Source organism: Bradyrhizobium sp. McL0615, from assembly GCF_049993905.1.
In the GTDB taxonomy this organism is placed as follows: Bacteria; Pseudomonadota; Alphaproteobacteria; order Rhizobiales; family Xanthobacteraceae; genus Bradyrhizobium.
On sequence record NZ_CP188254.1, the window covers coordinates 8,001,976 to 8,058,260 of the forward strand.

General features: G+C 63.7%; 56 protein-coding genes, 1 tRNA gene and 1 pseudogene (2 of these 58 only partly in view). 23 read left to right on the forward strand and 35 right to left on the reverse strand.

Features of this window, described 5'->3' with window-relative positions; genetic code table 11:
• Both ACPPVP_RS38525 and ACPPVP_RS38530 read left to right on the forward strand, forming a co-directional pair.
• Positions 1-38 carry the final stretch of a homospermidine synthase gene (locus tag ACPPVP_RS38525; protein WP_426528752.1) on the forward strand. 1,411 nt of this gene lie to the left of the window's left edge, so only the last 38 of its 1,449 coding nucleotides appear in the window; its start codon lies off the left edge, out of view; the stop codon is at positions 36-38.
• 253 nt (positions 39-291) lie between these two features.
• A complete protein-coding gene (locus ACPPVP_RS38530; RefSeq protein WP_426528753.1) occupies positions 292-513 on the forward strand; it encodes a hypothetical protein in 222 nt (73 codons plus the stop codon).
• Positions 514-554: 41 nt separating this feature from the next.
• On the opposite strand, the gene ACPPVP_RS38535 is transcribed toward ACPPVP_RS38530, so the two are convergent.
• The 16 genes from ACPPVP_RS38535 to ACPPVP_RS38610 form a co-directional block, all read right to left on the reverse strand.
• The gene (locus tag ACPPVP_RS38535) at positions 555-1,109 is read right to left on the reverse strand and encodes a hypothetical protein (RefSeq protein WP_426528754.1); all 555 of its coding nucleotides are present in this window, start codon (positions 1,107-1,109) and stop codon (positions 555-557) included.
• Between the two features lie 87 nt (positions 1,110-1,196).
• Complete coding sequence (locus ACPPVP_RS38540; protein ID WP_426528755.1) at positions 1,197-1,937, reverse strand: acetoacetate decarboxylase; 741 nt, start codon at positions 1,935-1,937, stop codon at positions 1,197-1,199.
• Positions 1,938-2,058: 121 nt separating this feature from the next.
• Positions 2,059-2,796 (reverse strand): ABC transporter ATP-binding protein, encoded by a 738-nt coding sequence (locus tag ACPPVP_RS38545; RefSeq protein WP_426528756.1) that lies wholly within the window; start codon positions 2,794-2,796, stop codon positions 2,059-2,061.
• The gene (locus tag ACPPVP_RS38550; protein ID WP_426528757.1) at positions 2,786-3,523 is read right to left on the reverse strand and encodes an ABC transporter ATP-binding protein; all 738 of its coding nucleotides are present in this window, start codon (positions 3,521-3,523) and stop codon (positions 2,786-2,788) included. The genes ACPPVP_RS38545 and ACPPVP_RS38550 overlap by 11 nt, the downstream gene beginning before the upstream one ends.
• Positions 3,520-4,485 carry a branched-chain amino acid ABC transporter permease gene (locus ACPPVP_RS38555; protein WP_426528758.1) on the reverse strand — a complete coding sequence of 322 codons (966 nt, stop codon included), beginning with the start codon at positions 4,483-4,485 and terminating at the stop codon, positions 3,520-3,522. The genes ACPPVP_RS38550 and ACPPVP_RS38555 overlap by 4 nt, the downstream gene beginning before the upstream one ends.
• Complete coding sequence (locus ACPPVP_RS38560; protein WP_426538281.1) at positions 4,482-5,348, reverse strand: branched-chain amino acid ABC transporter permease; 867 nt, start codon at positions 5,346-5,348, stop codon at positions 4,482-4,484. Before ACPPVP_RS38560 ends, ACPPVP_RS38555 begins: the two co-directional genes overlap by 4 nt.
• 50 nt (positions 5,349-5,398) lie before the next feature.
• Entirely contained in the window at positions 5,399-6,643 is a 1,245-nt protein-coding gene (locus ACPPVP_RS38565) for an amino acid ABC transporter substrate-binding protein (protein ID WP_426528759.1), read from the reverse strand.
• A 90-nt stretch (positions 6,644-6,733) separates the two neighbouring features.
• Positions 6,734-7,675 (reverse strand): dioxygenase, encoded by a 942-nt coding sequence (locus ACPPVP_RS38570; protein ID WP_426528760.1) that lies wholly within the window; start codon positions 7,673-7,675, stop codon positions 6,734-6,736.
• 238 nt (positions 7,676-7,913) lie between these two features.
• Positions 7,914-8,249 (reverse strand): hypothetical protein, encoded by a 336-nt coding sequence (locus ACPPVP_RS38575; protein WP_426528761.1) that lies wholly within the window; start codon positions 8,247-8,249, stop codon positions 7,914-7,916.
• Between the two features lie 102 nt (positions 8,250-8,351).
• On the reverse strand, positions 8,352-9,068 hold the full coding sequence (locus ACPPVP_RS38580; RefSeq protein ID WP_426528762.1) for an MgtC/SapB family protein: 717 nt from the start codon (positions 9,066-9,068) through the stop codon (positions 8,352-8,354).
• A 34-nt stretch (positions 9,069-9,102) separates the two neighbouring features.
• Positions 9,103-10,119, reverse strand: coding sequence for a WD40 repeat domain-containing protein (locus tag ACPPVP_RS38585; protein ID WP_426528763.1), 1,017 nt, complete (start codon positions 10,117-10,119; stop codon positions 9,103-9,105).
• Entirely contained in the window at positions 10,119-11,171 is a 1,053-nt protein-coding gene (locus tag ACPPVP_RS38590) for a CobW family GTP-binding protein (protein WP_426528764.1), read from the reverse strand. Before ACPPVP_RS38590 ends, ACPPVP_RS38585 begins: the two co-directional genes overlap by 1 nt.
• A 47-nt stretch (positions 11,172-11,218) precedes the next feature.
• Positions 11,219-12,088 (reverse strand): metal ABC transporter substrate-binding protein, encoded by an 870-nt coding sequence (locus ACPPVP_RS38595; RefSeq protein WP_426528765.1) that lies wholly within the window; start codon positions 12,086-12,088, stop codon positions 11,219-11,221.
• Positions 12,089-12,090: 2 nt separating this feature from the next.
• Complete coding sequence (locus tag ACPPVP_RS38600; protein WP_426528766.1) at positions 12,091-12,960, reverse strand: metal ABC transporter permease; 870 nt, start codon at positions 12,958-12,960, stop codon at positions 12,091-12,093.
• Positions 12,960-13,718, reverse strand: a complete 759-nt coding sequence (locus tag ACPPVP_RS38605) for a metal ABC transporter ATP-binding protein (RefSeq protein ID WP_426528767.1) — start codon at positions 13,716-13,718, stop codon at positions 12,960-12,962. Before ACPPVP_RS38605 ends, ACPPVP_RS38600 begins: the two co-directional genes overlap by 1 nt.
• A gap of 2 nt (positions 13,719-13,720) precedes the next feature.
• Positions 13,721-13,912, reverse strand: a complete 192-nt coding sequence (locus tag ACPPVP_RS38610; protein WP_426528768.1) for a hypothetical protein — start codon at positions 13,910-13,912, stop codon at positions 13,721-13,723.
• Between the two features lie 199 nt (positions 13,913-14,111).
• Between ACPPVP_RS38610 and ACPPVP_RS38615 the strand changes: the two genes are divergently transcribed.
• The gene (locus tag ACPPVP_RS38615; RefSeq protein ID WP_426528769.1) at positions 14,112-14,372 is read left to right on the forward strand and encodes a hypothetical protein; all 261 of its coding nucleotides are present in this window, start codon (positions 14,112-14,114) and stop codon (positions 14,370-14,372) included.
• Here the strand turns inward: ACPPVP_RS38615 and ACPPVP_RS38620 are convergent.
• From ACPPVP_RS38620 to ACPPVP_RS38640, 5 genes are all read right to left on the reverse strand, one after another.
• Entirely contained in the window at positions 14,369-14,506 is a 138-nt protein-coding gene (locus ACPPVP_RS38620) for a hypothetical protein (protein ID WP_426528770.1), read from the reverse strand. The two genes, ACPPVP_RS38615 and ACPPVP_RS38620, sit on opposite strands and share 4 nt — an antisense overlap.
• Positions 14,507-14,643: 137 nt before the next feature.
• Positions 14,644-15,147 (reverse strand): hypothetical protein, encoded by a 504-nt coding sequence (locus ACPPVP_RS38625; protein WP_426528771.1) that lies wholly within the window; start codon positions 15,145-15,147, stop codon positions 14,644-14,646.
• Complete coding sequence (locus ACPPVP_RS38630) at positions 15,144-15,746, reverse strand: permease (RefSeq protein WP_426538283.1); 603 nt, start codon at positions 15,744-15,746, stop codon at positions 15,144-15,146. Before ACPPVP_RS38630 ends, ACPPVP_RS38625 begins: the two co-directional genes overlap by 4 nt.
• Before the next feature lie 150 nt (positions 15,747-15,896).
• Positions 15,897-16,271 carry a fluoride efflux transporter CrcB gene (gene crcB, locus ACPPVP_RS38635; protein WP_426528772.1) on the reverse strand — a complete coding sequence of 125 codons (375 nt, stop codon included), beginning with the start codon at positions 16,269-16,271 and terminating at the stop codon, positions 15,897-15,899.
• 234 nt (positions 16,272-16,505) lie between these two features.
• Entirely contained in the window at positions 16,506-17,102 is a 597-nt protein-coding gene (locus ACPPVP_RS38640; protein WP_426528773.1) for a superoxide dismutase, read from the reverse strand.
• 255 nt (positions 17,103-17,357) lie between these two features.
• Here ACPPVP_RS38640 and ACPPVP_RS38645 point away from each other — a divergent pair, with 255 nt between their 5' ends.
• The 3 genes from ACPPVP_RS38645 (at position 17,358) to ACPPVP_RS38655 (ending at position 19,915) form a co-directional block, all read left to right on the forward strand.
• Positions 17,358-17,897 (forward strand): GNAT family N-acetyltransferase, encoded by a 540-nt coding sequence (locus tag ACPPVP_RS38645; RefSeq protein WP_426528774.1) that lies wholly within the window; start codon positions 17,358-17,360, stop codon positions 17,895-17,897.
• Between the two features lie 87 nt (positions 17,898-17,984).
• Positions 17,985-19,367, forward strand: a complete 1,383-nt coding sequence (locus tag ACPPVP_RS38650; RefSeq protein ID WP_426528775.1) for an MATE family efflux transporter — start codon at positions 17,985-17,987, stop codon at positions 19,365-19,367.
• Between the two features lie 86 nt (positions 19,368-19,453).
• Positions 19,454-19,915 (forward strand): DUF2147 domain-containing protein, encoded by a 462-nt coding sequence (locus ACPPVP_RS38655; protein WP_426528776.1) that lies wholly within the window; start codon positions 19,454-19,456, stop codon positions 19,913-19,915.
• A 111-nt stretch (positions 19,916-20,026) separates the two neighbouring features.
• Here the strand turns inward: ACPPVP_RS38655 and ACPPVP_RS38660 are convergent.
• The 4 genes and pseudogenes from ACPPVP_RS38660 to ACPPVP_RS38675 form a co-directional block, all read right to left on the reverse strand.
• A pseudogene (locus tag ACPPVP_RS38660) lies at positions 20,027-21,180 on the reverse strand (DUF3095 domain-containing protein).
• Between the two features lie 76 nt (positions 21,181-21,256).
• Entirely contained in the window at positions 21,257-23,125 is a 1,869-nt protein-coding gene (htpG, locus tag ACPPVP_RS38665) for a molecular chaperone HtpG (protein WP_426528777.1), read from the reverse strand.
• Between the two features lie 109 nt (positions 23,126-23,234).
• Positions 23,235-25,244, reverse strand: coding sequence for an HlyD family type I secretion periplasmic adaptor subunit (locus ACPPVP_RS38670; protein ID WP_426528778.1), 2,010 nt, complete (start codon positions 25,242-25,244; stop codon positions 23,235-23,237).
• Complete coding sequence (locus tag ACPPVP_RS38675; RefSeq protein ID WP_426538285.1) at positions 25,241-26,956, reverse strand: type I secretion system permease/ATPase; 1,716 nt, start codon at positions 26,954-26,956, stop codon at positions 25,241-25,243. The genes ACPPVP_RS38670 and ACPPVP_RS38675 overlap by 4 nt, the downstream gene beginning before the upstream one ends.
• A gap of 596 nt (positions 26,957-27,552) precedes the next feature.
• On the opposite strand from ACPPVP_RS38675, the gene ACPPVP_RS38680 reads away from it, so the two are divergent.
• From ACPPVP_RS38680 to ACPPVP_RS38690, 3 genes are all read left to right on the forward strand, one after another.
• Positions 27,553-29,067: a hypothetical protein gene (locus tag ACPPVP_RS38680; RefSeq protein WP_426528779.1), complete on the forward strand. Its 1,515-nt coding sequence runs from the start codon at positions 27,553-27,555 to the stop codon at positions 29,065-29,067.
• A gap of 262 nt (positions 29,068-29,329) precedes the next feature.
• The gene (locus tag ACPPVP_RS38685; protein ID WP_426528780.1) at positions 29,330-31,213 is read left to right on the forward strand and encodes an ethylbenzene dehydrogenase-related protein; all 1,884 of its coding nucleotides are present in this window, start codon (positions 29,330-29,332) and stop codon (positions 31,211-31,213) included.
• Positions 31,214-32,302, forward strand: coding sequence for a 2Fe-2S iron-sulfur cluster-binding protein (locus tag ACPPVP_RS38690; RefSeq protein WP_426528781.1), 1,089 nt, complete (start codon positions 31,214-31,216; stop codon positions 32,300-32,302).
• Between the two features lie 35 nt (positions 32,303-32,337).
• Here ACPPVP_RS38690 and ACPPVP_RS38695 read toward each other — a convergent pair whose 3' ends face one another.
• From ACPPVP_RS38695 to ACPPVP_RS38710, 4 genes are all read right to left on the reverse strand, one after another.
• The gene (locus ACPPVP_RS38695) at positions 32,338-33,144 is read right to left on the reverse strand and encodes an MBL fold metallo-hydrolase (protein WP_426528782.1); all 807 of its coding nucleotides are present in this window, start codon (positions 33,142-33,144) and stop codon (positions 32,338-32,340) included.
• 72 nt (positions 33,145-33,216) lie between these two features.
• Positions 33,217-34,839, reverse strand: coding sequence for a gamma-glutamyltransferase (gene ggt, locus ACPPVP_RS38700; RefSeq protein WP_426528783.1), 1,623 nt, complete (start codon positions 34,837-34,839; stop codon positions 33,217-33,219).
• Positions 34,840-34,858: 19 nt separating this feature from the next.
• Positions 34,859-35,944, reverse strand: a complete 1,086-nt coding sequence (locus ACPPVP_RS38705; RefSeq protein ID WP_426528784.1) for a TRAP transporter substrate-binding protein — start codon at positions 35,942-35,944, stop codon at positions 34,859-34,861.
• 47 nt (positions 35,945-35,991) lie between these two features.
• Positions 35,992-37,968, reverse strand: a complete 1,977-nt coding sequence (locus ACPPVP_RS38710) for a primary-amine oxidase (protein ID WP_426528785.1) — start codon at positions 37,966-37,968, stop codon at positions 35,992-35,994.
• Positions 37,969-38,123: 155 nt separating this feature from the next.
• On the opposite strand from ACPPVP_RS38710, the gene ACPPVP_RS38715 reads away from it, so the two are divergent.
• Positions 38,124-39,071: a helix-turn-helix domain-containing protein gene (locus ACPPVP_RS38715; RefSeq protein WP_426528786.1), complete on the forward strand. Its 948-nt coding sequence runs from the start codon at positions 38,124-38,126 to the stop codon at positions 39,069-39,071.
• Between the two features lie 59 nt (positions 39,072-39,130).
• Here ACPPVP_RS38715 and ACPPVP_RS38720 read toward each other — a convergent pair whose 3' ends face one another.
• Positions 39,131-40,192, reverse strand: coding sequence for a Gfo/Idh/MocA family protein (locus ACPPVP_RS38720; RefSeq protein ID WP_426528787.1), 1,062 nt, complete (start codon positions 40,190-40,192; stop codon positions 39,131-39,133).
• Positions 40,189-41,049, reverse strand: a complete 861-nt coding sequence (locus ACPPVP_RS38725; protein ID WP_426528788.1) for a sugar phosphate isomerase/epimerase family protein — start codon at positions 41,047-41,049, stop codon at positions 40,189-40,191. The genes ACPPVP_RS38720 and ACPPVP_RS38725 overlap by 4 nt, the downstream gene beginning before the upstream one ends.
• A 138-nt stretch (positions 41,050-41,187) precedes the next feature.
• On the opposite strand from ACPPVP_RS38725, the gene ACPPVP_RS38730 reads away from it, so the two are divergent.
• Positions 41,188-41,856: a TetR/AcrR family transcriptional regulator gene (locus ACPPVP_RS38730; RefSeq protein WP_426528789.1), complete on the forward strand. Its 669-nt coding sequence runs from the start codon at positions 41,188-41,190 to the stop codon at positions 41,854-41,856.
• Between the two features lie 69 nt (positions 41,857-41,925).
• On the opposite strand, the gene ACPPVP_RS38735 is transcribed toward ACPPVP_RS38730, so the two are convergent.
• A tRNA-Met gene (locus tag ACPPVP_RS38735) sits at positions 41,926-42,002 on the reverse strand.
• 326 nt (positions 42,003-42,328) lie between these two features.
• Here ACPPVP_RS38735 and ACPPVP_RS38740 point away from each other — a divergent pair.
• The 4 genes from ACPPVP_RS38740 (at position 42,329) to ACPPVP_RS38755 (ending at position 46,663) form a co-directional block, all read left to right on the forward strand.
• Entirely contained in the window at positions 42,329-43,936 is a 1,608-nt protein-coding gene (locus ACPPVP_RS38740; RefSeq protein ID WP_426528790.1) for a GMC family oxidoreductase, read from the forward strand.
• Between the two features lie 319 nt (positions 43,937-44,255).
• Complete coding sequence (locus ACPPVP_RS38745; RefSeq protein WP_426528791.1) at positions 44,256-44,771, forward strand: CvpA family protein; 516 nt, start codon at positions 44,256-44,258, stop codon at positions 44,769-44,771.
• Positions 44,772-44,891: 120 nt separating this feature from the next.
• The gene (locus ACPPVP_RS38750) at positions 44,892-45,677 is read left to right on the forward strand and encodes an SDR family oxidoreductase (RefSeq protein WP_426528792.1); all 786 of its coding nucleotides are present in this window, start codon (positions 44,892-44,894) and stop codon (positions 45,675-45,677) included.
• Positions 45,674-46,663 (forward strand): NADPH:quinone reductase, encoded by a 990-nt coding sequence (locus ACPPVP_RS38755; RefSeq protein ID WP_426528793.1) that lies wholly within the window; start codon positions 45,674-45,676, stop codon positions 46,661-46,663. The genes ACPPVP_RS38750 and ACPPVP_RS38755 overlap by 4 nt, the downstream gene beginning before the upstream one ends.
• Before the next feature lie 30 nt (positions 46,664-46,693).
• Here the strand turns inward: ACPPVP_RS38755 and ACPPVP_RS38760 are convergent, their stop codons facing one another.
• Complete coding sequence (locus ACPPVP_RS38760) at positions 46,694-47,110, reverse strand: DUF3775 domain-containing protein (protein WP_426528794.1); 417 nt, start codon at positions 47,108-47,110, stop codon at positions 46,694-46,696.
• 117 nt (positions 47,111-47,227) lie between these two features.
• On the opposite strand from ACPPVP_RS38760, the gene ACPPVP_RS38765 reads away from it, so the two are divergent.
• The 6 genes from ACPPVP_RS38765 (at position 47,228) to ACPPVP_RS38790 (ending at position 52,766) form a co-directional block, all read left to right on the forward strand.
• Entirely contained in the window at positions 47,228-48,082 is an 855-nt protein-coding gene (locus ACPPVP_RS38765; protein WP_426528795.1) for an MBL fold metallo-hydrolase, read from the forward strand.
• A 180-nt stretch (positions 48,083-48,262) separates the two neighbouring features.
• Positions 48,263-49,105 carry a fumarylacetoacetate hydrolase family protein gene (locus ACPPVP_RS38770; RefSeq protein ID WP_426528796.1) on the forward strand — a complete coding sequence of 281 codons (843 nt, stop codon included), beginning with the start codon at positions 48,263-48,265 and terminating at the stop codon, positions 49,103-49,105.
• A gap of 158 nt (positions 49,106-49,263) precedes the next feature.
• A complete protein-coding gene (locus ACPPVP_RS38775; RefSeq protein WP_426528797.1) occupies positions 49,264-49,878 on the forward strand; it encodes a glutathione S-transferase family protein in 615 nt (204 codons plus the stop codon).
• A gap of 22 nt (positions 49,879-49,900) precedes the next feature.
• Positions 49,901-51,079: a serine hydrolase domain-containing protein gene (locus ACPPVP_RS38780; protein ID WP_426528798.1), complete on the forward strand. Its 1,179-nt coding sequence runs from the start codon at positions 49,901-49,903 to the stop codon at positions 51,077-51,079.
• A 17-nt stretch (positions 51,080-51,096) separates the two neighbouring features.
• A complete protein-coding gene (locus ACPPVP_RS38785) occupies positions 51,097-51,966 on the forward strand; it encodes an MBL fold metallo-hydrolase (protein WP_426528799.1) in 870 nt (289 codons plus the stop codon).
• Entirely contained in the window at positions 51,963-52,766 is an 804-nt protein-coding gene (locus ACPPVP_RS38790; RefSeq protein WP_426528800.1) for an enoyl-CoA hydratase/isomerase family protein, read from the forward strand. Before ACPPVP_RS38785 ends, ACPPVP_RS38790 begins: the two co-directional genes overlap by 4 nt.
• 9 nt (positions 52,767-52,775) lie before the next feature.
• Here the strand turns inward: ACPPVP_RS38790 and ACPPVP_RS38795 are convergent, their stop codons facing one another.
• Positions 52,776-53,318 carry a methylated-DNA--[protein]-cysteine S-methyltransferase gene (locus tag ACPPVP_RS38795; protein WP_426528801.1) on the reverse strand — a complete coding sequence of 181 codons (543 nt, stop codon included), beginning with the start codon at positions 53,316-53,318 and terminating at the stop codon, positions 52,776-52,778.
• A gap of 186 nt (positions 53,319-53,504) precedes the next feature.
• Between ACPPVP_RS38795 and ACPPVP_RS38800 the strand changes: the two genes are divergently transcribed.
• Together ACPPVP_RS38800 and ACPPVP_RS38805 are read left to right on the forward strand one after the other, a co-directional pair.
• On the forward strand, positions 53,505-54,329 hold the full coding sequence (locus ACPPVP_RS38800; RefSeq protein WP_426528802.1) for an alpha/beta fold hydrolase: 825 nt from the start codon (positions 53,505-53,507) through the stop codon (positions 54,327-54,329).
• A 5-nt stretch (positions 54,330-54,334) separates the two neighbouring features.
• On the forward strand, positions 54,335-55,159 hold the full coding sequence (locus ACPPVP_RS38805) for an alpha/beta fold hydrolase (protein ID WP_426528803.1): 825 nt from the start codon (positions 54,335-54,337) through the stop codon (positions 55,157-55,159).
• Positions 55,160-55,174: 15 nt separating this feature from the next.
• On the opposite strand, the gene ACPPVP_RS38810 is transcribed toward ACPPVP_RS38805, so the two are convergent.
• Positions 55,175-56,285: the 3' portion of an adenylate/guanylate cyclase domain-containing protein gene (locus ACPPVP_RS38810; protein WP_426528804.1), read on the reverse strand. It continues 623 nt past the right edge of the window; 1,111 of the gene's 1,734 nt are visible here — the last part of the coding sequence; the start codon falls outside the window, past its right edge; it ends in the stop codon at positions 55,175-55,177.

Genomic DNA, 56,285 nt, shown 5'->3' on the forward strand with positions numbered 1-56,285 from the left:
CGGATCCCTGGCAGTTCAGGAACGTGCTGGTTCGGTAGCCGCACGGGCACCGTAGAGCGGGGAACGCCGCGGCCATTGCCCGAAATGGACGTAGCCCCGCTTCACCACCCGGGCGGTCCCGCTGCAGCGCACAGCAAGCGGCGCGATTCCGGCGTAGAACTACGCACGGGAATCCAGCGTCTTGTAACACTCGATTAATTCAATCGCGCGACCCTGAGGGTTAATCTTTGCGACGGCGCAGGGCCGTCGTCGCGGCTTCTTGAGCGAGGGCTCCCGGTTGGAGCGATCAACATGCGCGTCATAATTGCCATCGTCCTATCGGCCGCGGCGCTGGCCGCGTGCACGCCTGAAAGCAACGCCGATGTCACGGGCTCGATCGACAACTGCGTCCGCAAGCTCTACAGCGAATACAATCCCAAGGACAAGAAACAGTGCGTCGCCGTGTGCATCGCCTGCGAGCGCGGCGTGATGACAACCTGCTCGACCGCCTGCACGCTGAGGGGTGCGCAGTAAGCGCGGGCAACAAGCCCACGCGTCACTTCGCCATGTAGCCGCTAGTGAACCGCAGGAATTTGAAACTGACGAAGGACCCCAAGCGGATCTTCGACAGAGAGAGTAGCGGTCGTCCCATCTTCGACGATGGTGATTTGCGGCACAGGCTCCTTGTACCAGTTGATCCAGTTTGTGACGCTCTGCCGCACTCCCGGCCAGTTCACCCCAACCATGTTGCGTTCAAGCAAGCGGTCGCCCGATTTGCTGAAGACGACAAGCTGATACGGATTCCAAACCATCACGTTAGAAAGGCCGACGACATATTTCGAATCGGGAGAAATCCAGATGTGCGTTAGGGCTGGCACGGGACGGCGAAACAACTCAGCACCCGTCAGCTCGTCGCGCAAGCGCAGGTAAGAATAATCATTGTCTGCGCCAAAGGGATTTTTTGTCGACGAAATCATCTTCCATCGCGCGTCGCGGGTTGCATTGCTCCAATCGTGATGATGTTCGGCGCGCAAGGAGCCAGCTTCGGCCCGGAGGTCAATTACCTTGGAATAGCCGCTCCTATCAGCATGCGCCGAGGTGCTCGTGACTACAAGCACCCATAGCGCCATGCGTATCGTTGCGTAACAGGTGTTCAAGCCACGCCCTTGATCGTTCAGCTAGAGTCCAAGCAGTGGTTGAATGCGTTAGAATGTAGATTACTTCGCCATGTAGTCGAATGCCACCGTCCCCAGCCCCAGCGTCAGATCCGCCTTGCAATGCAGCGCGGAGACCACTTCGCGCACCGGCAGCCGCGCCACGTCGCACAGCGCGTGCGGGAACAGGCCGAGCGCCGCGGGGCCGGTCCATGCTTCCTTCAGCGTGATGTCTTCGAGATAATAGCGCACCAGTTCGCAGATCCGCGGGGTGCCGTCGACATGCGGAATGATCTTGAGCATGAAGTTCGGCGCCCTCATCCCCTTCAGCACCGTGTCGGGGTCGACCGGGCGGTGCTTGTAGCCCATGGTGGCGGAGGCGCACAGCACCGAGCCGTAATGCAAGGTGCCGACCAGCACGTCGCTCTCGACGGCGATTTTCGGCTGCGCCAGTTTCTTCGGAAAGCCCCAGAGTTCGCGGCCGCCGGCGATCGGTCCCTCGTCGTCCAGATACATCGAATGAACATAGACGCCCTCCTCGCCCTTAAAGCGGACCGGGATCACCTGGCCTGTCTCGGTGTAATCGCCGAAGCCCGTCGAATCGGGCATGCGGATGAATTCGTACTTGACGATCGGCTCGGCGACTTCGAGCGGCTCGGGTACCACCGCGGCAAGCGCTTCGGGGTCGGTGCGGTAGGTGATGATGAAATATTCGCGATTGAAGAAACGATACGGCCCCCGCGGGAATGACGGGTTGGTCAGCGGCATCGAATAGGCGGTTTGCCTGACGTCGTCGATCTTCATCGCTTGCCTCATCTGTCATCCGCACCAGCGCGATGAGAGATTATGGGGCAGCCGACGGCAACAGGCGAGACTGTAAAATCGGCAGAACGGTCGAGACACCGTCACGATGCCGTCATTTCGGTCAGACGTCGCCGCCGAGATAGAGCCGCTTGACGATGTCATTGGCCTTCAACTCGTCGACCGACTGTGCCGCCACCGCGATCTCGCCGTGCACGATGATGTAGCCGCGGTCGGCGATCCGGATCGCCTGGTTGAAGTTCTGCTCCGCCATCAAGACCGTGAGGCCAACCCGCTCCTTGAGTTCACCGATCTTGGTGATGGTCTGCGACACCAATAGCGGCGACAGGCCGACCGAGGGTTCGTCGATCAGCAATAGCCGCGGCGAGGACATCAGCGCGCGCGCAATCGCGAGCATCTGCTGCTGTCCGCCGGACATGGTGCCGGCGAGCTGGTTGCGGCGCTCCTGCAGGACCGGAAAGGTCTCGAACGCCAGTGCGAGATTGCGATCGATGGCGCTGCGGGCGGCCTTGCGGAATGCACCGAGCATCAGGTTTTCCGTGACCGTCAGCTTGGGAAACAGCCGCCTTCCCTCCGGCACCAGCGCCACGCCGAGATCGACGATCGCCTCGGGCGAGAATTTCGTCAGGTCGTGCACCGCGCCGTCGATCGTCAGCGACAGACGGCCGCGGTCCGGGCGAACCAGGCCCATGATGCATTTCATCAGCGTGCTTTTGCCGTTGCCGTTGGTGCCGAGCAAGGCAACGGTCTCGCCGGCCTCGACGTGAAGCGTGACGCCGCGCAGCGCCTTGACAGCGCCGTAGCCGGCATCGAGACCCTCGATGGCAAGGCTAAGTGCCAAGATAGGCCTCCTGCACCCGCTTGTTGGCCATCACCTCGGCCGGCGCGCCGATCGCGATGATTCTTCCCGCATCGAGGCACATCACCCGTTCGGAAAAACGCATCACCGCCTGCATGATGTGTTCGATCATGATGATGGTGATGTCCTCCTCGCCGAGACTGATCAGGAGATCCAGCACCTCGTCGACCTCGGAATTGGAAAGCCCCGCCATGGCCTCGTCCGAAATCAGGAGTTTCGGCCGCACCGCCATCGCGCGCGCAAGCTCCATCTTGCGCAATTCCACTTGGCTCAGCGTATCGGTCGGCGAGCCGGCCTTTGACGCGAGCCCCATCCGCGTCAGGATCGACATCGCGACGTCTTCTTCCGGCAGGCTGGAGCCGACGGAGGCGAAGTCGAGCCCGACCATGAGGTTTTCGAGCACCGTCATGCTCCTGAACGGCCGCGGAATCTGGAAAGACCGGGCGATGCCGCGGCGTGCCCGCAGATGCGGCGGCAGCTGGGTAATGTCCTCGCCGCAGAACACCACGCTACCGGTCTGGGGGCGCAGCGCACCGGAAATGCAGTTGATCAGCGTGGTCTTGCCGGAGCCGTTCGGGCCGATCAGGCCGAACCGTTCGCCTTTCCTGATATCGACGCTGATATTGTCGAGTGCGGTGAAGCCGCCAAACGTCTTGGTCAGGGTTCCGACTTGCAGCAGGGGCGCGTCCGGCGCTGATGTCACCGTCATGGCTTGCCTCCCGCGCGCAGACGGTAGCGTGGCCGCAACAGCCCGATGATGCCCTTGGGCGCGACGACCACGAACAGCACCAGCATGATGCCGAGCACCAGCACGTTGACTTCCGAGGAGATGGTGACGGCGAGAAGCTGTTGCGTCGAGCCGAGCAGGATGGCGCCAAGCACCGGGCCGATCCAGTGCGCGGTTCCGCCGATCAGCGCCATCGCCAGCGCCGACACCGAGTAGCTCAGATTGAACGCCGAGGACGGATCGGCATATTGCAGGTACATGGCGGCGGGCGCCCCGGCCGCAGAAATCAGCGCGCCCGATATCATGCAGGCGACCAGTTTCAGCTTCAGCGTCGGCACCCCCGTACATTCGGCGGCGAGTTCGTCGTCCCTCAGCGCCTGCAGGCCGCGCCCGATTCGGGAATTCTGGATGTAGCGCGAGATCGAAACGGCAATGACTACCAGCACTGCCTGCACGAAGAACAACATCTTCACGTAACTGTCGAACGGGGCCATCACCGGGGGCCGCTGCAACTGGATACCGGCCGCGCCGCCGACGAAGCGCCAGTTCATCACGCAGGTCTCGATGATGATGGCAAGCGCGATGGTTGCGATCGAGAAGAAGATGCCGCGCATCCGCAAGGTCAGTAGGCCGACCGCAAAGCCGAGCAGCATGCCGATGCCTGCGGCGGCGACGATCTGCACCACCAGCGGCGCCCCCGTGGCCTTGAACAAGGCGACCGCCGTGTAGACACCGACGCCGAAAAAGGCGTTGGTGCCAAAATTGACGTAGCCGGCATAGCCGCCGAGGATGCTCCAGGCGACCGCGAGCGCGACGAATTGCAGGATGACGTAGCCGGCAAAAAACGGATATTCGTTGCGGACGATCTGCGTCATCGACAGCACAGCGGCGAGGAAGATGGCCACGCCGGCCCAGAACACGATGGTGTTGCGATACTTGATCATCGGCCGAACAAACCTTGCGGTCGCACGGCAAGCACTGCGAGCAGCATCGCAAACGAGATCGCCGGCGCCCAGGAGGCGCCGAACAATGTCAGCACGATCGATTCGGCGACGCCGAGGATGATGGCGGCAATCAGCGTGCCGCTCATGCTGCCGAGGCCGGCCATGACCACGACACAGAAGGTACGCCCGATATAGGCGCGGTCGAGCGTCGGATCCACAGGAGCCACGATGATCAAGAGCGCACCGGCGATCCCGAGCACGGCGGTGGCAATGCCGAAGGCAAACTGCTTGATGCGGACCGGGTTGGCGCCCATCAGCCGCAGCGCCTCCTCGTCCTGCGCGACCGCGCGGATCGCGCGGCCCATGAAGGTTTTCGACAGGTACACCGAGAGCAGCACCGTCAGCCCCAGCGCCACCGCGAACGCGACCAGTTGCCGGATCGGGACCCGGAACTCGCCGAGCCGCCAGGACTTGCCGATATAGGTCGCCGTCACCGAGCGCTGGTCGACGCCAAACTGAAGGACGATCAGTACTTCGATGATGAAGGCGATGCCGAAGAAAAACGCGATGCCGCGCACGCCGGCGTCGCTGCCGCGCCGCTCGAAGGTTTCGTAGTAGACGCGGTAGGCCAGCAGCCCGAACAGGAAAAACAGCGGCGTAATGGCGAGCCCCGCCAGCAGCGGATCGATGTCGTAGCTCTCGTTGAGCTGGTACACGCCATAGGAGGCAAGCACCAGGAAGGCCGGATGCGCGACATGAGGAACGTCGAGCAGCCCGAACGAAACGGACAGCCCGACGCTGACGGCCGCATAGAAGCAGCCGAGCAGCACCCCAAACACCACTGCGCCAAGCAGCAGGTCCATCGAAAACACGTCAGGTTCCCCCTTGGCTCCGAGCCGGAAAAGCCACGAGCCTACTTCCGGGCCGCCTCGAAGGGACTGATGAGAGCGCCGGTTTTCAGCTTCTCGGGGAACAGGATCACCTGCCTGCCGGAGGAGCGGAACTGTTCGATATCCTTGTCCTTGACGCCGCGGAATTGCGCCTGCAGCGTCGCGGTCTCCTTGCGCTCGCCATCCGCCGCAAACGTAATCGGGCCGGTGATGGTCTTGAGCTCGTTCTCGCGCAGATATTTGGCGATGCCCTTCTGGTCGAGCGATTTGGTGGAATTCACCGCCGCCTCGATCATCTGGCCCATCGCATAGCCGAACGGCGCCAGATAATAGCCGAGCGGATCGACCTTGGCCTCGACGGCGCGCTTGGTGTACTTCTCGAAAAATTCCTTGGTGCCGTCAAAATACATGCTCGGCTCGGGCAGCCAGGTGTTGTAGTTGACGACGCCGTTGAGCAGCGAGCCGAGATTCGACATCACTGCCGCGAACTGCAGGCCGACCATACCGCCGCCGAAAATCTTGACGTCGTCGCCGATCCCGATCTCGTTGACGGCGCGCAGGATGCCGGCCGAGTCGGGCGGATAGGACGCGACATAGACGATATCGGGCTTGGCGGCCTTGAGGGCGCGGATGATGGAGGCGAATTCCACCGTGTTGGGCGGATAGCTCTGGTCGAAGACCACGGGAAGGTTTCGCTGCTTGGCGACATCGCGTGCGGTCAGAGCAAGGTTCTGGGCGAACTCCTGATCCGCCGCAAGCAGCGCCATATTTTTGCCGCCCGCCTTTTGACCCAGATCGAGGAACGAGGACGCCCAGCTATCCGCCGGGCCCCACGGTGCATTGTTGAACCACATATCGTGGCCGACCTTGCTGTTTACCTGGAACGAGAAATTCCCCATCAGCAGCAAGCCGCGTTGCTTGACGAACGGCATGAGCGGCGCGGTCGGCACGGTCGCATAGGGCGCGAACAGCAGGTCGACCTTGTCGACGTCGACCAGCTTGGCGTAGATCGCGGGCGTTTCGGAAGCGCTCGACTTGTCGTCATAGACAATGAGCTCGACCTTGCGGCCGAGCAGGCCGCCCTTGGCATTGATGTCGTCGCGCCAGACCTCGATGCCGAGTTGCGAAGCCTTGCCGCCGCCGGCGAGACCGCCGGTCTGCGCCATCGACATGCCGATCTTGATCGGCGGCTGCTGCGCCGACGCGCGCGAGCCCTGCCCGACCACTGCGACGGCCATCGCGCCGCCGAGAAATGTTCTGCGTTTCATTGAATCCCCCTCATTTTGTCGTTGTTCTCTGTCATTTCGGCTCCGCCGGATCTCTGCCCGGTCGCTGCGAATGGTTAGGTCAGGCCGTGGCTATTTGGCTCCGACCGGCGTGGGTTGATTTTTGGCCGATTGTTTCATGATCGCCGACGGATCGGCGCCGACGCGCCCGCTGGTCTTGTCGGCCTCGCTCTCGCGCGAAAGGCGCATGTCGAATCGGATGCTGGGCATGCCCTTGATCGGGCAGTCCGGATCGTTTGCCACCACGTCGACGGCGAGATCGCCCGACGAGCCGAATACGACGTCGTCGGCGAGATGCGGGTCGTCACGCAGATAGAGCGCGGTGACCAGCTCGCGATAGCCGGATGCGCCGACCAGGAAATGAATATGCGCGGGCCGCATGCCATGCCGCGCCTGCGCCTTCACCATGGCGCCGACCGGTCCATCCATCGGGATCGAGTATCCGAGCGGCTTGACGGTGCGCAGCACATAGACGCCGTTCGCATCGGTGGCGAACACGCCGCGATAATCGACCGATGTCGCGCTGGACTGAATGTCGTAAAGGCCGTCGGCGCCGGTCTGCCAGATCGAGACGGTGGCGTTGGCGACCGGCTTGCCGGTGGCATCGGTGACGCGGCCGTACAGCGCGCATTCGCTGCCCGGCTGCGGATTTTTGGCGATCGAGCTGCCGGCCGCCAAGGTCGGCGTGGCCTCGCGGTAGAACGGGCCGAGCAGGCTGGTGTTGGTGGCTTCCTCAAGAGCGGTGGCGTCATGCAGGCCGTTGACGAGCGCCGAGAGGCCCAGCGTATCAGACAGCAGGATGAATTCCTGCCGTTCCGGCGAGCACATCTTGCCGGCGGCGGTCATGAATTCGATGCCCTTGATCCATTCCGCCGGCGTCAGATTGACCTCGCGGGCGAAGGCATGGAGGTGCTTGACCGCCGATGCCATGATCGTCTTCAGGCGCGGGTCCGGCGTCGTCGCCATCTGGTCGAGCACGGCGTCCGTGATCGTTTCAGGCGTTAGCTCACGCATGCGTCACTCCCTGAGCTGCCGGCTGTTTTTCACGCCGCCGGCCATTATTGCAGCAAGCCTAACCGCTTGTTGGGGATCAACACAAGGCGTTCGAAGGCGGCGCGCACGCCCTCTCATACAAATTGATACGAATGGATGGGGTCACATTCCCTGCACATTGATGCATCAGGACGCGCACCGCAGGTTTCCTACCCGCCCACCAATTTTGCGATTGCACAATCGAGCGACGGAAGTGGGATCACTTCTCTCGGATCGGCGGCGCAACCTTCTCTGCCGGCGCCGGCGGCAGCGCAGGCTGAGCACCCGCCTTCTGCGCGTCCGGGTCGGGACGGGCCGGTTGCGGCGGAATGTCCGAGGGCCTTTGGCCGGTCGTGGCCGGCTCGGACGGCGAGGACGGCTTCGTTTCCGCGCCCGGCGTCGATTGCGTCGGCTGCGTCGCCTGCGCGATTTGCAGGGGATCGCGCGCGTTGAGCGCGGTCAGCGCTAGCACTGAGACAGCCATCCCGGCGGCGATCAGCGCGCACGCGAGCAGCATTTCCCGTCGGTATTCGCGTTGGCGGTCATCGGCAGGCATCGTTCAACCCCACGAAATTGATCGCGATATCAACGATTCCTGCGATGCATGGTTCCGCGCCCGTGCGGCGGGAACAGCGATATTGTCGAGGTGCGCCCGGAACTAATCCGCGGTGTTAACTTCCCAGGTGGCATGGCGCACACCGGCTTGGCGTTGCAGATCGGCAACCACCGCATTCAATTCATTCGGATCGACCGCGGTCGAGACCAGCTTCGCGACAATCTCCAGCAGATCGTCGCCGGTCTCGACGACCTCGATATCCGCCACTGGATATTTGGCGTTTTCCAGCCGCTCGACCAGTTGGTCGCGCATGGCAGGCAACGCCTCGGTCGTCACCGCAAGTTTGAAATAATAGGTCGCTTCCGAAGCCTTTTCGTCGAGCGGAATGCGATTGATGGCGTTGACCAGCGGACGCAGCAGGGTGTTTCCAGCGAGCACGAAGATGGTCAGCGCCGCGGCCTGCGCGACCATGTCGGCGCCGGCGCAGGACCCGACCGCGGCCGACGCCCACAGCGTCGCCGCGGTGTTGAGGCCGCGCACATCCATGCCCTGCTTCATGATGACGCCGGCGCCGAGGAAGCCGATCCCCGACACGACATAGGCGATCACGCGCACCGCACCGTCAGCATCGGCCAGGTGCATGGCAAGGTCGACGAACGCCGCCGCGCCAACGGCCACCAGCACGTTGGTGCGCAAGCCCGCGGTGCGCTGCCTGTATTGCCGCTCCGCACCGATCAACGTGCCGAGCACGAACGCCGTGGTCAGGCTGACCAGCGTGTCGAGGAAATCGTATAACTGGAAGGTGGTCAGAAACCGCATGGCCCCCACATAACGGCTGAATACGACGGATCGATTAAAACTCCAGCATGCCGGCGTCACCATCCTCGGTGCCGAAGGCCAACAGCGTGCCCTTGGCGTTCCAGGCCAGCGCCGCGACCGGCTCGCTGCCGTTGCGGCGCACCAGGATTTCCGCGCCGTCCTCGAGCCGCACGATCAGCACGGTGCCGTCGCTATAGCCCGCGGCCATGATGTCCTGCTTCGGATGACAGGCGACCGTGGAGACGCGCGCCTGCAGCGGCGCCAGCATCGCCGGCTCCTTGCCCATCGGCCCGTCCTTGCTGTTGAACGGCCAGATGATCACGGTGTCGGCGCCCGAAGTGGCAAGACCCTTGCCGCCCACGCTCCACGACATCGAACGGACCCGGCCGGGATAGCCGCTCATCCGCATGTGGCGATTATCCGCAAGCCGCCAGCCGTGCAGCGCCGGCTCGTGCATCGCGGTGACCAGGAATTTGTTGTCGGGGCTGAAGATCACGCCGAGATGCGAGCCGGCCCATTCGAGATATTCCGGCTTCGCCGCCATGTTGGGAAACCACAACGTCACGCCATTGTAATGGGCGACCGCCACGCGCAGGCCTTTTGGCGCGAATGCCAAGCCGCCGACCGTCGAGGGCGCATCAAAGCTCTTCTCCTCGCCCTTCCCGCTGCGAACGAACGCGGTCTTTCCAGCCGACCACGCCACCGCGCCATCGGGATGCAGCGCGATGTTATCGATCCAGCGCCGTTTTGCATCGGTCGCGAGCACCGTGACCTCGCCCTTCGTGTCGAGCGCGACGACCTTGCCGTCGTCGCCGCCGGTGACGATACGCTTGCCGTCGGACGCCGAACACAGCACAACGCCGCCATGGATGGCGACTTTCGAGACGTCGCCCGCCTCGTTCACCATCGCCGCGCGCTCCTCCGCGCCGATAAACACCGCGGTATCGCCAAGGAAATAGATCGAGGTGACGGACATGCCGACCGGCAACGTCCGCACCTTGTCGGTGAGGGAAGCAATGGAGGGCGTATCGCCCGGATCAAACTCTTTCATCACGTGGTAATACAGCTATCAAAACCGTCGCGGATCATCTGCTCCGGCAATTCGCGGCCGATGAAGACGACACGGCTTTCGCGTGCCTCGCCATCCTTCCATTTCCGCTGGTGATCACCTTCCAGCATCATGTGCACGCCCTGGAACACGTAGCGGTCATCGTCGTCGGTGAAGGCGAGGATGCCCTTCGAGCGCAAAATCTTCTGGCCTTCGGTGGCGACGAGGTTTTGCAGCCACGGCATGAATCTGGTGGGGTCGAGCGGCTTGTCCGACCGCAGCGACAGCGATTGCATGTCCTCGTCGTGGTAGTGCTTCAACCCGCCATGGCTGTGGCTGTGATCGTGGTCATGGCCGTGATGATGGTCGTGATCATGGTGATGATCGTGACCGTCGCCGGCGTCTAAAAATTCCGGCTCGATTTCCAGGATGCGATCCAGATCGAACGCGCCGCGCTCCAGCACGTCCGAAAGCTGAACCTGGCAGCGCTCGGTGCGATGCAGCTTTGCATACGGATTGATGCCGCGGATGCGGGCCTCGACCTCGGCGAGTTCGGGCTTGGAGACAAGGTCGGTCTTGTTGAGAACGATCACGTCGGCAAAGGCGATCTGGTTTTTGGCTTCCGGCGCATCCTTGAGCCGATCGCTCAGCCACTTCGCATCGGCCACGGTGACAACGGCATCAAGCCGCGCGTTCTTCTGCACGTCTTCGTCGACGAAAAAGGTCTGCGCCACCGGCGCCGGGTCGGCCAATCCCGTGGTCTCGACGATGATGGCGTCGAACTTGCCCTTGCGCTTCATCAGGCCGTCCAGGATGCGCACGAGGTCGCCGCGCACGGTGCAGCAGACGCAACCATTGTTCATCTCGAACACTTCTTCATCCGCGCCGATGATGAGGTCGTTGTCGATGCCGATCTCGCCGAATTCGTTGACGATGACGGCGTATTTCTTGCCGTGGTTTTCCGACAGGATGCGGTTGAGCAGCGTGGTCTTGCCGGCGCCGAGATAGCCCGTCAGCACGGTCACTGGAATTTTTTGGGACGAAGGTTCAGACATGATAACTCCGGAGCGGGGGCGCGCGAGCAAGCAGGGAGGCCCCTGCCCTATGGGCTCAGCGCGCTGGTCAGGGCCTTTATATTGTGCCTGACCATTGCAATGTAAGTGGGAGAATCGCCCTTTTCGGCCGTTAAGCTATCCGAATAGAGCGTTCCGCCAACCCGGGCGCCGGTCTCGGCCGAGATCCGGCCCATCAGGCGGGGGTCGGTGATATTTTCCAGAAACACGGCCGGTATTTTGGCGGCCCTGACCTGGGTGATGATCCCTGCGATATCGCGGGCGCTGGCCTCGGATTCGGTCGAGACACCGAGCGGCGCGACGAATTCGACGCCATAGGCGGCGGCGAAATAGCCGAAGGCGTTGTGGGTCGAGATCACCTTGCGGTGGCTTGCCGGAATTTTCGCGATCGCCTCCCGCACCTCGCGCTCCAGCGCGTCGAGTTCGGTCAGGTAGGCGCCCGCCTTGGACTTGAAGGCCTCGGCGTCCGCAGGAGCCACTGCTGCCAGCGCTTCGCGGATATTGGCGACATAGATTTTTGCGTTGGCAACCGATTGCCAGGCGTGCGGATCGGCTTCCGAGCCGAGCTTGAGCGGCGCGATGCCTGTCGTCGCGGTCACGACCGAAGCCTTACCGCCGGCGGACTTCACCAGCCGCGGCAGCCAGCCCTCGAACCCGAGGCCGTTGACGAAGACGAGTTTTGCATCCGCCACCTTTTTTGCATCCGCAGGCGTCGGCACATAGACATGGGCATCGCTATCGGGGCCGACCAACGTGGTCACGTTAACGCGGTCGCCGCCGACATTGCGGACGAAATCGCCGAGGATTGAGAAGCTGGCGACGACGTTGAGGCGGTCCGCGGCGCGGGCCGAGCCGGTGGCCGCGAGCAAGACGAGAGCGATAAGCCAGAACCGGATCATGGCTACGCCTCGAGGTGACGGCCGGGGAACATTTGCCGCACCAGGCCGCTGACGGGACCGAACAATAGAGAGGCCACATAGAGCACTGCCGCGACCAGAATGATCGCCGGCCCCGAAGGAATCTTGGTCTGGAACGACAGCACCAGCCCGGCATAGCCCGAGACGATGGCGCTGGCGACGGCGATGCAGATCATGCCGGTGATGTCACGCGACCAGAACCGCGCGATGCCGGCGGGCAGGATCATCAGGCCGACGCCGAGCAGCGTGCCGAGCGCGTGAAAGCCGTTGACCAGGTTGATCACGACCAGTGCCAGGAACGCCAGATGCGCGGGCGCGCCGGCGCGCGAGACTGTGCGCAGGAACACCGGATCGACGCATTCGATCACCAGCGGCCGGTAGATCACCGCCATCACCAGCAGCGTGATGGTGGCGTTGAAGGCGATGACCAGCAGCGTCTGGTCGTCCATCGCCAGGATGTTGCCGAACAGCACATGCAGCAAATCGATATTGGTGCCCTTGACGGAAACGATGGTGACGCCGAGCGCGAGCGACACCAGGTAGAAGGTCGCGAGCGATGCGTCCTCCTTCAGCTCCGTATGGCGCGCAACGAGGCCTGCAAGCAGTGCGACCGTAAAGCCCGCGATCAGCCCCCCCGTCGTCATCGCGAACAGATTGAGCCCGGAGACGAGGAAGCCGATCGCGGCGCCCGGCAGGATAGCATGCGCCATGGCGTCACCGACGAGGCTCATCCGGCGTAGCATCAGGAACACGCCGATGGGTGCTGCGCCAAGCGCCAGCGCGATCACGGCGGCGAGCGCGCGGCGCATGAACTCGAATTCGGTGAAGGGCGCGATCAGCGCATCGTAAAACATCAGGCGGCCCGCGGCGGCATGGCGTCCACGGCGCAGGCGGCGGCTGTCTCATCGAACGCCTCGCACATCCGCCGCGCTTCCGTGAGGTTTTCGGGCGTGAGCACCTGCGCGGTAGCGCCCCACGCTACCGGCCCGCGCGCGAGCAGCAGCGTCTCCGGAAAATGGCTGCGCACCAGATCCATGTCATGCAGCGCCGCTAGCACCGTGCGCCCCTCGCCGTGCCAGCGCTTCACCAGCCCCAGCAGGTCGGCCGAGGTTTTGGCGTCGATGGCGTTGAACGGCTCGTCCAGCACGATCAGGCGCGCGTCCTGCAGCAGCGCGCGCGCAAACAGCATGCGCTGCATCTGGCCGCCGGACAGCGTGCCGATCGAGCGGTTTTCAAAGCCGTTGAGGCCGACGGCGGCGAGCGCCTGCGTGATCTTATCCCGCGCCGGTTTGCCCATGCCGCCGAAAAAGCCGGTTCTGCGCCACAAACCAGTGCCGACCAGATCGAACACCGAGATCGGAAAAGTCCGGTCGATGTCGACGCTCTGCGGCAGATAGGCGATGTCGCGGATATCGAGCCCGCCGAGATCGATCGAGCCTGCGAGCGGTTTCAAAATGCCGGCGAGCCCACGGAACAGCGTCGACTTGCCGGCGCCGTTCGGCCCGACCACCGCCAGCAGCGCGCCTTGCGCGACCTCGCCATTGAGATGATGCACGGCCGGATGGCGGTCGTAACCCAGCGTGACGTCGCGGAATTTGATCTGCGCGGCCATGCTCACCTCATCGCCACCAGCACGACAGCCCACAGCGCCGCGCTGACCGCGAACGCCGCGGCAAGGCGAGCGGTCACGGTCATGCGCAGGATCGACCAAGGGGCCGGCTGCGCCGGATGCGGCGTCGCCGGGCCATGCGAATGGGCGTGACCGTGGTGGTGATGCGCGTGGTCGTGGGAGTGGTCGTGAGGCATGAGCCAAACGTTATAATATAACATTACGGGAGTCCACGTGTTGGCACGGCTCTAAAGGGGCCTCGGGCACCCCTGGCTCCGGGTGGGTCGGCGCTACACGCTGACGCATTCTCTGCAAGGCCTGAACCGGGTTCGGCTCGCGGGAATTGGCGAACTCCTGCTGGTCTGGCTCGCCCCGGCAATCCATCTGGGCACCCTTATGATGGTCCCCACCGGCACCAGCGCCACCGGGCTGGTCTTCACGGTCCTGCTGCCCGGAATCACGCAAACCTATTGGGCTTTGGGAATTGTGGCCGGCGACGGCCACCTTGTCTCACCGCTGGCGCTGCTGTGTGCGATGTGGCTGGCGCTGCTTGCGATCAGGATTCGGCGCAGATCGTATTCATCAGCCGGCGTGCACCCGCATGCGCTGACACACCGCGTCGAGATGAAACCACTGCCAAAACTGAGGCGGCCTTAATTTCGAACGCCGATCGATGAGGCCGTGTGTCGGATCATCCGCATGGCACCGTCGGTGTAACGGCCGCCGTTGAAATTGACGTCAACGACCCACAAAACGAACAGAGCAACGAAGGCGGCGGCGACGGCTTTCATACATTGTTAACCATGAGGATACGGCCTGGGTTCCGCGGGCCGCAATTCTTACGGGAGGTACGAAGACACCAAAGACAGGGTCCGGAGTGGCTTGCCACTGGAGCATCCAGCTCGTCAGGCACATCGTGCGAGCGTGATCACGGCTTCCCGATCAGCATCGCGATGGCCGCCGCCAGAAACGGAAACGGCACCGAGACCGCCGCGCGAAACCAGACAAACTTGGCCGGCATGAACGGGATTTCCCACAGGATCATGCGCTGGAAGGCGAACAGCGCCCAGGCGACGACATAAGCGATGACCTGCGGCGGGCCGCCGCCGACTTTCAACGCGACCGCGCCGATCGAGAAACCGACCACCGGGCCGCCCGGGGTGGCCGCACCGGCAATCACAGCAGTCAGGACGCCGAACCAGCCACTGTCCGGGCCGAGCCAGCCGGTGATGACTTCCGGCGGGATGACGGCGGCGATGTAGCCCGAGCCGATCACGCCGAGCGCAATGCGCGGCACGATGTTGATGAAATCCATGCTGCCTTCGCGCACCGACGACACCAGCACCACGCGGCCGCGCTGCCAGGCCATGACGCCGAGGATCAGGACCGAGCCCCACAGGGTGACGTCGATGATCAGCGCCGAGAGCGTCATGCCGGCGGCTCCGGCTCGCCCTTCGGATACATCCGCACGAACACGAAGCGGCCCAGCGCGCCGGCAAGAATCGGGATCGGCAGCGAGATCACGATCCGCCACAGCGTAAAATCCGTGCCGAGGATCGGCAGTTCCCAGGCGACCGCGCGGCCGTAGCCGATCAGCGTCCAGCTCACCACCATGGCGATGGTGGCGCCGAAATCGGCGCCGACCGTGAGCAGCGCCGCCGCCACCGGATAGGCGGTGAAGGGGCCACCGGGCAGGATCGCGCCAAACGCCGTGCCGATCAGCAATCCCTTGAGCCCCGAATTCGGCCCGAGCGCCCGCGAGACTTTGTCGTGCGGCAGAATTTCCGCGATGAAGCCACCGAGCAGGCAGCCGGCCAGCACGCGCGGCATGATTTCCCCGAACAGCCAGAGATCATGCGTGAGAATTTTCAGCACGCCATCGATGCCGTCGCGCCGCCAGACCAGGCCTGCGCAAACCGCGACCAGCGCGCCGATCACGATCATCGACCAGCCGACCGGCTTGCGGGCGCGCCGCGGCTTCGGCTCGGCGTCATCGGCAGGCGCCGGGTCTTTTATCTGGTGTTCTGACAAGGGCGATGGGTTTTGCGGGTGATGCGTCTCCGCCCTGCTTAGTCCCGCCAAGGTGGCGACGCAAACGGAAGCTCGCACGATACCCATGCGCATCTCAGGCATGCCCATGCGAGGACGTCACGCGGCCCGGCCAAGTTACGGGCCAACCATTCAGGCGAACTGGCGCACCAGCGCAAGGCCGGCAAACAGCCCGGCAATCGAGAGCACGACCGAGCCTATGACGTAAAGCGCCGCAAGGCCGAGTTCGCCGCGCTCATAGAGCAGCGCCGCATCGAGCGAGTAGGCCGAGAACGTGGTGTAGCCGCCGAGAATGCCGGTCATCAAAAACAGCCGCCAAGGCTGTGACGCCTCGCCCCTGAAGGCGAGATAGCCCGCGATCAGCCCCATCACGGTCGAGCCCGTGACGTTGATGATGAAGGTGCCCCAGGGGAATCCGGTGCCCATGCAGCGGGCGCAGGTGACGTTGATGAAATGGCGGAGACTTGCGCCAAGGCCGCCCCCGACAAAGACCAGCAAATAGCTCATCGCAGCATTTTCCACGTCAGCGAAGTCATCCGGCGTTTTGCTTGTGCCGTACACGCGCCCTCCCCGCAAGAATGGAAAGCACATCATACCAATGAAAAAGGGCGGCAGCCGTAGCTACCACCCTTTCGAAACTTATTCCGCTGTCATTCCGGGATGGTCCGAAGGACCAGACCCGGAATCTCGAGATTCCGGGTTCGTCGCTTCGCGACGCCCCGGAATGACCGAGTTCTAGCCTCAGACCTTGCCGTAGAGCTCGTCGACATAGTCCCAGTTGATCAGGCTGTCGCAAAACGCCTTCAGATAGTCGGGACGGCGGTTGCGATAGTCGATGTAGTAGGAGTGCTCCCAGACGTCGCAGCCGAGGATCGGCGTGGCGCCGTGGACCAGCGGGCTCTCGCCGTTCGCGGTCTTGGAGATTTCGAGCTTGCCGTTCTTGACCGACAGCCAGCACCAGCCGGAGCCGAACTGACCGACGCCGGCGGCGGCGAAATCGGCCTTGAACTTGTCGAGACCGCCGAGGTCTTCGGTGATCTTCTTTTCCAGACGGCCGGGCAGCTTGCTGCCGCCGCCATTTGGCTTCATCCAGTTCCAGAAGTGCAGATGGTTGTAGTGCTGGCCGGCATTGTTGAAGACGGCCGGATTCTTGCCGAACGAACCCTTGACGATCTCCTCCAGGGACTTGCCTTCGAATTCGGTCCCCTTGATCGCGTTGTTTCCGTTGGTCACGTAAGCCTGGTGATGCTTGTCGTGGTGATATTCCAGCGTTTCCTTGGACATGTGGGGCGCAAGGGCGTCGTGGGAATAGGGAAGATTGGGCAGCGTGAAGGTCATGGGTGATGTCCGAACTGATGGGAGACGAAGTCTAACGGGAACCCTTATAGAAGGTTCCATTGCGCATAAACACCGCAATTTGGCAAGAACGGGGAGGCTTCCGGGTAACGCCGCTCCGCGTCCAGCGTATGACGGGACGGCAGCCAGAGCAGGCGATCCTTCTACGAAAAATCATCCTGCTCCAGCTATTTGTTTCGGCAGGATCTTTTCGGAAAACCGATATCCACTTTCCGAGTGGTGCAACAGGGTGATGAAATGAGCATCGAGATCGACGTCCTGAACGGGGACGCATCATGGTCGAGGGCCGAACCGTTGATGAAGGCGGTGTGGCCGCGCCATGTGGTGGAGAGGCTGCCGTGGGGTCACATCGAATGGGCCCATGCCGATCTGCGCATTTTGATCGACGCGCCGGAGGATGCGGCCCAGCGGGGGCTTGCCTGCCATGTCGGCATCTATTTCCGCACTGCGACCTGGGACGGGCGCAAGGTCGAGATCGGCGGCATCGGCGGCGTTTCGACGCGGCCGGATTGCCGGGGCCGCGGCTACGCGACGCTGGCGCTGAACGCCGCCATCAGAACCCTGCGCGATCACGAGGCGGTGCGCTTTGCGATGCTGTTCTGCGAGCCGCACAATGAAGCGTTCTACCAGGCGCGCGGCTGGCATCCATTCCAGGGGGAGGTCCATGCCGAGCAGCCTGGTGGAAGAATTCGCTTCGAAGCGATGGCACCATACGTGTTCGATTTCACCCGCAAGCCGCGCGACGGAATAATCGACCTATGCGGCCTGCCGTGGTGACCCCTGCGCGGTGTGCGGGTGGCTTGCGCAGCCCGGCCTGAATAATATGTCAGCCATAATTTATTCGATTTGGATGACCTGCGACGTATGACCATTGACGCCCCGCTCGACATGCGCCCTGCCGCAGTTCCATCCGCACCGATCAACGGCCTGCTCGCCTCGCCGATCCTGCCGACGCTGCTGCAGCTCGCGCTGCCCAATGCGATCGCCATGGTGGGCACCACGATGGTTGCGGTGGCCGAGACCTCCTATATCGGCCGGCTCGGCACCGAGCCGCTGGCCGGCATCGCGCTGGTGTTTCCCTTCGTGATGCTGACGCAGATGATGTCGGCCGGCGCGATGGGCGGCGGCGTTTCCTCCGCCATCAGCCGGGCGATCGGCGCCGGCGATCGCGACCGCGCGGCGACGCTGGCGCTGCATGCCGCGATGATAGGCGCCTGCGCCGGAATCTTTTTCACGGTGACGATGCTGGCGTTCGGCCACACGTTCTACGCGCTGCTCGGCGGGCGCGGCGGCGTGCTCGAGCAGGCCCTGCAATATTCGCACGTGCTGTTCTCCGGCGCGATGGCGATCTGGCTGGTCAATACGCTGGCCTCGGTGGTGCGCGGCACCGGTGACATGCGGATTCCATCGGTAACGCTGATCGGCACCGCGCTGGTGCAGATCGCGGTTGGCGGCGCGCTGGGCCTTGGGCTGTTTGGGTTGCCGAAGTTCGGCATGAGCGGCGTCGCCGCGGGCCAGCTCACCGCTTTCACGCTCGGCGCGATCTTCCTCGCCTGGTATCTCGTCAGCGGCCGCAGCCGGCTGACGCTGAACTTCAAGGGGTTTAGATTCCAGCGCGACATGTTCTTCGACATTCTTAAGGTAGGCGCGGTGTCCTGTCTCTCGCCGCTGCAGACCGTGCTGACGGTGCTGATCTTCACAAAAATCCTGGCCGGCTACGGCACCGAGACATTGGCCGGCTATGGCATGGGCTCACGGTTGGAATTTCTGCTGACGCCGATCGCCTTTGCTTTTGGTGTCGCCTCGGTGCCGATGGTCGGCATGGCGATGGGCGCGGGGTTGGTGACGCGCGCGCGGCAGGTGGCGTGGACCGCGGGCATCGCGGCCGCCATCATCGTCGGCGCCATCGGACTGATCGTCGCCGTGATGCCGTCGCTCTGGGTTTCGCTGTTCACCAGCGATCCCGGCGTCACCGCCGCAGCGTCTTCCTATCTGGTCTGGGCCGGCCCGGCGTTCGCCTTTTTCGGGATGGGGGCCTGCCTCTATTTCTCATCGCAGGGGGCCGCGAAGGTCGGCGGTCCCGTGATGGCCGGCACCGCGCGGTTGCTGATCGTCGGCGGCGGCGGCTGGTGGCTGGCCTCGGCGGGCGCGCCGGCATGGACCTTGTTCGCGCTGGTAGGCCTCGCGATGGTCGTCTACGGCCTCGGCACGGCACTTTCGATCCGCCTCACCCGCTGGGGTCAATGATCGGCCAGGTTGTAAACCGAACTTAATGTGAAGTTGCACGAATCTGATTTGTTGCTATGCAAGCCTGCTTTTCGAAGGAATGGTTCATGGCTTGCAAAACATCTTCCATCATTGCGACCGCTTTCATCATCGGGGTCGCGGCTGCAGTGATGGCCGCCCCATCGGCCCGCGCGCAGGGCTCAGGCGAGCCGACCGGCGTCTGGCAGACCCAGGCCGGCGACGCGCGGGTGAAAGTCAGCAAATGCGGCGGCGGTCTCTGCGGCGTGATCGTCGGCCTCAAGGACCCGATCGACCCCGCTACCGGCAAGCCCCAGGTCGATGACAAGAATCCGAACCCGACGCTGAAGAAGCGGCCGATGATCGGACTAACGCTGTTCAGCGGCATGCAGCGCAGCGGTCCCAACAAATGGTCGGGCCAGATCTATAACGCCGATGACGGCGGCACCTATGCGAGCAGCATCTCGGTGTCTGGCCCGGAGACGCTGCGGGTCGAAGGCTGCGTCGGCGCGCTCTGCGGCGGCGAGACCTGGACGCGGGTGGGGCGGTAGCGCGGGATCTCGATTACCGATCTGCAGGGTGGGCAAAGCGCAGGGTGCCCACCATCTCTCCACATCGTCGCTTCGAATGGTGGGCACGCTGCGCTTTGCCCACCCTACGAATCACGCCGCCATCGCTTTCAACGCGGTGGCCGCCGACGCATACCCGCCGCGGGCGCCGTCGATAAAGTAACGTGATCGCTGCGCATCACCGACGGCGTGAAGCAGGTCATCATCGCCGCGTCCTGCCGGTGCAGGCCGTAGCGCACGATCCGCTCTGATGCCGCCTTCGCCAGCAGCGCCGTCAGCGCGCGCTCCAGTTCCTCCGTGCAGTCGAGGATCATCCGCAGGCCGTCGTCATATTTGCGGAAGTCGGAATTCTCCACGACCTGCTGCACGTAATTCTTCGGCACGAAATTGCCGACCTTGATGCCGAGGCGCATCACCACATAGGCCCATAGCGTCACCGCAAGCACGACGCCCCGCCGCTTCAACAGCGGTCCGCCGCGCGCGGCACGCGCTTCGTACTCGACGCCCTGCGGCGGCCAGCGCAGCGGCGGCCCGCCCGGCGGCACCGGCCGCCCGGCATCCGGGGACTCTTCCACCAGGCGGATGATGTCCTCGATCACCTTGCGGAAATGATGCGGATCGGCGCCATGGGCGGGTACCACCAGCACCGACAGAATGAGCCCGCGCGTGGAAGGCATTTCCTCGAACCGGCACGACAGGCCGGAGAGGTCGGGCTGCGTGCCAGGATTGGGCGGCGGTACCGCGAATTCGCCGCGTTTCATGGCGGCATCCGCCCACCCCAAACCGCCGCCGGAAAACATCGCATAGGACAGGTTGGCCGACGGACCGAAGCGCGCGACACGGACGTCGAGGCCTTGCGCGCGGATATCCCTGACCGGCACCAGCGCTACGCGCATGATGAGGTTGAGACTTTCCTCAACCCAGGTCGCAGTCGCCGCCAGCGCCCCGCGCGCCCGCTCGAGATCGTCGGGCGACACCGCAAAACTGGCGCCATCGCCGCCGAACACGAAGGGAAATTCGCGCCCGTCCAGCGCGTTGGTGATGGCAGCGATGACGGCCGCGCCGGCCATGTTGACCGCCTTGTAGCGCTGGTTGGCGATCGCCTTGGTCGATTCCACGATGTCGGCGACGCCGACGGTCCAGTCATCAGGCAACGGCGAATACATCGCCGGGTCCATCAGGCTGCCAAAACCGCGAAAGACCGGGATTGAGCCGTAGAAAATGTCGGTGCCGTCAGGCGTCGTCATGGCGATGAGGCCCCCCGGTTCGCAAACCTCTTGGCAGATACGGCCAATTCTGAAATGCGGTTCGCGACAGATCGTCCTACCCCTTCACGATCCCGCGAAGCACCAACTGGTTCAGCCGGTTGGCGAACGCCGCCGGGTCCTCCGGCAACTCGCCGTCGAGGATCTGCGCCTGCTCCAGCAGCAGGAACGAAAGGTCCTTGGCCGCATCCTTGTCGCCCGTGATCGCCGCGACCAGGGGATGGCGCATGTTGATCTCCAGGATCGGCCTGGTGGTCGGCGCCTTGTTCTGCATCGCCAGCAGCCGTTCGAGCATGCGATCATGCGCGTCGCCGCCGGCGACCAGGCATGACGCGCTCGCCGTCAGCCGCTGCGAGGCGCGCACGTCGGAGACGCGCTCGCCGAGCGCATCCTTGATCAGCGCAATCGTCGTGGCCTCGTCCGCGCCGGGCTCGTCCTTTTTGTCCTCGGCCTTGTCATCCGATAGCGGGATCAGGGCGAAATCGATATCGCCCTGGCTCAGCGACTTCAGCGGCTTGCCGCCGAAATCGAGCGGCGCCGAGGTCCAGAACGCATCGACCGGATCGGTCAGCAGCAGCACCTCGATGCCGCGCGCGGTTGCGGATTCCAGTTTCGGGTTGGCCTTCAGCCGTTCGACGCTCTCGCCGGTGAGATAATAGATGTCGGTCTGGTTCGGCTTGATATCTTCGACATATTGCTTGAGCGCACGCTTCTCGCCACTGGTCGTTGTGAAGCGCGACAGGCCCAGCAATTTCTCGCGGCGCTCAAAATCCTCCCAGATGCCTTCCTTGATCACGGGGCCGAACGCGTCCCAAATCTTCTCAAATGCTTCCGGCTCCTTGTCGCCCAAACTTTCCAGCTCCGATATCACGCGGCCGGTGACCGCCTTGCGGATCTGGGTGAGCTGCGGGTTGTTCTGCAGCATCTCTCTGGAGATGTTGAGCGGAAGATCCTCGCTGTCGATCACGCCGCGAATGAAGCGCAAATAGGCCGGCAGGATATCGGCGTCGTCGGCGATGAAGACGCGGCGGACATAAAGCTTGACCTTGCCCTTGCGCGCCTGATCGAACAGATCGAACGGTTTTGTCGACGGCGCGAACAGCAGCACCGCATAGGACTGCCGGCCCTCGGCGCGATAATGCAGCGTCATCGCCGGTTCGTCGAACGCGCCGGCGATCTGTTGGTAGGCCTGCTTGTAGTCCTCCGCCGAGAGTTCCGATTTCGGCCGCTGCCACAGCGCGCTGGCCGAATTGATCTGGCGCGGCTCGCCCTCCTCCGGCACCAGTTCGATTGGAAACTGGATGTTGTCGGACCAGGCGCGGACGATGCGCTCGATCTCATGGGTTTCGAGATACTTCGCCGCATTCTCTTTCAGATGCAGCACGATCTCGGAGCCGCGCGTGACACGCGCGGCGTCCTCCTCGCTGGCCGGCGCGATTTCAAACCCGCTGCCGCCGGAAGACGACCAGACAAAGACTTCATCCGAACCGGCGCGGCGGCTGGTGACGACGATGCGATCGGCAACCATGAACGCCGCGTAGAAGCCGACGCCGAACTGGCCGATCAGATTGGTGCCGTCCTTGGCCTCGGTGAGGCGGGAGAGAAAGGATTTTGTGCCGGAGCGTGCGATGGTACCGAGGTTGTCGATCAACTCCTGCCGGTCCATGCCGATACCGCTGTCGACGACGGAAAGCGTATTGGCCGTCTTGTTCGGCGCGATTCGGATTTTGGGCGGCGCGCCGTCGGTGATCAGCTCGGGCGCCGATATCGCCTCATAGCGCAGCTTGTCGCAGGCGTCCGAGGCGTTCGAAATCAGCTCGCGCAGGAAAATGTCGGTCTCCGAATAGACCGAGTGCACCATCAGGTTCAGAAGCTCGGCAACCTCGGCCTGGAACGGCTGGGATTCGGGGGCAGTGGTGGTGGTCATAAGGGGCTCGCAGGGAACAGGGCCAAAGGAAAGCCCTGATATATCGATACCATCAGGGGTGGCAAGATTTGCCAGGCCCCGGCGAGACGTCTATGCCCGTGCCCGCCCTCTACCGCTCGACAAACGCGCGCTGGAACTGATCCAGGAGCGGCTTGAACAGATAGCTGAGCATGGTGCGGCTGCCGGTCTGCATGAACACTTCCGCGGGCATGCCCGAGGAGAGCTGCAGCCCGGCCAGCCGCCGGCGCTCCTCTTCCGGCAGCATGATGCGGACCGTGAAATAGGACGTGCCGCTCTGCTGGTCCTTCGTGGTGTCGGGCGAGACATAGGACACCTGACCGATCAGCTGCGGCGTCACCCGCTGGTTGAAGGCGGAGAAGCGGACAAAAGCCTGCTGGCCCTTCCGCACCTGATCGATGTCATTCGGCTGCAACTTGGCCTCGATCTGCAGGTCGTCGGAATCCGGCACCACCTCCATGACCGCGTCGCCGGCGCGAATCACACCGCCGATGGTGTGCGCGTTCAACTGATGGATCACGCCCGACGTCGGCGCGCGCATCTCGATGCGCTCGAGCACGTCGCGCGCGGCGATGCTTCGTTCGCTGAGCTCGGCTTCCTTGCCCTGCGCCTCGCCGAGATCCTTGACGACTTCCGTGCGGACATCCTGGTCGAGCCTGACCAGCTGCAGCTTCGCCTCGTCGACCTTGGTCTTGGTTTCGGCGATGGTGGAGATCAACTGACCCCGTTCACCCTCGATTCTGGCAGCCTCGCGCTGCAGGGCCGTGAGCCGTGCGATCGGCACGAGACGCTTATCGAACAGCTCCTGCACGCCCGTGAGTTCGCCCGTAATCAACTCCAGTTGTTTGGCCTTGGATGCGACCTGCGCCTCGAGGCCGACGATCTCCTCGCCAAGCTGCGATACCTTGCTCTTGAGCAGTTCCTTCTGGCTCTCGCGGGCGGTCGTCCGCGCCCGGAACAGCGATGCCTCAGAAGCCAGCACCGTCTTGACATTGTTGTCGTCCAGCCGCGACGACATTTCCGGCGGGATCGTCGGCTTGGGCAGGCCGTCGCGCTCGGCGACCAGCCGCGCGCTCTTCGCCCGCACTTCGTCAAGCTGCTTGCTGACCACCTGAAGGCTGGCCTGCGCCTGCGTCGAGTCCAGCCGCAGCAGCAGATCGCCGGCGTTGACCCGCATGCCGTTATGGACCGGAATCTGCGCGACCACGCCGCCAGTCGGATGCTGGACGGTCTTGACGTTGGACTGCACCACCAGATTGCCCGGCACCACGACGGCGCCCGACAGCGGCACCAGCGTCATCCAACCGCCAGCCACCCCGCCGACGACGATCAGCGCCCGCAAGCCTGTGCGCAATTCGCCTTCGAAGGCGTGCGCGGCCCGCTGCACGATGCTGTCGCCGGGCGCGCCCGCCACATCCGTCGATCCATCGCGATTGGCCAAGAATGCGACGCCGGCGGTCAGGCCGTTGCGGACGACGTTCGTCACGGAACGTTCGCGCGGTATCGGGCCCGCCGGGCTGGGCGGCGCCAATTGGGGAGCCTCGATGCGAGGCGGCAGCCGTGGGTCGTCGATCGACAAGACCTCCGGCCGCGACCTCGGGATGTTCATGAGCGACGGATCGTCGGGCGCGATGATCGGACCGCGCGCCGGCCGTTCATTCCGCCAAGAATTTGCCGAAGCATTGTTTGCCGAAGCACGGCCTGCCGGGCCGCGCCTGCCGCTTGCCGGCGGCGGGGGCACGAACTGCGGCTCACGTGTGCGGCGTCCGGCGCGCGGCGCCGGAGGCTCGGGATCGAGCACCTCGGACTGGGATCCGAACGGGCCGAGCCAATCCAGCACGCGTCCCATCTTGCCCTTTTTCTTCGACCGCTTCGGCCGGGCCTGGCGCGAACGCCGCGCGCCGGCACCTGGTTCGTCATTTGCCGGGCGGCGAAGCGGCGGCCGCTGGTCCTGCGGATTGTCGTGCTCGAAAGCCTGTCGCAATCGCTGCAGTTCGAGGATCAGCGCCTGGCCCTGCGGGGCCGCGACGTCTTCATCCGTTCCCCCGAACTGGCGGCGCGCTGCTCTTTCATCGGCATGCACGTGATCAAAACCCTTCATGATGGAACACTCTCGGCAAGTGAGGCGCGCTGTTCTGCCTTGGCCTGCGGCGGGGGCTGCGGCGATCCCGGAACCCCCTTGCCACCGGCGTTGCGGACGCGCGCGAACACTTCTGCGCTCGGGCCGAAAGCGATCGCCTTGCCTTCGTACAGCACCATCGTCATATCCAGCGCGGAGAGCGCGCTCGGGCGATGCGAGATGACGACGACGATGGATTTGTTTTGGCGCATGATCCCGATGGCGCGCGTCAGGGCGTTCTCGCCGTCAGCATCCAGATTGGCGTTGGGCTCGTCGAGCACGAGCAGGAACGGGTCGCCGAACACCGCCCGCGCCAGCCCAACCCGCTGCTTCTGGCCGGCCGACAGCGACATGCCGCCCTGCCCTATTCGCGTCGCGTAGCCCTCCGGCAGGCGCAGGATGATGTCGTGGACACCAGCGATCTGCGCGGCCTTCAGGATGGCGTCGGAACTCGCGTTCTCGTCGAAGCGGGCGATGTTCTCCGCCACGGTGCCGTCGAACAGGCCGACATCCTGCGGCAAATAGCCGATATGGCGGCCGAGATCCTCGTTGCGCCATTGATCGAGCGCCGCGCCGTCGAGCCGCACTGCGCCGCGATGCGCCGGCCAGATTCCGACCAGCGCCTTCGAGAGCGAGGTCTTGCCCGATGCGCTCGCACCCAATAGCGCCAGCCCCGAGCCGGCCTTCAGCGAAAACGTGACACCGGACACGATCGGCATGTCGAAGCCTGGTGCGGCCACCGCGAGATTCTGCACGGACAATTCGCGGCCGGGCCGCGGCAACTTGACCGGCGGCGCCGGCGGCTGTGCGGTCGCCTTCAAGATGTCGCGCAGGCGCGCAAGGCCCTGGCGGGCGGCGGACAGTTGCTTCCAGGTGCCAAGCGCGATTTCGACGGGCGCGAGCGCACGCCCCATCAGGATCGAGGACGCAATCATGATGCCGCCCGACGCCTTGTCGGCGACGACGAGATAGGCGCCCATGCCCAGCATTCCCGATTGCAGGATGTAGCGCAGCACCTTCGCGCTCGCGCCGAGATTGGCATAGACGTCGGTGGCGCGGATGTTTTCCTGCAAATAGCGCTCATTGGCCTGCGACCAGCGCGCGGTCAGCCGATCCGTCATGCCGAGCGCGCGAACGATCTCCGCGTTGCGCTGCGTCGCATCCGCCAGCACCTGCCGCTGCGCGTTCAGGTCCGACGCTGCCTTGGTTGCGCCGCGCGAGATCCGCTCGGTCACCAACGTCATGGCAATGATCGCCGCGGTGCCCAGCAGCGCCGTGAAGCCGATCATCGGGTGAAACAGAAACAGCCCGATCAGAAACACCGGGATCCACGGCATGTCGAGGAACGCCGTCGGCCCCATCCCCGACATGAAGGTGCGCACCTGATCGAGATCGCGCAGCGGCTGCTGCATCAGGACCGGCTTCACCCCGCGCAGCGGCAGGGTGGCGAGCGCCGAATGGATCGATTCCTGCAGGCCACCATCGAACAGCGTTGCGATCCGGCAAAGCATCCGCGACCGCATCGCATCAAAATATCCCTGCACCAGATAGGCGATCAGCACCATCAGGGAGAGACCGAACAGGGTCGCGAGGTTCCGGCTCGGAATCACCCGATCGTACACCTGCAACATATAAAGGGAGCCCGACAGCATCAGGATGTTGATGACACCGCTGAACACGGCGACGCCGATCATGCGGCGCGCGCTGGCACGCATCGCGGTCGCGACGGGATCGTCGGCAGCCAGGGTCGAAAGCAGCCCCGAAATGGCGCGGGACGCAGGCGCTGCCCGCGCTCGGTTCGGTGTCTGACCCTGAGCGATACTCATTGAAATGCCCTTCGACCCGCTCGCACGTCGGGTTTCCCTGCAGGCCTGCTTGACGCGCGATGCGGACCATTTTTCGACGAGAATGCGACGAATGCCGATTGTTCAAGTTCGCTCGCGGGTAGAAAGGTGGCGAACGCTGCGTTGTCGCCGGCTCAATGCCCCGTGGGTGAGCAGAATTCCGGCACGGGAGAGTCGGCCTCCCGGATTCGCACAACGCCCGACGATAACCGCAGCAATTTCCTTCCGTTGTTCGGTTCCCTGCGCGGGTTTCATTCGCCTTTTTTCGGCGCGGCGCGCGTCATGGATTCGTCGGTCTATCACCTTGCTTCGGCGCTCAATAGTCGCCGTCTCGGCCGAATGACGCCACGAAGCTAACTGATCCTTCATCGTGCGCACATCCCGCTCCCTGGCGGATGACCGCGGTCACGCGTCAATAAATTCGACTGGATGACAGGGGACCAAGAATGGCTCGTTTCACTCTCAAGGGAGATCAGCGCCCCGTCGATCTCGATCTGCCGATCGATGAGGCCCCGAGCCCGCCGGTTGCCCCCGCTGCTCCGTCCACGACACCGCCGGAGGAAGCACCTCCGGTCATTGATGCGCCCTCATCATCCGCCGCTCCGAGCTTCTCCGGCCTCGGCACGACCTTCAACAACGCCATCCAGGCGCCCGCGGTCAGCCCGTCGCCAGGCCCGGTGGAACAAGGCGGTCAGGGAACTGGCAGCGTCAACCAATATACCAACGAGCTCACAACGGTGCATAACGGGCTGCTGGCGGAAGTCAGCAGAGGGCAATTGTCCGGTTCCGCGCTCGGCCATGTGCAGGCCATCCTGTCCGACATCAGCACCGCGATTTCGGCGGCCAACGCCACGGCAAACAGCGGCACGTTCGGCAGCGCGGCTGCCGCGGAACAATCGGTCCGCGCCAGCAATCTCGACATCATCAATACCGTCAAGACCGATGTCGCGCTGACCAACCTCGCACTTACGACGGCGCCGGCAATCGTGCCTGAAAAAGTCGCGGCGGCCGACGCGCCGCACGCCAATCTCGCGGAGATCGGTGCGATCTTCAACGACGCGGCCGACAAGATCCTGAGTGGCGTCAATGATGCCAATCGGGCCAATATCACCGACGACATCCATGCCGTGATCACCGACATGGAGGCGTTGATCAGCGCCAACCCGCAAATGTTCGAGGGGTTGACCGGCCAGCATGCCGACGCAGTGGTGCGACAGCTCCAGCTCGAGCTCACCTATATCAACGACCCCGATATCAGCCCCGATGCGGCACGTGCCAGCATCGACAACATCCTCGACATCATCGAGATCGTTCAGAGCGACCCCCACCTGGCTGACATGGCGACGCAAGGTGGCCTCAGCGGCTTCTCACCGCATCCGGGCCCTGCAAATCCGGCGCCAACGCATCTCGAAAATGACGTGCAGACGGTTTTCGCGGCCAACTTCATCGCCCAGTCCAATTCGCTCGGGCACCAGGCCGTCGACCTCGTCGGCAGCGGCGATACCAAGGCCATTGCCACGCTGATCGCCGACCTCAAGGCCTTCGAAAAATTCGTTGCGGATTTCGACGCCGCGCAGGGCGGCAACGCGTTGCTCAACGCGGCGGGCGCGCTCGGCGCCGAGGTTGCCGCGGTGATCAAGGGGCTGCAGACTGGCGATGCCAACCTGGTCACGGCGGCCGCGGACCAGATGCACGGCAACGCGGTTGATGTCGGCGGCCACAATGTCCCCGTCACCGGAGGCAACTACAATACCGATGGTGTCACTGTCACCGAAGTCCTCGCGACGGCGCCGGTGGCCGAAACGCCGGCTGCCGCAGCGGAGCCGGCCCCGGCCCACGCCGCGGCCCCCACCATCAGCGCCGAACCGGTAACGCTTGCGACAGCCGACGTCATCATCGGGGTCGAGGACCATACTCATTCGGGCATGCCCGATTTGGCGCATCATCACACGTGGGGATAGCGGCGCGCGGCGCGTCCTCCGGCGTCCCCGATGCTCCGGGGATGCCGGAGGACGATACATCGAGTCAAACAACGCGTTCGCCGATCCGGCTCACGCAGCGGCGCAGAGAAGAGGCATTAGCCGGCCTGCGCCCGCAAGGAACGATCCTTGGACGATGGCCCCAATAACGGCTTTGGGGACCATCATTGGTACGGCAGCGACATCGGCGGTTGGTGGAATCGGCGCGGTTGCTGTTCGATAAGTGAACTAGCGGGGCGTATGCGTGAGGCAGCGTAAGACGGACTATGGGACCATTATTCTACACTGGACGTTCGTGGCAGCTTTCGCCGTTGCGCTCGTTACCGGTCTACGCATTGCGACCGAAACGCCCGACCGAACCTGGATCAACTGGTTCGACGCCGTGCTGCCGCGTGACAGCGTATGGGTCGCCCATATGCAGGCCGCGATCGTCCTGGTCGCGGTGGCGATCGGCTACATCGTCTACATGCTCCGTTCCGGGCTCGGCCGCCGCGTCCAGCTCGACAAGGTTCGGCTGCGCGGCTTGTTCGGCCGCGGACAGGCGAGGTTGAGCGCCGTGATCGCCCTGATGTATTGGATTTTCTTTGTCACGATGTCGGGGCTATTGGTCAGCGGCGGGCTGCTCTATTTCGGCTTCTACTCCGGTTATGACGTTGCGATGCTGCACTGGGTGGGAACCTGGGTGATCCTCGCCTTTGTCGTCCTGCACGTCATGACCCAGTTCAAAAGCGGCGGCGTTTCGCAACTGCTGCGCATCTTTCGTCCCGCCCCGCTGCCTGCACCACCGCCGCGGCTCGATGCCGTCGAGTTGCTGGGCCTGTTGGCCGAGCAGTCGGCGCGTTCGTCGCAATCCGAAAATTCCGACGCGCCGCCCGAGGTCCCATCCCATTCGCTGCAGCCGCGCGCAGAGATGCGGCGCGATCGACCGCGTGAGCCGGATCCGGCGCCCCGCCCTCCGGGCGGCCCCGCGCGGTCGCGAAACCCGACCCTGCAGGCCAATGCGTTCGTGGTCGCCGCCGCCGCTGCGATCACCGGCGCCTCGCTCATCGTAGCTACCGACCGGCTGGCGGTGGACAGTGTGCAGATTCGCCGCATCAACGTCGCCGACGCACCGATCCTCGACGGCGACACGTCAGATCGCGCCTGGCGCGGCGTCAAGCCGTTTTCGCTGCTGACCGGCGAAGGCGGAAATTTCGACGGCAAGGGCGAAGCCAGAATCGAGGTCCGCGCGGTCCACGACGGCACCTATGCGTATTTCCTCTTCACCTGGGAGGATTCGACGCGCTCGCTGAAGCATCTGCCGCTGGTCAAGGAAGCCGACGGTTGGCACCTGCTTCATTCCGGCTTTCAGCTTGGCGACGAGCATCAATACAACGAAGACAAGTTTTCGGTGCTGCTGACCAACTCCGATGTTACACTGGCCGGCGGCCGAACCTTTCATCCGGGGCCGCAGCCGGTCGCCGGCGCACCCGCCACCATGAGCGGTCGCGGACTGCATTACACGGCCGCCGGCTATGCCGATGTCTGGCAGTGGAAGGCGACGAGCAGCGCGGCCGGATGGATGGACGACGCTCATTTCGGGCCTCCGCTTGATCCGACCCCGATGCAGGCGGCCAACGTCGTTCCATACAAGGGCGGCTTCGCGCCGGATCCTGGAACGGCGAACTACCGGGACAATTTCGCCGTCGAAGCCGACACATCAGGCGGTCCGCGTCGCAGCCGCCTGGTCGCCCCGCTTCGTCTGCCCAAAGTCGTCGCCGCCACGACAGACGCGATGGGCGATATCGACCTCGACCCCAATCATGGCGAGAGCGACGGCGCGCGCTGGTTCATGACCGATCAGGATTCAGTTCCCTATTCGACCGACGCCGACGCCCGCATCCCGATGGGGACCGTAATACCCGGCGTCATCCTGGGCGGCGAATTTTCAGGCGATCGCGCCGACGTTCGATGTGCAGCCCGCTGGGCCTCCGGCCTTTGGGCGCTCGAGGTGAAACGCCGGCTGGACACGACAAGCGAGTTCGACGTGCCGATCAAAAGCGGCGTCTTCATGCGGGTCGCCGCTTTCGACCACAGCCAGATCAGACATACACGGCACGTTCGGCCGATTCGTATCGAGGTGGAATAAATGTCCAAGATTTGCAAAGTCACGATCAACGACGAGCCGTTTCTGGCGAATCGCGGCGAACTTCTGCTCGATTGGGCATTGATGAACGGCGTCGATCTTCCGCACGATTGCCGCTCCGGAATCTGCGGCGCCTGCCGCGTGCGCCTGGTCGACGGCCAGGTGTTCGGCGGCCACAGCCACGGCGACGACATGATCCATGCCTGCCAGGCGAGAATCGTTTCCGATCTGGAGATTGCGATCGAGGCCGCGCCCGATCCGGTGGCGTTGTCGGCGGAAGTGGCGCAAATCATTCAGCTCGCGCCCGACGTGGTGGGCGTCGACATCGAACTGCCGAAGCCGTTCAACTACCTTCCCGGCCAGTATTGCAAGCTGCAGTTTCAGGGATTTCCGGCACGGCCCTACAGCCCGACCTTTCCGCTGGAAGGGGCTCCTCACGATCACGTGCTGCACTTTCACATCCGGAACGTCACGGACGGACAGGTTTCCTCGGCGCTCGGCCAGGAAATCCGCCCCGGGCACCGCGTCAAGCTGACGGGACCGCATGGCCGCGCTTTTTTCAGGCAAGGCCATCCGGGGCGCATCGTGCTGGTCGCCAGCGGCACCGGTTTCGCCCCGATGTGGTCGGTCGCGGTCGCCGCGATCATGGAGCAGCCGCAGCGCGAAATGGTCTTCATCGTGCAGGCCCGCAGCATTCGTTCGCTCTACATGCATGCGGCGCTGTGCCGGCTGGCGCTGTTTCCCAACGTCACCCTGATCCCGATGGTGTCGGAGCCGCAGCAAATCTCGCACGCGATTCAGGGCGGCCGGCCAACCGATCATCTGCCGCAACTTACGCCGGACGACGTGGTCTATACCGCGGGCGCACCGGCGATGACCGATGCGGTGGCGCGGATCGCAAAGGCCGCGGGCGCAAGGTGTTACACCGACCCCTTCGTGCAGGAGCCAAGGACAGCGGAACAATCAGGGTTGATGTCGCGCCTCACCGGCTGGCTCAACGAGCCCAAAAGCGGGACGATCCCGCCGCAGCCGGCACGAAAGCCGGCGCCGATGCCGCGAGGTGTAGCCGCGGCTGGCGCCGGCAATCGCTAGCCGGCCATGGGCTGAGCGATGGTCATGCGGATTTTTCAGCCGGAGATCGCCGCAATATAACGCCGGACGGACATTTCGAACGCCGCCCTGGCATTATCCGCGATGTTACGGCCCCACCATGCGCCATAGATGCGGTCGAAGGCCAGCGGTTCGACCGCAGCCCAGATCCGGCGCACCGCCGGGGCGTTGAGCGGAATGTAATTCGGAAAACTGTACATGAAGCTGAGCGAAAGGCGGTCCGCCGCCACCATCGCGACATCGCCGGTGAGCAGCGCGCCGCGACCCTCCGCGCCCGCGCGCCAGTGCATCACCGTGGCGCCGGCAAAATGTCCGCCGGTTCGCACCAGAAGGATATCGTCCGATATCCGATGGCTGTCGCCGGTCCATGGCACGATTGCGGAGTGCTGCCGCGTGATAAAGGCGCGATCGTCGCCATGCAGGTAGACCGGCACGCCGCCGAACGCCTCGCTCCAGTCAGCGACCGCACCATAGAAATGCGGGTGCGAAACGGCGATCGCCTTCAGGCCACCGAGCGAACGGACGTAATCGACGGCTTCCGGGGTGACCAGCGGCACACTGTCCCACATCACGCAACCATCCGCCTCGGGCACCAGGAGCGCACGCTGCCCGATCGCAAAACCCGGCTCGACAGCGATGCCGGGAATGCCGAGATCGTCGCGCCAGGCGAGCTTGTGATTTTTCGCAAGTTCCTCACGCGTGAGCCACGCCTGGCCCTTCCAGTTCACAAATTGCCGCTCGTCCTCGCAGATCAGGCATGACTCAGGCAGCGCGGCACTCTCGGGAAACTGGGCACCACATTGTTCGCAAGTCCATAGCGGCATCGGCGTCGCTCCCATCCAAGGGAGTGGTAGCGCAAAATGAAAAAACGAGCCAATACCAAGATAGCAAGGTTGCTAATACCCGATCGCCGCCCCATCGCTGCGGGGATCCGAGCCGCCACTCAACGTGCCGCTCTGACGGTCGATCGTGATACCGTGCGCGTGACCGGCCATTTCGTTCCAGGCGTCCCAACGGTTGATGGTATGGCCGCGTCGCGTGAGCGCGTCGATCGTGGCTTCGGGAAAGCGGCTCTCGATGTGCAGCGTGTCGCGCGCTTCGCCGAGCGCGAAGCGGCCGGACAGGAACCGCGGCATCTCGATCGCTTCCTGGATATCGAGACCGAAATCGATCATCGCCGAATAGAGCTGCAGCTGGATCTGCGGCTGGCCATCCGCCCCCATGCAGCCGAGCACGCTCCAGAGCTTGCCGTCGCGTTTGGCCATCGAGGCAATCAGCGTATGCAGCGGGATCTTGCCGGGCTCGAGGCGATTGGGGTGGTTGCGATCCAGCGAGAAATAGGCGCCGCGATTTTGCAGGATGACGCCGGTGTTTCCTGCGACCACGCAAGCTCCGAATGCACCATACAGGCTTTGAATCAGCGACGCGGCATTGCCGTGGCGATCGACCGCGGCGATATAGACCGTATCGCCGGACAGGCTGCCGAAAGAGGGCACCATGTCCCATTTCAATGCCGACCTGCCGTCGATCAGCCGGCCGCGCTGGCCCGCATATTGCTTCGATATCAGCCGCTCGACCGGCACATTGGCAAACGCGGGATCGGCGAGCACCTGATCGCGATCGTGGTAGGCGATCTGCTTGGCCTGTACCAGCAGATGAACATGGTCGGGCCCCAGAAAATCCTTGCGGTGCAGTTCATGCGGCTCAACGAGATTGAGCATTTCGAGCACGGTAAAACCCTGCGTCGGCGGCGGTGTGTTGAAGACCGTGACGTCCCGGTAGCGCCCCGTGAGGGGCGCGCCCCACATCGCTCTTTGACCGCGAAAGTCCGCCAGTCGGAAGAAGCCGCGCTGCTCTTCCGAGAAGCGCGCCATCTCGGTCGCAACGGGTCCTTCATAGAAGCCGGACCGTCCGCCATCCGCGATTGATTGAAGCGTTCGCGCCAAATTTGCATTCGTGAGTTTCGCGCCGGGCGGCGCTGCCGAGCCCTCGGGAAAGAACAGTTTGGCGGCGCGGCTGTCCTGGACCAGATCATCGCGCGCCATCTCGATGAAGCTCGCAACGCGGCCGGTGACCGGAAAACCGTCGCTTGCGTATCCGATGGCGCTTTCCAGCACACGCCGCAGCGGAAGCCTCCCATAGGCATCATGGGCCTCGATCCAGCCCGCCACCGCGCCCGGCACCGTCAATGTCGCCGGCACGATGCCGCGAAGCGGGATTTCGCTCAGTCCTCTCTTCTCAAAGGACGACTGCGTGGCGCCGGCCGCGGCCTTGCCGCCACCGTTGAGGTAACGCACTTCCCCGCTCGCGCCGTCGTGAATGAGCCAGAACGCATCGCCGCCGAGACCGGTCATGTGCGGATAGACGACCGCCAGTACCGCACTGGTCGCAATCGCGGCGTCGATCGCGGTGCCGCCGGCGCGAAGCACGTCAAGGCCGGCCGCGGAGGCGAGCGAATGCGGCGACGTTACCATGCCGTTCGAAGCAAGCGTGACGGGCCGGCCGGTACGAATGTCCAATTCAAGCCCCCGAATCTGCTTAGCCGCGGATCCGCCTGATCATGTAATTGTCGTAGGTGGCTTCGCAGACCTGATGCCACTGATACTGCTCGTTGCGGAATGCGATCGTCGAATCGTACAACGCCTTGAATTTTGCGTTCTTCGCCGCAACTTCGGCAAACAACTCATTGGTCGCCTTGAACGACGCATCCAGTATGTCGGTCGAAAACGGCCTCAATTGCGCGCCGGCCGCAACCAGGCGCTTGATGGCGGCCGCGTTGCGCGCATCATATTTGGCAGCGAGATCAGCCGCGACCTGCGCCGCCGCAATCGTCACCATGTTCTGATAGAGCTTTGGCAGCTCGGCCCATTTCGCGCTGTTGATATAGAGGAAGCCGTTCGCGCATCCTTCCCACCAGCCGGGATAGTAGTAATAGGGCGCCACCTTGAGGAAACCGAGCTTCTCGTCATCATAGGGGCCGATCCACTCGGCGGCGTCGATAGTGCCCTTCTCCAGCGCGGGATAGATGTCGCCCGGTGGAATCTGCTGCGGCACGACACCGAGCCGGCTCAGCACCTGCCCCGCGACGCCACCCACGCGGAATTTAAGGCCTTTCATGTCGTCGAGCGTCTTGATCTCCTTGCGGAACCATCCGCCCATCTGCGCGGTCGTGTTACCGAACGGGATGCCTAGAATGCCGAAGGTGCCGTAGAGCTCGTTGAGCATGTCAAGGCCGCCGCCATAGGCGAGCCAGGCATTCATCTGGCGCGTGTTGAGCCCGAACGGAACGGCGGTGCCGAACGCAAACGCCAGGTCCTTGCCGATGTAGTAGTAGGAGGCGCTGTTGCCCATCTCCACGGTGTTGTTGGCTACCGCATCGAACACCTGAAACGCCGGCACAATCTCGCCCGGACCGTATACGCTGATCTGGAATTTCTGATCCGACAGGTCGCCGATCGCCTTCGCAAACATCTCGCACGCGCCGTAGAGCGTATCGAGCGTCTTCGGAAATGACGTGGTCAAGCGCCAGCGCAAGGCGGGCGTGGACTGGGCGATGGCGGGCGCGGCGACGGCGCCAGTGGCGACCGCCGCACCGGCGGCGGTGAGGAGTTTTCTGCGGTTCATGGCCAGTCTCCTTGCATGGTGAGATGAAAAAGCGAACGCGCGGACCATCAGCCGCAGCATGCCCCCTTGTCACGGTTGTCCCGGCTCGCGCTGTTTCGGTCGGGCGGCAGGTCCACCGCCGGATTCTCGGCAAAGAAGCCGTTCGGCTTCAGTGTGAAGCCGACATATTCGACCGGCATCACCGGAAAATCCTCGGGACGGCAGACATGCGTCGCCCCAAAGCTGTGCCAGACCACGATATCCTGGTTTTCGATTTCGCGGTTCTGGGCAACGTATTTCGGCAGGCCGTCGCCGCCGGCATGCTGGTTCGGAAACTCGCCGCTGGCGTAGCGTTCGTCGGGGGCGTAGCGCGTCACCCAGATGTGCTTGGTCGCAAAGCCGCCGCGCTCGGTCATGTAGCAGCCCTGCTGCGCCAGCATCACGGGCGCGCTGTGCGCCAGGAGCTTGTAGGCCGTCGGACCGCCGACGCTGTTCTTTTGATTGGGATTGGTGATCTTCCAGTAGCGTCCTGTCCGCCCGTCGGCCTCGCGAACCCCGTCGCGCTCGCGCGAGAGAATCTGCGACGTAGTGTCGAATACGTTGCCGTACGGATTGTCCGTTCCCCACGGCCGCGGCCGGAACTCGTGCTCGGTGACGGTATTGCCGCCGCCGTCCAGCATCATATGCAGACGGGCATTGAAGAAATGCTGGTGGGTCGGCCCGCCGAGATCTTCGGCGACCATGCCGCCCCACGGATAGGGCTTGCCCGGCGCAATCGCCGCCGTCTGGATGATGCCGGTGAGCTTGACTTCGAGCTGAATCGTTCCGTCCTGGTAGAAGTACCAGAAGAACCCGTAATCGTAATTTCCGACGGTGGTGAAGAAGGAGATGACGAGGCGGCGCGACCGCCGCACCTCAAACGTCTCGTTGCGGAATTCGTAGTGCTTCCAGAGGATCCCGTAATCCTCCTCGTGCAGGCAGATCGCGTTCTTCATGACGGTCGGCTTGCCGAAATCGTCGGCGACCGGCACGTCGAAATAGTGGATGTGGCCGAGGCAGTCGCAGCCCAGTTCGAGCGCGTTGGCGAGCTTGCCCAGTCCATACTCCCCGGCGTCGAACGCGCATTTCCAGAAATGGTTGGCGGTCGGATCGGCGTAGGGAACGATCATGTCGGTGACACTGGCCCGATAGATGATCGGCCGTTCACGCTCACGATCGCGAAACGAGATCTGGTGCAGCACGAGACCCTCGCGCGCGGTCCAGCCGACGCGGAACGACCAGTTCTGCCAGTCGACCTTCCAGCCCTCGACCGTAAAGCTCGGGCCGTCCTTCTGCACGACGTCCAGCGGCTTCACGTCGTTCCGGGTTTGTGGGATCGAGGCGCGGTCGTAGTTGCGCGATTTCTTCGGGATCGGAATGATGTCGGGCTCATCGACCAGGTGGACGATTTTGTTCTCGATCAGGTCGACGAGCGCGACCACGCCTTCGATCGGGTGCGCGTAGCCATTATCCTTGAGGTCCTTGCGCCAGTAGGACACGGCGCTGACCAGCCTGCGGCCCTTCTCCACTTCCCGGTCGAAATAGCCGGCCGAGAACGGATCGACCTGAACCAGTTCGATGTCCTCATCGTTCAGGCCGCGCCGCTTCATCGCACGCCGCCAGTCCGCGTCGGCCTTGACGATGTCGCCGACCTTGAACACCTCCTCGATCGTGATCGGCGGCTGGCCGTAAGGATGGGCTTTGGTCGAATACTCCAGCCACGCCGTAACGCGCTTCGAATCGAGATCGACCGTTGCGACATGCGTCGCGCCGGTCTTGCTGTCGAACAGAGTGACGGCGGCCCGCCGCGGGAGCCCGGCCGTCGGCTTCCATCCAAGGATATCGGACTTGGCCGGCTCTTCGAGCTGCACATGCGTAAATCGCGCGTGCGGTCCGAGCCGCTTTTCCTTCCTCAATATTTCGGACGCCAGCGTGACTTCCGCCTCGCTGAGCGGGTCGAGCGGATGACCGGCCTCCATGCCGGCAGACGGCTTTGTGCGTACCATGTAGGACCGAATTCCCCGGGGATCTGGCCGCAGGTTACGGCGGTCGGCCGCACCGCGTCTTGAATGAACCTGCCACTTCCGGCGGGTTCAGCCCTTGCCAGAGCTACCGGTCCTGGGCGACGCTGGGGAACCAGAAACCGGATCTTGTTCGCCCGATGCCGATCAGCGTCTCCACCGACCCGATCCGCCCGACCGAGCGTCAGGCCTTCTGGACCGAGGCGATCTGCCGGTCATTCGCGAATATCGAGACCAAGCCGCTCGGCTCCACAACAGTCAGCGGCCATTTCGAGTTCGTCGAGATCGCCGACGCCAAGCTCGTCCGCTTCGACAGCAGCCCGCAATGCTACACCCGCGACGCCCGGCTCGTGAGCCGGGCGGGCTCCGACGAATTCATGTTCGATTTCCAGCGCCGCGGGCGAAGCTTGATCGTGCAAGCCGGGAACGAGGGCACCATCGAACCGGGATACGGCGTGCTCTACGATGCGCGGCGTCCGTTCGAGGATCGGCTGTTCGGTCCCGGGCAGCGTGTGGAACTGCTGATGGCCACCGTCCCCGCCGCGTCACTATTGCGATCCGTCCCCGAAGCGGAGCAACTATGCGCGAAACCCATCCCATTGTCCGGAACGGTTGCGCGCGCGATTGCCGCGCTGGTACGCGACGCGATCTCCAGGCCGAACACGCCGGCAAAACAAAGCGAGCCTGACATTGTCGCTTATCTGTCGGCGATGCTACGCCTTGCCGCCGGCACAAGCCATGAGCTCAGCCGCCCGAGCCTGTTCAGGCTGATCGACACTTATCTGAGAGCAAACATCGCAGCAATTCGGCCGGCGCCGGCGCTCGCCGCCGAGTTCGGCGTCTCTGAACGGACCTTTCATCGCATCTTCGCCGATCAGGAAACCACGTTCGAACGACACGTGCTTCATCTTCGTGTCGAGCTTTTTCGAAATCTGCTGCGACAGGATTCGCTGTCAGACGTTTCGATCACGAGGCTCGCGCTTCAGTGCGGATTTTCAGACGCCGCCCATGGATCGCGCACCTTCAAGGAAAGATTTGGCATCACCCCGCGGGACTTTCGCGAGAGCGCGCATAGCCCCCGGCCGTGAGCGTGGCCCGAAAACGAAGAAGCCTGCCGGGAACGGGTCCGAAGTGGGCCCGTTTGCCCTCATCCTTCGAGCGCGGCATAGCGGTCGCGCAGGTCGATGCGCCGGCCGGCTGTGGCAGCTTCGGCAATGGCAAGCGTTGCGATGAGGCTCCGCGCCCCGTCCTCGACCGGCTGCAGCGATGGCGCGCTGCCGCGGATCACGTCGCGAAAATGGTCGAGCTGCGCGACATAGGGATCGATCGAGCCGGCATGGATGTGCTGGGCCTGGATCGGCTGGTTCCAGTCCTGCGCACCGCCCGCTTGCGTCCACTGCACGAGATTCGGAAACTCGAATGAACCCCGACGACCCATCAGGCGGTAGCTGCCCTGTCCGCTGAACGGGAATTCCACGGCCTCGCCGAGCCCCTGCTCCATGGTCCAGGGCGAGACCGCGCTGTCGCTGATAAAGAACGTGCCGAGCGCGCCGCTGTCGAATTCGATCAGCGCAGCCGCCGTATCCTCGACCGCAAAGCCACGCTGGCGGTTCGAGGCGATCGCCTCGACGGCGACAATTTCGCCAATGGTGAAACGCAGGAAATCGATCTCGTGGATCAGGTTGATCAGCACCGGGCCGCCGCCGGCCTGGCGCCGCCACGGGGCGACATCAAAATAGCTTTCCGGCTTATGCGTGGCCCAGATCGCCGACACCCCGACGATGTCGCCGATCCGCGCCTCGCCGAGCAGCGCCTTCAGCGCCTTGACCTGCAGATGATGGCGGCGGTGATGCCCGACCAGCGACTTGATGCCGCTTTTGCGCACTTCTGCGACCAAGGCGAATGCGCTCTCGACCGTATCGGTGACCGGCTTCTCGATCAGGATATCAATGCCGCGCCGGGCGCATTCGATGCCGGTCTCGGCGTGCAGCTGGTTCGGTGAGGCGATGATCACGGCTTCCGGCCGTGTCTCATCGAGCAACTGACGGTAATCCGCAAACACGCATGTGTTCGGATGCTCGGCCTTGACCTGATCGACATTCACGTCGGCGATACCGACCAGATCATAATCGCTGCGCTCGGCGAGTTTTCGAAGATGCTTCCGTCCGATCAACCCCGCGCCGATCACGCCGATGGTGATGCTCTTCATGTCGTATATCCCGTCGACGAATTCTCGCGGTGCTGGCGCGGCCTCATCGCGCCGCGCGACTGGCGACCGAGCAGGCGTCGGGTCGCATCAAAGGCCGCGGCAATGCGTACCCGCGTCTCCAGCGCCGGCATCGGCATCTCGACGCTGAGGAAGGTGTCGGCAGGGAGCGCCTCCAGCAGGTCGCCAAGCGGCAGGGCGCCTTCGCCCGGCGGCAGCCGTCCTTCGCGGGCCTCGGCGATGATGGCGGCCTCGGTTGTGGGCATGCACGCTCCGGCATCGCAGATTTGCGCGGCACGCAGCCATTCGTCGGGGATCGAGATCAGATCGGCTGCCTTGCCGCCGGAACGGGTGAGATGCAGCGCGTCGACGAGCATGGCGCCGTTCGATTTGCCGGCCTGCCGCACGATCGCCAGAGCTAACGGCAGCGTGCCTATCGCGCGCCAGCGCATGAATTCGAGATCGACGCGCAGGCCGAACACCAGCGCGAGGTCGCAGAGTTCGGCGAAATGCGCGGTCAGCCGGGCAGGATCGTGATCGTCACCGGATACGGTGACCGAGATGGCGCCGAGATCGGCGGCAGCCTCGAACACACCGGCAAAGGCCTGCACGTCGATTTCAGGCGTGAGCTGGATGAATTCGATATCGCTGACGCCGACGCCTTCGGCCGTCAGGATTTGCTTGAGCGCGCGGTGGGTTTCCGTGCCGACCTGCGTCGGATAGGCCGGACCGCCCGTTGTCGCCGGCACAACCCGCAAGCCAACCGAAGCAAAACCGGCGCGCGCCGCCTCGGTGACCAGCGCGGGCGGCGACAATTCGAGCGCCGTCAAATGGGCAAGGCCGAGTACCATGCGCGTCATTTCCCTCCGCCCCCCTTAATTAATCCATGGGGTAATTGTAATTAATCTGCAGGATAATTACTGTCAACAACGATAGCTTCGGTCCATGATGGCCGGAAAGCGCGCATCCCCCCCGGCGCGGAAGGACCGGACTGCCAGATGGCACTTGCGAAAAAAACCGCTTCAGCGAATGCGAAAAAACCGCCGGTCCGACGGCGCGACCGGGAACGGACCAGGCGCGAGATCCTGGAGATCGCGTTTGCGGAGTTCGCCGAAAACGGCCTGTTCGGCGGCAACACCGACGCGATCGCCGCGCGCGCCAACATCACCAAGCGGCTGATCTTCTATTACTTCAACTCGAAGGAAGAGCTGTTCACCGCGGTCCTCGAAATGGCCTACGCCAAGATGCGCCTTGCCGACGAAGACCTGCATCTCGAAGCGCTGGAGCCAGAGGCCGCGATCCGAAAGCTTGCGGAATTCACCTTCGATTTCGACCAGGCCAACCCGGAATACATCCGCCTTGTCACGATCGAGAACATCCACCGCGGCCGGCACGTCAGCGCCAGCCGGAAACTCAAGGAAATGACGCGGCCTATCATCAGCCAGATCGCCGCGGTGCTGGAAAAAGGCATCCGCAGCGGCGCGATCCGGCCGGGCATCGATGCGAACGAGTTGCACATGACGCTGAACGCGCTCTGCTTCTTCTCGGTCGCGAACCGCCACACTTTCGAGGCGCAATTCGGTTGGGATATGTCATCGCCCAAGGCGAGGTCGCAACGCCGCCGCGAAATCGCGGACCTGCTGTGGCGCCACGTGCGCAAGGGCTGATCCGGCGGCGGATCCAGAACAAAAAAGATGCCCGGCAATCGATCTCGATCGCCGGGCATCTTCATGTCTTGGTTGCGGGGATAGGATTTGAACCTATGACCTTCAGGTTATGAGCCTGACGAGCTACCGGGCTGCTCCACCCCGCGTTAAACCGTTGCGTTGCCTTCGAAAAGCCGGTGCCGAAACGATCCCGGCGAACGCCAGATGGCGCCGATCGATCCCGTCCCGAGGCTTCCTGAGAAGGCGACCCGGGCCGAAGCCATCGGGCGCGAGCGGTATGTATCAACGTAGCCCCGCTTTGGAAAGGGGAAAGGCTCCGCTTTTGAGGATTTTATGACAGCAAAAACGAGGGTTTGAGGGGGTAAAATCGCCCCTTGGAACCGCTCTTGCCTTAAACGCCGCAAAAGCAGAGTTTTGGCCCCCAAAGCGTGGCCGTGCGGGCCTGCCAGAACAAAAAACGGGGGAGTTGAGCGTGACGGATACCTTCGATTTCGTGGTGGTGGGCGGCGGCTCGGGCGGCTGTACGGTGGCGGGGCGACTGTCGGAGGATCCAAACATTTCGGTGGCGGTGCTGGACGCCGGCGGCAAGAACGACAATTGGGTGGTCACGACACCGTTCGCACTCGTGCTGATGGTCGCCGGCAACGTCAACAACTGGGCCTTCAACACCGTACCGCAGAAGGGCCTCAACGGCCGCATCGGCTATCAGCCGCGCGGCAAGGGCCTCGGTGGCTCGTCCGCTATCAATGCGATGGTCTATATCCGCGGCCACCGCGCCGATTACGACCAATGGGCCTCGCTCGGCAACGCCGGCTGGTCGTTCGCCGACGTGCTGCCCTACTTCAAGCGCGCCGAAAACAATTCCGACTTCGACGGCGAATATCATGGCAAGGGCGGCCCGCTCGCCGTCAACAAGTCGCGCACCGGCAATCCGGTGCAGCAGATTTTCCTGCAGGCCGCGCAGGAAGCGCAGTTCCGCCTGCGCGAGGATTTCAATGCCGACGAGCATGAGGGCCTCGGCATCTATCAATTGACACAGAAGAACGGCGAACGCTGCAGCGCCGCCCGCGCCTATATCCATCCGCATATGGGAAGCCGCGCCAATCTGCGCGTCGAGACCCATGCGCACGCCACCCGCATCCTGTTCGAAGGCAAGCGCGCCGTCGGCGTCGAATATCGCCAGGGCAAGGAGTTGAAACAGATCCGCGCCCGGCGCGAGGTGATCGTCGCCTCCGGCGCATTTCAGACCCCGCAGTTGCTGATGCTCTCCGGCGTCGGCGACAGCGCAGCGCTTGGCAAGCACGGCATCGCCACTGTGAATCATCTGCCCGGCGTCGGACAGAACCTGCAGGATCACCCGGACTTCGTGTTCGGCTACATGTCCGACAATCCCAATTTCAACGGCATCTCGCTTAAAGCGCTGCCGCGGCTGCTGCGGGCCATCGGCCAATATCGCCGTGAACGAACCGGGCCGATGACGTCGAACTTCGCCGAATGCGGCGGCTTCCTGAAAACAAGGCCGGACCTCGACATCCCCGACATCCAGCTCCATTTCGGCATGGCGCTGGCCGACGACCACGGCCGCAAGCGCCACCGCGGCACCGGTTTTACCTGCCACGTCTGCCTGCTGCGGCCGAAGAGCCGCGGCGAGGTCACGATCGGCAGCGCCGATCCGTTTGCTCCACCGGTGATCGACCCGAACTTCTTCGGCGATCCGGACGATCTCGAAACCATGGTTGCAGGCTTCAAGACCACGCGGCGGCTGATGGAGACGCCGGCGCTGCGCGCGTTGCAGAAGAAAGAGATGTTCACGGAAGGCGTGCACAGCGATGACGACATCCGCAGCCTGCTGCGCGCCCGCGTCGATACCGTCTATCACCCGGTCGGCACCGCCAGAATGGGCGTCAACGATCCGATGGCGGTGGTCGATCCGAAACTGAAGGTGTACGGCGTCGAGGGATTACGGGTGGTCGACGCCTCGATCATGCCGACACTGATCGGCGGCAACACCAATGCGCCGACCATCATGATCGGGGAAAAGGCCGCCGACATGATCAAGGCGGAGATGCGGGCGGGATGATCGTCCGTCATTGCGAGCGTGGCGAAGCAATCCAACTCGCGGCACGGGGATAGATGAATTGCTTCGCTTCGCTCGCAATGACGTGGAGGGAGCCGAGCACGTATGTACGCTGCCGGACACAGTGCGGTGGCCCGGATGAGCGAAGCGATATCCGGAGCCGGCGCCTCTGACTCCCCGATGTCGCGTTCGCTCATCCGGGCTACGGACTGACGTCGTAGTTCGGACCACACACGCTTTGGTTGATGCAGACGATTTTAGCGATCGCCAGTCCGATTCATTGACGAAACATCGGTATCGGAACCAGAGTGGAATTTTCCCCATGAACAGTTTCGATGCCGTCGTCTATCTCGGACTGATTATTGCGGTGGTCATCGGTTTCAATACCGGGCTATTGCGCAGCGCAATTGCGATTCTGGCCTATATCGCCGCGATGCCGATTGCGATGGGGCTGGTGCCGCTGGTGTCGCCCCAGCTCGACGGCCAGCATGCCTCACCGTTTGCGCAGAATTCACCGCTGTTCTTCGGAGCTTTTCTGGTCATCGGTATGGTGCTCGGAAAGCTGGCCTGCATGGTCCTCGATGACATCATCGGACCGCAAGCCGGGATCGGAGACCGCCTGGGTGGCGCCGCCCTGGGCGCGGTGCGCGTCGGCCTGATTGCGATCACGATTGTGCTGATCTTCGACCAACTTGTGCCGGCAAACCTGCAGCCGGCCTTCATGACCGGTTCGCGGTTGCGGCCTGTGCTATCGGCCGCCGGGCAAATGGGCGTCAAATCCCTTCCGCCGGATCTCGTGGCTGCGATCGACCGCCTGAAGAAAGACCGGCACATATAATCGACGCGGTCTCCCTGATATGCGTTTGGGCGGTAGCCGCTCTCTTATCAGGGCCGCTCGACTTGGCTAGAGTGGCCGCATCACCCTTCAAAAATCACCTGACATAACGGGAGAGAAACAGTGGATCTTGGGATCAAAGGCCGCCGCGCCATCGTTTGCGCATCGAGCAAGGGCCTGGGGCGCGCCTGTGCCATGGCGCTGGCCAATGAAGGCGTGCATGTCACCCTGACTGCACGTGGCGCGGAGGCGCTGAAAAAGACCGCCGATGAAATCCGCAAAGCCTATCCCGACATCACCGTCGCGGAAGTTGCCGGCGACATCACCACGCCGGCCGGGCGCGAAGCCGCACTGAAAGCCTGTCCCGATCCGGACATCCTGATCAACAATGCCGGCGGCCCGCCGCCCGGCGATTTCCGCAACTGGACCCGCGACGACTGGATCAAGGCGATCGACGCCAACATGCTGACGCCGATCGAACTGATCAAGGCAACGGTGGACGGCATGATGGCGCGGAAATTCGGCCGCATCGTCAACATCACCTCCGCAGCGGTAAAGTCACCGATCGAGGTGCTCGGCTTATCCAACGGCGCACGCGCCGGACTCACCGGCTTCGTCGCCGGCATCTCGCGGAAAACCGTGATCAACAACGTCACCATCAACGCCCTGCTGCCGGGCCCGTTCGATACCGACCGCGTCCGCGGCCCGGTAGCCAAGGTCGAGGCCGACAGGCGCGGCATCACCGTCGACCAGCTGCTGGCGGAACGCGCCAAGCTCAATCCCGCCGGTCGCTTCGGCGATCCCGAGGAATTCGGACAGGCATGCGCGTTCCTGTGCGGCGCCAAGGCCGGCTACATCACCGGCCAGAACATCCTGCTCGACGGCGGCGCGTTTCCGGGCACGCTATGAAGGCGGTCTGGTATGAGCGAGCGGGCCCCGCGCCGGAGGTGCTGACCTATGGCGAGATGCCGACGCCGGTGGCCGGCCCGGGCGAAGTCCGGGTGCGGCTGGAGGCGTCCGGCGTCAATCCCGCCGACGTCGGCCGCCGCGGCGGCAGCTATCGCGCCATGGAATATCCGCGGGTCGTTCCGAACAGTGACGGCGCTGGCATCATCGACCAGGTCGGCAACGGCGTCACCCGGTGCAAGACCGGCCAGCGCGTTTGGCTGTTCAACGGCCAGCGCAACGGCCGCGCCTTCGGCACCGCGGCTGAATACATTGCGCTCGCCGAACATCTGGTGACGCCGCTGCCCGACAATCTGTCGTTTGCGGAAGGCGCCACGCTGGGCATCCCCGCCATGACGGCGTGGACCTGCCTGTATTGCGACGGCCCGATCGTGGGACAGACGGTGCTGGTCACCGGCGGGGCCGGCGCCGTCGGGCACTATGCCGTGCAACTCGCCAAATGGGGCGGCGCCAAGGTGATCGCGACCGTCAGTTCGGCGGCCAAGGGCGAACAGGCGCGGCTTGCCGGCGCCGACCTCATCGTGAACTACAAGACCGAGGATGTCGGCGCCAAGGCGATGGCTTTTACGGGGCAGCGTGGCGTCGACCGCGTCGTCGATGTCGATTTCGGCGGCAATATCGAAACCACGTTGAAGCTGATGGGCATGAATTCGACGATCGCGGTCTACGCCACCAATGGCAACCGCACGCCTGTCGTGCCGATGCGCGAATTGATGGAGAAGTGCATCGCGCTGCGCACGCTGGTGCTGTTCGCGCTGCCACCGCCGTTATTGGCGGCAGGCCAGGCGGACATCACAAAGTGGCTGGCCGCGGGCCCGCGCATTCACAACGTCGCCGGGCAGTATGCACTCTCGGACACCGCGCAGGCGCATCTGGCGGTGGAGAAAGGCGACAAGCTCGGGACCGTGATCGTGGACTGCGCCAGGTAGCTGCTGATAGAAGTAGCCACCGATAGATAGCTACTGGATCGGCGTAGTCCGCTCCTCCGTCCAGGACAGGCCGAACTCGCCGAGACCTTCGGCGAGAAGATCGCCGAGCATCGGCTCGCCCAGCAGATAGCGCGCGGTGGGACCATCACTGCGTCCTTCCGCGGCCTGTTGCCGCAGATCTTTCCATTCCCCGAGGGTTCCGTCGCCGCGGCCGAGCCGCATCAGCGCGACGAGATCGATCTGCTCGTCCTCGCTCAGCGCATCAATGAAACCGGCGATCTCGCGCGCGACAGGGTCGCGCCCGTCGTCCTCGAGCACATCGATCATGCCGTCATCGGTGGCATTGGATCCGGAGTCCGGATCGGATGCAGCTTCCTTGACGTCGAACTGCCGGGCTTTCTCGATCAGGAAGCCGATTTTTTCGGCCGAAATCATGAGTTCTGGCATCGCATGTTCCTCATAGGGGCCATGCGATAACGTCAAACGCCGTCAGATGATCCATTGCACCGAAACATGGAAACCCGCATCCTTGCCGGAACAATGAGAACGATGGGAAAACGCCGGATGCACTGGAACGTGGGCAGGGTCAAGATCACCATGGCGATCGAAATGGAGACGGTCGGCAGCACCCGTTTCATCCTTCCGCCGGCGACCAACGAGGAAATCCAGAAACTGCCGTGGCTGATCCCGCAATTTGCGACCGAGGAAGGCCGGCTGAAAATGTCGATCCATTCGTTCCTGATCGAGACGCCCACGCAGCGGATCATCGTCGACACCGGGCTCGGCAACGACAAGCAGGGCCGCAATGTGCCGACCTGGAACAACCGGAAGGATCCGTTCCTCGACAAGCTGACCGTGGCGGGCTTCCCGCCTGAACGCGTCGACACCGTGCTGTGCACGCACCTGCATGTCGACCATGTCGGCTGGAACACTAGACTTGTCGACGGCAAATGGGTGCCGACCTTTGCCAATGCGCGCTACGTGTTCGGCAAGACCGAGTTTGAGTATTGGCGCGACCACAGCGACGCACCGGACAGGGCAGCCGTGTTCAGCGATTCCGTGAAGCCGATCGCCGACGCCGGCAAGGCCGATCTCGTTGCCAGCGATGCCAGGCTGACCGACGAGATCACCCTGATCCCGACACCCGGCCACAGCCCCGGCCATATGAGCGTCCACATCAAGTCGGACGGCGCGGAGGCCCTGCTGACGGGGGACGTGGCCCACCATCCCTGCCAGATGGTCCATCTCGACTGGTCGTCGACGGCCGATTCCGATCCCCGGCAATCGGCCGAAACCCGTCGCGAAGTGTTTTCGCGCTTTGCCGATACGCCGGCGCTGGTGATTGGCGGACACTTCAGTGCCGGTCACATCACGCGCGACGGCGACGCTTTCCGGTTTGTGGCGCTGGAGAATCCGTAGGGTGGACAAAGCGAAGCGTGCCCACCATTCAAAGTTGCGCCTGACGACCGAGCCCGGCGTAAGGGCACCTTTGCCCACCCTACCCTGCGCTTTCGGCAGTTGAATTTCCCGCCCCGCTGTTCCATGAAGCGTGTCGAGGTATACCACCAATAAGCCTGATAACCCGCAGGGAGTGACAAAATGAAGCTTGTACGTTACGGCGCCAAGGGTGCGGAAAAGCCCGGCCTGATCGATAAATCCGGCCAGTTGCGCGATCTTTCGGCACAGTTGAAGGACCTCGACGGCGAGGCCTATTCGCCGGCCTCGCTCGCCAAGCTTGCCGGGCTCGACACGTCCAAACTCCCCGCCGTCGACGGCAAGCAGCGCTTCGGCGCGCCGGTCACCGGCATCTCGAAATTCGTCGCCATCGGTCTGAACTACAGCGACCACGCCAAGGAAACCGGATCTCCGATCCCGACCGAGCCGATCTTCTTCATCAAGGCAAACACCTCGCTGTCGGGCCCGAACGACGCCGTCGAAAAGCCGCGCGGCTCCACCAAACTCGACTGGGAAGTCGAGATCGCCGCCATCATCGGCACCCGCGCCAAGTATGTCTCGGAAGCCGACGCGCTGAACCACGTCGCCGGCTACTGCGTCTGCAATGACGTCTCCGAGCGCAATTTTCAGCAGGAGCGCGGCGGCCAATGGACCAAGGGCAAATCGCACGACACCTTCGGTCCGGTCGGCCCGTGGCTAGTGACCAGAGACGAAATCCCTGACGTGCAGAAGCTCGGCATGTGGCTCGATGTCAACGGCCAGCGCCGTCAGACCGGCAACACCTCGACCATGATCTTCTCGATGGCGAAGTGCATTTCCTATGTTTCGCAGTTCATGACGCTGTTGCCCGGCGACATTGTCACCACCGGCACCCCGCCCGGCGTTGGCCTCGGCATGAAGCCGCCGACCTTCCTCAATGTTGGCGACGTCGTTACGCTCGGCATCGACAGTCTCGGCGAGCAGCGCCAGGAAATCATCGCGGCCTAGCCGTCATACCCCGCGAAAGCGGGGTATCCAGTACGCCGCGGCGTTAGTGAATACCGCACCGTCCCGGCGTACTGGATCATCCGCCTACGCGGATGATGACACCGAGAGGTGCTCACGGCCGTGTCAAACAAGAAAAAATGTTCAAGGGAATTTCCAGCATGAAACTCACCTTCTCCCCCGCCTCTCCATTCGCCCGCAAGGTGCGGATTGCCGCGATCGAGACCGGCCTGATCGACAAGATCGAATTCACCCCCGCCACCGTCGCGCCGGGTCAGGCCAACGAGGAATATTCGAAAATCACGCCGCTGAAGAAGCTGCCGGTGCTGATCCTGGACAATGGCGACGTCATCCTCGATTCCTACGTCATCGTTGAATATCTCGACGAGCTCGCCGGCGGCGGCAAGCTGATCCCCGCGTCCGGCCCCGAGCGATGGAAGGTGAAGAGCGACCATTCCCTGCTGCAGGGCATGCTCGATTCCATGCTGCTGTGCCGCTACGAAGCCATGGTGCGGCCGGAGCCGCTGCGGTGGAAGGCGTGGTCGGACGATCACTGGAATCGCGCCTGGACCGGCATGGCGCGCTTCGAGAGCAAGCCTGACGTGCTGTCCGGGCCGTTCAATATTACGCAGATCGGCCTTGTTTGCGTGCTGGGCTATGCCGATTTTCGCTTTGCCGATTGCGGCTGGCGCAAGGCCTATCCGAAGCTCGACGCTTTCCATCAGAAGATGCTGGAACGGCCGTCGGTGAAAATCTCGGTCCCGCCGCCGGCGTGACAACGGAAACGGAGACGGCAGCATGCGCGAGGGTAGCAAACGATTGCGGCGCCTCGGCCTTGCCGCCGCTTTCGTGCTCGCAGTATCCACTACGCCGGCGCTGAGCCAGGCAAATCCGCCCTGTGGTGTTCCCGCCGCCCTTGGCGATGGCTGGACCATCGATTCCCCTGAAAGCGCCGGCCTCGATAGTGTGCGGCTGTGCGCCATCGCGGCGCGGCTCAAGGAAACCGAAGCCAACGTTCACGCCGTGGTCATCGTTCGTCACGGCAAGCTCGTCTTCGAACAATACTTTGCAGGATATGACGAGCCCTGGGGTCAGAACGATGGGCAGCACGATTTCGATGCGACAACCAAACACGACATGCGATCGGCCTCGAAGAGCGTGGTCTCCCTGCTGGTCGGCATCGCGATCGATCGCAAGCTGATCAGGAGCGCCGACGAGCCCGTCGTTAAATTCTTTCCGGATTACTCCGCACAGAAGTCGCCGGGCTGGGACAACATCACCCTCCGCCATCTCCTGACCATGTCGTCGGGTATTCAATGGGACGAGAACCGCGGCTGGAAGGATCCCAAAAACGACGAACCGCATCTGAGCAACGAAGCTGATCCGATGCGCTATGTCCTGTCGAAGCCTATCGCTGCGCCGCCGGACACGGTGTGGACCTACAATGGCGGCGGAACGGACCTGCTCGGCAACATCATCGAGCGCGTGTCGGGCAAATCGCTGGAGGCGTTCGCGCGCGACACCCTGTTCGCACCGCTCGGCATCTCCGACTGGGAATGGATGAAGTACGCGAACGAAAAGGTTGCCCCGGCCGTCGGCCTTCGTCTTCGCCCGCGCGACGCCGCGAAGATCGGCCAGCTCGTGCTGAACAAAGGCGACTGGAACAGCAAGCAGATCGTCTCGGCCAAATGGATCGAGCAATCGGTCACGCCCCGCTTTCAGGCGATCGGCTATTTCAGTGGTCTTTTCTTTTACGGCCAGCAATGGTGGATGGGCCGCTCGATGGCGCAGGAGAAGGAAGTGAGGTGGATTGCGGCGATGGGCTCGGGCGGCCAGCGCATTTTCATCGTGCCCGACCGCGACCTTGTGGTGATGACGACATCGGGCCTCTATTTTCAACCACGCCAGGGTGACGAGGCGCTCGACATGATGGCGAACTTCATCCTTCCATCCGTTCGCGACAACAACGCGCGATAATCAAGCCCGGGAAAAACATGAGCCTGAAATTCACGGCCGGCGACCTCACCATTCACCGCATCATCGAGCAGGAAACCACCTTCCTGCCGGCGCTGGAAATGCTGCCGGGCCTGACGCCGGAACTTCTGGCGGAGAACCGGGCGTGGATGCAAAAGGCCGGTGCGCTCGACGACAAGGACGTGCTGATCCTGTGCTTCCAGTCCTACGTGGTGAAGACGCCGCACCACACCATCCTGATCGATAGCTGCATCGGCAACGACAAGCCGCGGCCGCAGCGCCCGAAATGGAACATGAAGACCGACGATACTTACGCGCGCGCGTTGGCCGCTGCCGGGATTTCCGTCGGCGATATCGACTATGTCATGTGCACGCATCTGCATGTCGACCATGTCGGCTGGAACACGCGGCTCGACAATGGCCGCTGGGTGCCGACCTTTCCCAAGGCGCGCTACGTGTTCGATAAGACCGAGTTCGACTACTGGACCGAGACGAACGCGAAAACGCCGGTGCCGCCGTTTGTCGACAGCGTGCTTCCGGTCGTCGAGGCCAGGCAGGCCGAAATCGTGCACAGCGACTACCAGATCGGCGACCACACCCGCCTCCTGCCGACGCCGGGCCACACGCCCGGCCATGTCGCCTTCACCTTCGGCCGTGGCAAGGACGACGCCGTGTTCTCCGGCGACCTGATGCATTCGCCGCTGCAGACGCGCTATCCGGAAATGTCCGTCAAGTTCGACGTCGACCAGACGCAGGCAGCGACGACGCGGCGCAATTTCATGGAACGCTATTGCGATACGGATACAATGTGCTGCACCGCGCATTTCCCCTCACCGTCGGTCGGAAAGATCCGGCGCAAGGGCAACGGATTTTCCTGCGAGGCGACATGAGCGCGGACACGCCTACGTTCGAAACACTTTCGGTCGAGCCGGTCGACGAGCATGTGGTGATTATCAGGCTCAATCGGCCGGATGCCTCCAACGCGCTCAACACCCAGATGGGCCGCGACCTCGTGCGCTATTTCGAGGATACGGCGCTCGAACCAAAAAGCCTGCGCTGCATCGTGCTCACCGGCGCCGGCGACAAGGCGTTCTGCGCCGGCGGCGACCTGAAAGAGCGGCGCGACATGACGGATGAGGCATGGACGCGCCAGCACGTCATCTTCGAGCGCATGGTGCGGGCGCTGATCGACTGCCCGGTCCCGATCGTCGGCGCCGTCAACGGCGCGGCCTATGGCGGCGGCTGCGAAATCGCAGGCTGCTGCGATTTTCTCTACGCGGCCGAGGGCGCGCGCTTTGCACTGACCGAAGTGACGCTCGGCATCATGCCGGGCGGGGGCGGCACACAGACCCTGCCGCGCGCCGTCGGCGAACGCCGCGCCAAGGAGCTGATCCTGACCGGCAAGCCGTTCACCGCGGCGGAAGCCCATGCCTGGGGTCTGGTGAACGAGGTGCTGCCGTTGCCGGAGCTATTGCCGTCGGCGCTGGCGACAGCATCACGCATCGCCCGCAACGCGCCAATTTCCGTTCGCCAGGCAAAGCTGTCGATCCATCGCGGCCTGCAACTATCGCTGCGCGACGGCCTCGCACTGGAGATCGAGGCCTATAACCGCATGGTCCCGACCGAGGACCGCCGCGAGGGTGTGCTGGCCTTCAACGAGAAGCGGACGCCGAACTTCAAGGGGCGGTAAGGCGACCGCTCAATCGAACAGGCTCGGCGTGTGGTTCACCGGCGCTCCCTCGATCGCCAGCATCTTCAATTTCGTCACCACCCCGCCATTGGCGGAGAAGCCGCCGGGCTTGTTGCCAGCCGCCAGCACGCGGTGGCACGGCACCACGATCGGACAGGGGTTGCGGCCCAGCGCCTGGCCGACGTCACGCGACAGTTCGACGCCGCCGAGTTTCTTGGCGATATCGCCATAGGTCAGGGTTTTGCCCGGCGGGATCGTGCGCGCGATGTCGTAGACGCCGCGGTTGAATTCGGGAACGCCGTCGAGGTCGAGCACGACGTCGGCAAGGTCGTTCGGCTTGCCCTCGAGCAGTTCGACGATCCCGTCGATGGCGGCCTGTACCTTCGCCGGCGGCGGCGCTTCGACGAGGTCGTCATGGCGCTGCTGCAAGCGGGCGCGGGTCTTCTTCTCATCACCCATCGGCAGTTGCACCGAAGTGATGCCGCGCTCGCCCCAGACGATACCGCAACGGCCGATCGGGGTGTCGAATATCGTAAAATGGTGCCCGGTCATGGCTGGCTCCGTATTCTCCTGTTCAATGCCACCCAGCTTCCTTCTGGGCCCAAATCTAGGCTTGGAGATTATTGCTATCCACCCGAATCCCGGCGGAACTTGACGGCATGAACAACTTCCGATGATCTGGGGTTCTCGCCAGCGCCCTGCAATGGCCTTGGTCCCATCCCACCTCAACGAGATCCCATGCAAACCCTTCAGGTCAACGGCTATGACATGGCCTATCTCGATGTCGGCCAAGGCGCCGGCAACGGCCCGCCGCTGGTGTGCGTGCACGGCTCGCTGTGCGATTTCCGGATCTGGTCGTCGGTGCTGGGACCGCTGACGCGCCAGCACCGCGTGATCGCGCCGTCGTTGCGGCATTTCTTCCCGGACCACTGGGACGGCATTGGCGACACCTACTCGATAGCGCAGCATGTCGAGGATGTGATCGGCTTCATCGAAAAGCTCGATACCAGGCCGGTCGACCTGATGGGCCATTCTCGCGGCGGACACATCTGCTTTCGCGTCGCGCAGCGCCGGCCAGACCTGCTGCGCAAGCTGATCCTGGCCGAGCCCGGCGGCGAACTCGACGCCACGCTCGATCCCGCCTACAAACCAGGCCCTTCGCCGCTCACTGGAATGATCGCAGCTTCCGCCGAGGTGATCGCCAAAGGCGACATCGATGGCGGCCTGCAGATCTTCATGGACGCGCTGGAAGGCCCCGGCGCATGGAAGCGCCTGCCGGCCACGCCAAAACAGCTTTTGCGCGACAACGCCACGACGTTGATCGGCCAGATGCGCGACCAGCGCCCGCCATTCTCCAAAGCGGACGCGGAGGCGATCAAGACGCCGACATTGTTCATCGGCGGCGCCAACACCAAGGGCACGCTGCCGAAGGTGCTGAATGCGCTGGCCGCCAATGTGAAGGGCTCGCGTACCGCGATGATATCAGGCACCACGCATCCGATGTTCGAACAGGCGCCGCAGAAATATTGCGAGATCGTTCTCGCGTATCTCGCGGAGGGTTGATCGCGATGCAGACGTTGAGCGTCAACGGCTACGACATGGCCTATCTCGATGTCGGCCGGGGTAGCGGCAATAGCCCGCCATTGTTGCTCGTGCATGGGACGCTCGGCGATTTCCGCACCTGGAACGCTGTGCTGGGCCCGCTATCGAAAAAGCATCGGGTGATCGCGCTGAGCCTGCGGCGGTTCTTTCCGGAGCATTGGGACGGGGTCGGCAGCGACTATCTGATGACGCAGCACACAGCCGACGTCATCGGCTTCATCGAAAAACTGAACGCCGGGCCGGTCGATCTGATCGGGCATTCTCGCGGCGGCCATATCGGATTCCGGGTGGCGCAGGCGCGGCCGGACCTGTTGCGCAGGGCCATCCTGGCCGAGCCGGGCGGCGATCTCGAACCATCGCTGCAACCGACAAGTCCGCCTCCCGGTCCCGCACCGCCGGGGCCGCGCGTTCCGGTCGCAGCCGAGATGGTGCGAAACGGCGACATCGACGGCGCACTCGCGCTGTTCGTTGACGGCATCGACGGCGAAGGCGCGTGGGCGCGGTGGCCTGCGGCGCCACGGCAGCAATTGCGCGACAATATCTATACGCTGCTTGGTCAGGTCGGCGAGGACCGCAAGCCGTTCCTGAAGAGCGAGGCCACATCGATCAAGACACCGACGCTGTTGATCGGCGGCGGCGACACCAAGGGTGCGCTGGCGGGGGTCTGGCGCGTGCTGGCAGAGCATATTCCGGGCGCCAGGACCGCCGTCATCCCGGGCACGCGGCACTGGATGTTCGAACAGGCGCCGCAGGAATTTTGCGACGCGGTGCTGGATTTTCTCGCGGCGTAAATCCGCCGCCAGCCGCTACTTCTGATCGAGCCGCCAGGAGCCGTCCCAATCGGCAGGCGGCGGGTTTGCCTGAAAATTCTCGACACGTTGGGCCATCGCCGTCGACGGGCCATCGCCCGGCACGGCCTCGAGCGCCGCCTGAAAAGCCCGCCGCGCCTCGTCCCATCGGCGCGCCCGATAGGCAGCCAACCCCTCGGCGTACTGCGCCAACAGCACCCGTTGCTGCTCGGTCAACTCACCCGCGCGCCCGATGATCTCGAACACCGCTTCCGAATGGGTCTGGCCAACGACCGTCAGCCGATCGACCTCGCGCGATTCAACTGCGTCGCCGGCCGCCATGATCGCGGCTTCCGAGGCCAGCGAATGACTGCCGTAGAACTTGTTGGCGTTCTCCAGGCGCGACGCCAGATTCACCGCGTCGCCCATGACGGTGTAGCTCATCATGAATTCCGAGCCGATGCTGCCGACCAGCACCTCGCCGGTCGCAATGCCGATGCGAACCTCGCAATCGCTCGGCACGGTGCGCACGCCAAGCAATTCGGGGAACTCGGTCCGCAGCGCCGCACCTCGGTCGGCCATCTCGACAGCAGCAAGGCAGGCCAGCCGCGCCTGTTCGCCATGCTCGGTAAAGGGAGGCCCCCAATAGGCCATGATCGCATCGCCGATATATTTGTCGATGATGCCGCGATGGCTGCGGATCGGTCCCGACATCGTCGACAGATAGTGATTCATCACCTTGACGAGGCCTTGTGGTGTCATGCCTTCGCTTAGGCTGGTAAAGCCCTTCATGTCGCAGAACAGCACCGTCATCACCCGGCGCTCGCCATCGGAAGCGGTCAGCGACTGCGGGTCGATCAGGCCTTCGACGACGCGCGGATCGACATAGCGGCCAAAGGTTTCGCGCAGGCGCTCCTTGTGGCGCAATTGCTCGACCATGTTGTTGAAGGCCGTCGTGAGTTGGCCGATCTCGTCGCGCGTGGTGACATCGATGGAGCCGTCGAGCCGGCCGGCCTCGACGGCGCGGGTGCCATCCAGCAGCCGCCGCACCGGGCCGGTTATTCCGATGCTGATAAAAAGTGAAAATATCAGTCCCAGAATACTCGCGAGCAGGGTCAGGACCACGGAG

Coding starts and splice junctions, on each gene's coding strand:
- ACPPVP_RS38720 (WP_426528787.1), bottom strand. CDS start 40,192: ATGAAGAGCATCACCATCGGCGTGATCGGCGCGGGGTTGATCGGACGG.
- ACPPVP_RS38595 (WP_426528765.1), bottom strand. CDS start 12,088: ATGATCCGGTTCTGGCTTATCGCTCTCGTCTTGCTCGCGGCCACCGGC.
- ACPPVP_RS38805 (WP_426528803.1), top strand. CDS start 54,335: ATGCAGACGTTGAGCGTCAACGGCTACGACATGGCCTATCTCGATGTC.
- ACPPVP_RS38530 (WP_426528753.1), top strand. CDS start 292: ATGCGCGTCATAATTGCCATCGTCCTATCGGCCGCGGCGCTGGCCGCG.
- ACPPVP_RS38765 (WP_426528795.1), top strand. CDS start 47,228: ATGCACTGGAACGTGGGCAGGGTCAAGATCACCATGGCGATCGAAATG.
- ACPPVP_RS38795 (WP_426528801.1), bottom strand. CDS start 53,318: ATGACCGGGCACCATTTTACGATATTCGACACCCCGATCGGCCGTTGC.
- ACPPVP_RS38670 (WP_426528778.1), bottom strand. CDS start 25,244: ATGAAGGGTTTTGATCACGTGCATGCCGATGAAAGAGCAGCGCGCCGC.
- ACPPVP_RS38640 (WP_426528773.1), bottom strand. CDS start 17,102: ATGACCTTCACGCTGCCCAATCTTCCCTATTCCCACGACGCCCTTGCG.
- ACPPVP_RS38620 (WP_426528770.1), bottom strand. CDS start 14,506: ATGAAAGCCGTCGCCGCCGCCTTCGTTGCTCTGTTCGTTTTGTGGGTC.
- ACPPVP_RS38755 (WP_426528793.1), top strand. CDS start 45,674: ATGAAGGCGGTCTGGTATGAGCGAGCGGGCCCCGCGCCGGAGGTGCTG.
- ACPPVP_RS38785 (WP_426528799.1), top strand. CDS start 51,097: ATGAGCCTGAAATTCACGGCCGGCGACCTCACCATTCACCGCATCATC.
- ACPPVP_RS38540 (WP_426528755.1), bottom strand. CDS start 1,937: ATGAAGATCGACGACGTCAGGCAAACCGCCTATTCGATGCCGCTGACC.
- ACPPVP_RS38690 (WP_426528781.1), top strand. CDS start 31,214: ATGTCCAAGATTTGCAAAGTCACGATCAACGACGAGCCGTTTCTGGCG.
- ACPPVP_RS38790 (WP_426528800.1), top strand. CDS start 51,963: ATGAGCGCGGACACGCCTACGTTCGAAACACTTTCGGTCGAGCCGGTC.
- ACPPVP_RS38770 (WP_426528796.1), top strand. CDS start 48,263: ATGAAGCTTGTACGTTACGGCGCCAAGGGTGCGGAAAAGCCCGGCCTG.
- ACPPVP_RS38775 (WP_426528797.1), top strand. CDS start 49,264: ATGAAACTCACCTTCTCCCCCGCCTCTCCATTCGCCCGCAAGGTGCGG.
- ACPPVP_RS38590 (WP_426528764.1), bottom strand. CDS start 11,171: ATGTCTGAACCTTCGTCCCAAAAAATTCCAGTGACCGTGCTGACGGGC.
- ACPPVP_RS38550 (WP_426528757.1), bottom strand. CDS start 3,523: ATGACGGTGACATCAGCGCCGGACGCGCCCCTGCTGCAAGTCGGAACC.
- ACPPVP_RS38570 (WP_426528760.1), bottom strand. CDS start 7,675: ATGCGTGAGCTAACGCCTGAAACGATCACGGACGCCGTGCTCGACCAG.
- ACPPVP_RS38730 (WP_426528789.1), top strand. CDS start 41,188: ATGGCACTTGCGAAAAAAACCGCTTCAGCGAATGCGAAAAAACCGCCG.
- ACPPVP_RS38610 (WP_426528768.1), bottom strand. CDS start 13,912: ATGCCTCACGACCACTCCCACGACCACGCGCATCACCACCACGGTCAC.
- ACPPVP_RS38600 (WP_426528766.1), bottom strand. CDS start 12,960: ATGTTTTACGATGCGCTGATCGCGCCCTTCACCGAATTCGAGTTCATG.
- ACPPVP_RS38780 (WP_426528798.1), top strand. CDS start 49,901: ATGCGCGAGGGTAGCAAACGATTGCGGCGCCTCGGCCTTGCCGCCGCT.
- ACPPVP_RS38745 (WP_426528791.1), top strand. CDS start 44,256: ATGAACAGTTTCGATGCCGTCGTCTATCTCGGACTGATTATTGCGGTG.
- ACPPVP_RS38715 (WP_426528786.1), top strand. CDS start 38,124: ATGCCGATCAGCGTCTCCACCGACCCGATCCGCCCGACCGAGCGTCAG.
- ACPPVP_RS38675 (WP_426538285.1), bottom strand. CDS start 26,956: ATGATCGGCGTCGCCGTGTTCAGCGGTGTCATCAACATCCTGATGCTG.
- ACPPVP_RS38760 (WP_426528794.1), bottom strand. CDS start 47,110: ATGCCAGAACTCATGATTTCGGCCGAAAAAATCGGCTTCCTGATCGAG.
- ACPPVP_RS38605 (WP_426528767.1), bottom strand. CDS start 13,718: ATGGCCGCGCAGATCAAATTCCGCGACGTCACGCTGGGTTACGACCGC.
- crcB (WP_426528772.1), bottom strand. CDS start 16,271: ATGAGCTATTTGCTGGTCTTTGTCGGGGGCGGCCTTGGCGCAAGTCTC.
- ACPPVP_RS38800 (WP_426528802.1), top strand. CDS start 53,505: ATGCAAACCCTTCAGGTCAACGGCTATGACATGGCCTATCTCGATGTC.
- ACPPVP_RS38695 (WP_426528782.1), bottom strand. CDS start 33,144: ATGCCGCTATGGACTTGCGAACAATGTGGTGCCCAGTTTCCCGAGAGT.
- ACPPVP_RS38650 (WP_426528775.1), top strand. CDS start 17,985: ATGACCATTGACGCCCCGCTCGACATGCGCCCTGCCGCAGTTCCATCC.
- ACPPVP_RS38655 (WP_426528776.1), top strand. CDS start 19,454: ATGGCTTGCAAAACATCTTCCATCATTGCGACCGCTTTCATCATCGGG.
- ACPPVP_RS38710 (WP_426528785.1), bottom strand. CDS start 37,968: ATGGTACGCACAAAGCCGTCTGCCGGCATGGAGGCCGGTCATCCGCTC.
- ACPPVP_RS38535 (WP_426528754.1), bottom strand. CDS start 1,109: ATGGCGCTATGGGTGCTTGTAGTCACGAGCACCTCGGCGCATGCTGAT.
- ACPPVP_RS38585 (WP_426528763.1), bottom strand. CDS start 10,119: ATGAAAGAGTTTGATCCGGGCGATACGCCCTCCATTGCTTCCCTCACC.
- ACPPVP_RS38680 (WP_426528779.1), top strand. CDS start 27,553: ATGGCTCGTTTCACTCTCAAGGGAGATCAGCGCCCCGTCGATCTCGAT.
- ACPPVP_RS38615 (WP_426528769.1), top strand. CDS start 14,112: ATGATGGTCCCCACCGGCACCAGCGCCACCGGGCTGGTCTTCACGGTC.
- ACPPVP_RS38560 (WP_426538281.1), bottom strand. CDS start 5,348: ATGGACCTGCTGCTTGGCGCAGTGGTGTTTGGGGTGCTGCTCGGCTGC.
- ACPPVP_RS38555 (WP_426528758.1), bottom strand. CDS start 4,485: ATGATCAAGTATCGCAACACCATCGTGTTCTGGGCCGGCGTGGCCATC.
- ACPPVP_RS38565 (WP_426528759.1), bottom strand. CDS start 6,643: ATGAAACGCAGAACATTTCTCGGCGGCGCGATGGCCGTCGCAGTGGTC.
- ACPPVP_RS38725 (WP_426528788.1), bottom strand. CDS start 41,049: ATGACGCGCATGGTACTCGGCCTTGCCCATTTGACGGCGCTCGAATTG.
- ACPPVP_RS38575 (WP_426528761.1), bottom strand. CDS start 8,249: ATGCCTGCCGATGACCGCCAACGCGAATACCGACGGGAAATGCTGCTC.
- ACPPVP_RS38580 (WP_426528762.1), bottom strand. CDS start 9,068: ATGCGGTTTCTGACCACCTTCCAGTTATACGATTTCCTCGACACGCTG.
- ACPPVP_RS38625 (WP_426528771.1), bottom strand. CDS start 15,147: ATGACGCTCTCGGCGCTGATCATCGACGTCACCCTGTGGGGCTCGGTC.
- ACPPVP_RS38645 (WP_426528774.1), top strand. CDS start 17,358: ATGAGCATCGAGATCGACGTCCTGAACGGGGACGCATCATGGTCGAGG.
- ACPPVP_RS38705 (WP_426528784.1), bottom strand. CDS start 35,944: ATGAACCGCAGAAAACTCCTCACCGCCGCCGGTGCGGCGGTCGCCACT.
- htpG (WP_426528777.1), bottom strand. CDS start 23,125: ATGACCACCACCACTGCCCCCGAATCCCAGCCGTTCCAGGCCGAGGTT.